At 67.3% G+C, this 56,595-nt stretch carries 56 protein-coding genes (1 of these 56 only partly in view); 28 read left to right on the forward strand and 28 right to left on the reverse strand.

The annotated features are described in order from the left end of the window. The first annotated feature begins 133 nt into the window (after window positions 1-133). Window positions 134-1,351, forward strand: coding sequence for an alkaline phosphatase family protein (locus AB0O89_RS05535; RefSeq protein ID WP_363494961.1), 1,218 nt, complete (start codon window positions 134-136; stop codon window positions 1,349-1,351). A 115-nt stretch (window positions 1,352-1,466) separates the two neighbouring features. Here AB0O89_RS05535 and AB0O89_RS05540 read toward each other — a convergent pair whose 3' ends face one another. Further along, on the reverse strand, window positions 1,467-2,144 hold the full coding sequence (locus tag AB0O89_RS05540) for a phosphatase PAP2 family protein (RefSeq protein WP_363494963.1): 678 nt from the start codon (window positions 2,142-2,144) through the stop codon (window positions 1,467-1,469). Further along, a complete protein-coding gene (locus AB0O89_RS05545; RefSeq protein ID WP_363494965.1) occupies window positions 2,128-2,817 on the reverse strand; it encodes a DedA family protein in 690 nt (229 codons plus the stop codon). Before AB0O89_RS05545 ends, AB0O89_RS05540 begins: the two co-directional genes overlap by 17 nt. Window positions 2,818-3,172: 355 nt before the next feature. On the opposite strand from AB0O89_RS05545, the gene AB0O89_RS05550 reads away from it, so the two are divergent. Together AB0O89_RS05550 and AB0O89_RS05555 are read left to right on the forward strand one after the other, a co-directional pair. Further along, window positions 3,173-3,394 carry a hypothetical protein gene (locus AB0O89_RS05550; RefSeq protein ID WP_300592390.1) on the forward strand — a complete coding sequence of 74 codons (222 nt, stop codon included), beginning with the start codon at window positions 3,173-3,175 and terminating at the stop codon, window positions 3,392-3,394. 32 nt (window positions 3,395-3,426) lie between these two features. Next, window positions 3,427-4,443 carry a sugar-transfer associated ATP-grasp domain-containing protein gene (locus AB0O89_RS05555; RefSeq protein WP_300592386.1) on the forward strand — a complete coding sequence of 339 codons (1,017 nt, stop codon included), beginning with the start codon at window positions 3,427-3,429 and terminating at the stop codon, window positions 4,441-4,443. Window positions 4,444-4,449: 6 nt separating this feature from the next. Here AB0O89_RS05555 and AB0O89_RS05560 read toward each other — a convergent pair whose 3' ends face one another. The 3 genes from AB0O89_RS05560 to AB0O89_RS05570 form a co-directional block, all read right to left on the reverse strand. Next, on the reverse strand, window positions 4,450-5,148 hold the full coding sequence (locus AB0O89_RS05560) for a coenzyme F420-0:L-glutamate ligase (RefSeq protein WP_363494968.1): 699 nt from the start codon (window positions 5,146-5,148) through the stop codon (window positions 4,450-4,452). Continuing rightward, the gene (locus AB0O89_RS05565; RefSeq protein ID WP_363494970.1) at window positions 5,145-6,521 is read right to left on the reverse strand and encodes an RNA polymerase sigma factor; all 1,377 of its coding nucleotides are present in this window, start codon (window positions 6,519-6,521) and stop codon (window positions 5,145-5,147) included. Before AB0O89_RS05565 ends, AB0O89_RS05560 begins: the two co-directional genes overlap by 4 nt. Window positions 6,522-6,749: 228 nt before the next feature. Beyond that, the gene (locus tag AB0O89_RS05570; RefSeq protein ID WP_300592377.1) at window positions 6,750-7,667 is read right to left on the reverse strand and encodes a PAC2 family protein; all 918 of its coding nucleotides are present in this window, start codon (window positions 7,665-7,667) and stop codon (window positions 6,750-6,752) included. A gap of 83 nt (window positions 7,668-7,750) precedes the next feature. Between AB0O89_RS05570 and AB0O89_RS05575 the strand changes: the two genes are divergently transcribed. From AB0O89_RS05575 to sucB, 3 genes are all read left to right on the forward strand, one after another. Continuing rightward, window positions 7,751-9,235 carry a leucyl aminopeptidase gene (locus tag AB0O89_RS05575; RefSeq protein WP_300592374.1) on the forward strand — a complete coding sequence of 495 codons (1,485 nt, stop codon included), beginning with the start codon at window positions 7,751-7,753 and terminating at the stop codon, window positions 9,233-9,235. After that, window positions 9,232-10,605 (forward strand): dihydrolipoyl dehydrogenase, encoded by a 1,374-nt coding sequence (lpdA, locus tag AB0O89_RS05580; protein ID WP_363494973.1) that lies wholly within the window; start codon window positions 9,232-9,234, stop codon window positions 10,603-10,605. Before AB0O89_RS05575 ends, lpdA begins: the two co-directional genes overlap by 4 nt. A gap of 62 nt (window positions 10,606-10,667) precedes the next feature. Further along, the gene (gene sucB, locus AB0O89_RS05585) at window positions 10,668-12,374 is read left to right on the forward strand and encodes a 2-oxoglutarate dehydrogenase, E2 component, dihydrolipoamide succinyltransferase (RefSeq protein ID WP_363494975.1); all 1,707 of its coding nucleotides are present in this window, start codon (window positions 10,668-10,670) and stop codon (window positions 12,372-12,374) included. 36 nt (window positions 12,375-12,410) lie between these two features. Here the strand turns inward: sucB and AB0O89_RS05590 are convergent, their stop codons facing one another. Beyond that, a complete protein-coding gene (locus tag AB0O89_RS05590) occupies window positions 12,411-13,748 on the reverse strand; it encodes a hypothetical protein (protein ID WP_363494977.1) in 1,338 nt (445 codons plus the stop codon). 155 nt (window positions 13,749-13,903) lie between these two features. Between AB0O89_RS05590 and AB0O89_RS05595 the strand changes: the two genes are divergently transcribed. Then, entirely contained in the window at window positions 13,904-14,614 is a 711-nt protein-coding gene (locus AB0O89_RS05595; protein WP_300592363.1) for a DUF4191 domain-containing protein, read from the forward strand. Window positions 14,615-14,629: 15 nt separating this feature from the next. On the opposite strand, the gene AB0O89_RS05600 is transcribed toward AB0O89_RS05595, so the two are convergent. Beyond that, on the reverse strand, window positions 14,630-15,025 hold the full coding sequence (locus AB0O89_RS05600) for an RDD family protein (protein ID WP_300592360.1): 396 nt from the start codon (window positions 15,023-15,025) through the stop codon (window positions 14,630-14,632). A 141-nt stretch (window positions 15,026-15,166) separates the two neighbouring features. Between AB0O89_RS05600 and glnA the strand changes: the two genes are divergently transcribed. Then, window positions 15,167-16,591, forward strand: a complete 1,425-nt coding sequence (glnA, locus tag AB0O89_RS05605) for a type I glutamate--ammonia ligase (protein ID WP_300592357.1) — start codon at window positions 15,167-15,169, stop codon at window positions 16,589-16,591. A 199-nt stretch (window positions 16,592-16,790) separates the two neighbouring features. Here the strand turns inward: glnA and AB0O89_RS05610 are convergent, their stop codons facing one another. From AB0O89_RS05610 to AB0O89_RS05690, 17 genes are all read right to left on the reverse strand, one after another. Next, window positions 16,791-19,568 carry a hypothetical protein gene (locus tag AB0O89_RS05610; protein WP_363494980.1) on the reverse strand — a complete coding sequence of 926 codons (2,778 nt, stop codon included), beginning with the start codon at window positions 19,566-19,568 and terminating at the stop codon, window positions 16,791-16,793. Between the two features lie 128 nt (window positions 19,569-19,696). Continuing rightward, window positions 19,697-20,080, reverse strand: a complete 384-nt coding sequence (locus AB0O89_RS05615) for a sulfate permease (RefSeq protein ID WP_363494982.1) — start codon at window positions 20,078-20,080, stop codon at window positions 19,697-19,699. 150 nt (window positions 20,081-20,230) lie between these two features. Next, entirely contained in the window at window positions 20,231-23,755 is a 3,525-nt protein-coding gene (mobF, locus tag AB0O89_RS05620) for a MobF family relaxase (RefSeq protein ID WP_363495339.1), read from the reverse strand. Between the two features lie 126 nt (window positions 23,756-23,881). Beyond that, a complete protein-coding gene (locus AB0O89_RS05625; protein WP_363494984.1) occupies window positions 23,882-24,298 on the reverse strand; it encodes a hypothetical protein in 417 nt (138 codons plus the stop codon). Window positions 24,299-24,304: 6 nt separating this feature from the next. After that, a complete protein-coding gene (locus tag AB0O89_RS05630; RefSeq protein ID WP_363494986.1) occupies window positions 24,305-24,499 on the reverse strand; it encodes a hypothetical protein in 195 nt (64 codons plus the stop codon). A 121-nt stretch (window positions 24,500-24,620) separates the two neighbouring features. Beyond that, window positions 24,621-24,836 carry a hypothetical protein gene (locus AB0O89_RS05635; protein WP_363494988.1) on the reverse strand — a complete coding sequence of 72 codons (216 nt, stop codon included), beginning with the start codon at window positions 24,834-24,836 and terminating at the stop codon, window positions 24,621-24,623. Window positions 24,837-24,886: 50 nt separating this feature from the next. After that, window positions 24,887-25,159, reverse strand: a complete 273-nt coding sequence (locus AB0O89_RS05640) for a hypothetical protein (protein ID WP_363494990.1) — start codon at window positions 25,157-25,159, stop codon at window positions 24,887-24,889. Continuing rightward, window positions 25,156-25,950, reverse strand: coding sequence for a toxin glutamine deamidase domain-containing protein (locus tag AB0O89_RS05645; protein WP_363494992.1), 795 nt, complete (start codon window positions 25,948-25,950; stop codon window positions 25,156-25,158). Before AB0O89_RS05645 ends, AB0O89_RS05640 begins: the two co-directional genes overlap by 4 nt. A gap of 25 nt (window positions 25,951-25,975) precedes the next feature. After that, complete coding sequence (locus tag AB0O89_RS05650; protein WP_363494994.1) at window positions 25,976-26,218, reverse strand: hypothetical protein; 243 nt, start codon at window positions 26,216-26,218, stop codon at window positions 25,976-25,978. A 36-nt stretch (window positions 26,219-26,254) separates the two neighbouring features. Further along, on the reverse strand, window positions 26,255-26,881 hold the full coding sequence (locus AB0O89_RS05655) for a hypothetical protein (protein WP_363494996.1): 627 nt from the start codon (window positions 26,879-26,881) through the stop codon (window positions 26,255-26,257). A gap of 1 nt (window position 26,882) precedes the next feature. After that, window positions 26,883-29,633, reverse strand: a complete 2,751-nt coding sequence (locus AB0O89_RS05660) for an FtsK/SpoIIIE domain-containing protein (protein ID WP_363494998.1) — start codon at window positions 29,631-29,633, stop codon at window positions 26,883-26,885. Continuing rightward, window positions 29,617-30,105, reverse strand: coding sequence for a nucleotide exchange factor GrpE (gene grpE / locus AB0O89_RS05665; protein WP_363495000.1), 489 nt, complete (start codon window positions 30,103-30,105; stop codon window positions 29,617-29,619). Before grpE ends, AB0O89_RS05660 begins: the two co-directional genes overlap by 17 nt. A gap of 11 nt (window positions 30,106-30,116) precedes the next feature. Then, window positions 30,117-31,241, reverse strand: a complete 1,125-nt coding sequence (locus AB0O89_RS05670; protein WP_363495002.1) for a DnaJ domain-containing protein — start codon at window positions 31,239-31,241, stop codon at window positions 30,117-30,119. Between the two features lie 33 nt (window positions 31,242-31,274). Continuing rightward, complete coding sequence (locus AB0O89_RS05675; RefSeq protein WP_363495004.1) at window positions 31,275-32,810, reverse strand: Hsp70 family protein; 1,536 nt, start codon at window positions 32,808-32,810, stop codon at window positions 31,275-31,277. 3 nt (window positions 32,811-32,813) lie between these two features. Further along, window positions 32,814-33,188, reverse strand: coding sequence for a hypothetical protein (locus AB0O89_RS05680; protein WP_363495006.1), 375 nt, complete (start codon window positions 33,186-33,188; stop codon window positions 32,814-32,816). Window positions 33,189-33,298: 110 nt separating this feature from the next. Further along, window positions 33,299-33,967 (reverse strand): hypothetical protein, encoded by a 669-nt coding sequence (locus AB0O89_RS05685; protein WP_363495008.1) that lies wholly within the window; start codon window positions 33,965-33,967, stop codon window positions 33,299-33,301. Window positions 33,968-34,047: 80 nt separating this feature from the next. Continuing rightward, window positions 34,048-34,323, reverse strand: coding sequence for a site-specific integrase (locus tag AB0O89_RS05690; RefSeq protein WP_363495010.1), 276 nt, complete (start codon window positions 34,321-34,323; stop codon window positions 34,048-34,050). Window positions 34,324-34,619: 296 nt separating this feature from the next. Between AB0O89_RS05690 and AB0O89_RS05695 the strand changes: the two genes are divergently transcribed. The 16 genes from AB0O89_RS05695 (at window position 34,620) to AB0O89_RS05770 (ending at window position 49,182) form a co-directional block, all read left to right on the forward strand. Beyond that, window positions 34,620-35,483 (forward strand): helix-turn-helix transcriptional regulator, encoded by an 864-nt coding sequence (locus AB0O89_RS05695; RefSeq protein ID WP_363495012.1) that lies wholly within the window; start codon window positions 34,620-34,622, stop codon window positions 35,481-35,483. A gap of 156 nt (window positions 35,484-35,639) precedes the next feature. After that, window positions 35,640-36,575, forward strand: coding sequence for a bifunctional DNA primase/polymerase (locus tag AB0O89_RS05700; protein ID WP_363495014.1), 936 nt, complete (start codon window positions 35,640-35,642; stop codon window positions 36,573-36,575). Further along, window positions 36,572-37,210, forward strand: a complete 639-nt coding sequence (locus AB0O89_RS05705) for a DUF2637 domain-containing protein (RefSeq protein ID WP_363495016.1) — start codon at window positions 36,572-36,574, stop codon at window positions 37,208-37,210. Before AB0O89_RS05700 ends, AB0O89_RS05705 begins: the two co-directional genes overlap by 4 nt. Then, window positions 37,207-37,647 carry a hypothetical protein gene (locus tag AB0O89_RS05710; RefSeq protein ID WP_363495018.1) on the forward strand — a complete coding sequence of 147 codons (441 nt, stop codon included), beginning with the start codon at window positions 37,207-37,209 and terminating at the stop codon, window positions 37,645-37,647. The genes AB0O89_RS05705 and AB0O89_RS05710 overlap by 4 nt, the downstream gene beginning before the upstream one ends. Before the next feature lie 16 nt (window positions 37,648-37,663). Further along, window positions 37,664-38,485: a hypothetical protein gene (locus AB0O89_RS05715; RefSeq protein WP_363495020.1), complete on the forward strand. Its 822-nt coding sequence runs from the start codon at window positions 37,664-37,666 to the stop codon at window positions 38,483-38,485. Between the two features lie 4 nt (window positions 38,486-38,489). Beyond that, entirely contained in the window at window positions 38,490-39,479 is a 990-nt protein-coding gene (locus tag AB0O89_RS05720; protein WP_363495022.1) for a ParB N-terminal domain-containing protein, read from the forward strand. After that, window positions 39,479-40,153: a hypothetical protein gene (locus tag AB0O89_RS05725; protein ID WP_363495024.1), complete on the forward strand. Its 675-nt coding sequence runs from the start codon at window positions 39,479-39,481 to the stop codon at window positions 40,151-40,153. Before AB0O89_RS05720 ends, AB0O89_RS05725 begins: the two co-directional genes overlap by 1 nt. A gap of 12 nt (window positions 40,154-40,165) precedes the next feature. After that, window positions 40,166-41,335 (forward strand): M23 family metallopeptidase, encoded by a 1,170-nt coding sequence (locus tag AB0O89_RS05730; protein ID WP_363495026.1) that lies wholly within the window; start codon window positions 40,166-40,168, stop codon window positions 41,333-41,335. A gap of 1 nt (window position 41,336) precedes the next feature. Next, the gene (locus AB0O89_RS05735) at window positions 41,337-41,603 is read left to right on the forward strand and encodes a DUF6112 family protein (protein ID WP_363495028.1); all 267 of its coding nucleotides are present in this window, start codon (window positions 41,337-41,339) and stop codon (window positions 41,601-41,603) included. Window positions 41,604-41,676: 73 nt separating this feature from the next. Further along, window positions 41,677-41,946: a DUF6112 family protein gene (locus AB0O89_RS05740; RefSeq protein WP_363495030.1), complete on the forward strand. Its 270-nt coding sequence runs from the start codon at window positions 41,677-41,679 to the stop codon at window positions 41,944-41,946. A gap of 30 nt (window positions 41,947-41,976) precedes the next feature. After that, window positions 41,977-43,356: a conjugal transfer protein TrbL gene (locus AB0O89_RS05745; RefSeq protein ID WP_363495032.1), complete on the forward strand. Its 1,380-nt coding sequence runs from the start codon at window positions 41,977-41,979 to the stop codon at window positions 43,354-43,356. Between the two features lie 3 nt (window positions 43,357-43,359). After that, the gene (locus AB0O89_RS05750; protein WP_363495034.1) at window positions 43,360-44,826 is read left to right on the forward strand and encodes an SCO6880 family protein; all 1,467 of its coding nucleotides are present in this window, start codon (window positions 43,360-43,362) and stop codon (window positions 44,824-44,826) included. Between the two features lie 34 nt (window positions 44,827-44,860). Next, on the forward strand, window positions 44,861-45,298 hold the full coding sequence (locus AB0O89_RS05755; RefSeq protein WP_363495036.1) for a hypothetical protein: 438 nt from the start codon (window positions 44,861-44,863) through the stop codon (window positions 45,296-45,298). After that, entirely contained in the window at window positions 45,295-46,779 is a 1,485-nt protein-coding gene (locus tag AB0O89_RS05760) for an ATP-binding protein (RefSeq protein ID WP_363495038.1), read from the forward strand. The genes AB0O89_RS05755 and AB0O89_RS05760 overlap by 4 nt, the downstream gene beginning before the upstream one ends. A gap of 1 nt (window position 46,780) precedes the next feature. Further along, the gene (locus AB0O89_RS05765) at window positions 46,781-47,371 is read left to right on the forward strand and encodes a hypothetical protein (protein ID WP_363495040.1); all 591 of its coding nucleotides are present in this window, start codon (window positions 46,781-46,783) and stop codon (window positions 47,369-47,371) included. After that, complete coding sequence (locus AB0O89_RS05770) at window positions 47,368-49,182, forward strand: type IV secretory system conjugative DNA transfer family protein (protein WP_363495042.1); 1,815 nt, start codon at window positions 47,368-47,370, stop codon at window positions 49,180-49,182. The genes AB0O89_RS05765 and AB0O89_RS05770 overlap by 4 nt, the downstream gene beginning before the upstream one ends. A 5-nt stretch (window positions 49,183-49,187) precedes the next feature. Here the strand turns inward: AB0O89_RS05770 and AB0O89_RS05775 are convergent, their stop codons facing one another. The 4 genes from AB0O89_RS05775 to AB0O89_RS05790 all read right to left on the reverse strand — a co-directional run bounded on the left by AB0O89_RS05775 (window position 49,188) and on the right by AB0O89_RS05790 (window position 51,632). Then, the gene (locus AB0O89_RS05775) at window positions 49,188-50,222 is read right to left on the reverse strand and encodes a DnaJ domain-containing protein (protein WP_363495044.1); all 1,035 of its coding nucleotides are present in this window, start codon (window positions 50,220-50,222) and stop codon (window positions 49,188-49,190) included. A gap of 16 nt (window positions 50,223-50,238) precedes the next feature. After that, window positions 50,239-50,634: a DUF4190 domain-containing protein gene (locus AB0O89_RS05780; RefSeq protein WP_363495046.1), complete on the reverse strand. Its 396-nt coding sequence runs from the start codon at window positions 50,632-50,634 to the stop codon at window positions 50,239-50,241. Window positions 50,635-50,683: 49 nt separating this feature from the next. Beyond that, window positions 50,684-50,944: a hypothetical protein gene (locus AB0O89_RS05785; protein WP_363495048.1), complete on the reverse strand. Its 261-nt coding sequence runs from the start codon at window positions 50,942-50,944 to the stop codon at window positions 50,684-50,686. A 280-nt stretch (window positions 50,945-51,224) separates the two neighbouring features. Then, window positions 51,225-51,632: a DUF2752 domain-containing protein gene (locus AB0O89_RS05790; protein ID WP_363495050.1), complete on the reverse strand. Its 408-nt coding sequence runs from the start codon at window positions 51,630-51,632 to the stop codon at window positions 51,225-51,227. 98 nt (window positions 51,633-51,730) lie between these two features. Here AB0O89_RS05790 and AB0O89_RS05795 point away from each other — a divergent pair, with 98 nt between their 5' ends. From AB0O89_RS05795 to AB0O89_RS05810, 4 genes are all read left to right on the forward strand, one after another. Then, entirely contained in the window at window positions 51,731-52,171 is a 441-nt protein-coding gene (locus tag AB0O89_RS05795) for a single-stranded DNA-binding protein (RefSeq protein WP_363495052.1), read from the forward strand. 9 nt (window positions 52,172-52,180) lie between these two features. Continuing rightward, the gene (locus AB0O89_RS05800; RefSeq protein WP_363495054.1) at window positions 52,181-52,795 is read left to right on the forward strand and encodes a hypothetical protein; all 615 of its coding nucleotides are present in this window, start codon (window positions 52,181-52,183) and stop codon (window positions 52,793-52,795) included. 138 nt (window positions 52,796-52,933) lie between these two features. Further along, the gene (locus AB0O89_RS05805) at window positions 52,934-53,458 is read left to right on the forward strand and encodes a hypothetical protein (protein WP_363495056.1); all 525 of its coding nucleotides are present in this window, start codon (window positions 52,934-52,936) and stop codon (window positions 53,456-53,458) included. A 71-nt stretch (window positions 53,459-53,529) separates the two neighbouring features. Further along, window positions 53,530-56,595: the 5' portion of an SNF2-related protein gene (locus AB0O89_RS05810; RefSeq protein ID WP_363495058.1), read on the forward strand. 1,869 nt of this gene lie beyond the right edge of the window; 3,066 of the gene's 4,935 nt are visible here — the first part of the coding sequence; it begins with the start codon at window positions 53,530-53,532; the stop codon falls past the right edge of the window.

Consider the following 56,595-nt stretch of genomic DNA (forward strand, 5'->3'; position numbering starts at 1 on the left):
CGGGATCGTCGGGGGACGACTCATGCTTCAGACCTCTCAGCTGGGGCGTTGCATCAGCAACTAACTACCCCTGCCAAACATTCTGACGCGCGACACCCCGTACAACGCCCCGCCCAAGGGGGCTACCCCGACGATGGCGGGGTTCGTGCAGGACTACATCACCAACTTCCAGCGACTCTCCGGAGGTGTGCCGCCCACCCCGGACGAGTACGCGGTCGCGATGGGCGGATTCTCACCCGACATGCTGCCGGTGTTCTCCACGCTCGCCAAGAACTTCGCGGTGTTCGATCACTGGTACGCGGCGGTGCCCTCGCAAACGTTCTGCAACCGGTCCTTCTTCCACGCCGGCACGTCCAACGGGTTCGTCACCAACCGGGGCGGCGGCGACTACGGTAAATGGTTCGACGGCGCCGTATCAGCACCCACGATCTTCAACCGGCTCCAAGACGAGGGACTGTCCTGGCGGGTCTACTACGACGCCGCGCAACTGGTCTCCCTCACCGGGGTCCTCCACGCCAACGCCACCCAGAAGTACTGGAAGACCAACTTCCGCACGATGGAGCAGTTCTACCTCGACGTCGCAAACGGGACACTTCCGTCTTACGCGTTCATCGAACCGCGCATGATCTTCAACCACAACGACATGCACCCCCCGTACGGGGATCTCCGCGTCGGCGACAACGGCGAAGGCGCCACCGTCACCAACGCTGCCGTCTCCGACGTTCGGGCCGGCGAGCAACTGCTCCACGAGCTGTATACCGCGCTCCGTAGCGCCGCGAGCCCCACCGGGTCCAACACGACCAACACCTCGATGCTGATCACTTTCGATGAGCACGGAGGCACCTACGACCACGTTCCGCCGCCATCCGCCGTGCCGCCAGGTACCGGAGAAACAAGTGAGATGGGCTTCGCGTTCGACCGGCTGGGCTGCCGTGTCCCTGCGGTCCTGATCTCCGCCTGGACGGCGCCGAACACCATCCTCAACGACCCCAAGCATCACTCGTCACTCGTGTCGACCCTCTCCCGTCAGCACGGACTGTCGCCTCTGACAGCTCGCGATGTCGACGCGCCCAACATGTTCGATGCCATCAATCTGACAACCCCACGGTCTGCTGCCCAATGGCCACAAACAACACCCGCCGATGTGCCCATCGACAACGACGGGGAACTCGACCCCAAAGCGGAGGCCAACAAAACCAAGAAGCTGAGCAACCCAGCCCAGGGTCTCCTCGGCCTGCTGATCGCCAAATTCGGTGACCCCAGCGCTCCCGTCCCGGACAGCTACGAGGATGCCTACGACGCGCTGACCGAACTAGGCGGGGGCCTGTTCGGCACAACCGACCCAGCCTGACCGTCTCCCCCCACGGAGCTGGGGCAGATCCGTACGCGACCAGGGCGAATCGGCGCCCCATGGACCGCCGACTCCGAGACCGCTGCCGGCATGGTGAGATCTCCCCGCCCCGGATCTACCGCGACAGAACCACCGAAGGCCTGAGCCGCACAGTTGCTACGGCGCCCCACACCAGCAGCGCGACCGCTGCGCCCAGGAGCGCGCCACCGATGGTGTCGGTGAGCCAGTGGGCCTCGAGGAAGGTGCGGCTCCAGGCCATCACCACCACCCACCCCGCCGCGAGAAGCCAGATCAACTGCCGGCGCAGCAGGAGCGCGACGATGATAACCAGGGTCGCTGCCAGAGTCGTGTGCCCGGAAGGGTAGGACGTGAGGCCGATCACTGTGAGCGAGTCAGCTGGACGTGGGCGGGCCAAGCTGACTTTCAGCACCGTCGTCACAGCCTGAGAGGCCAGCAGTGTCAGGACCACCGTCAAGGCACTCCACGGCCGTTTGCTGACAAGGAATCCGACTACCACGGCCAGGCCGGTCACGATCATCGGGAAGACGCCACCGATGCTCTCCAGCGAGTGGGCGAGGATCAGGCCCAGATCGGTCCGCCACGCCCGCATGAGATCGTGCCACCACGTGTCCACCGGCAGCGGGCCGTTCCCAGAGACAGAGATCCACACCCCGAGAAGGACCGCCGCGCCCAGTCCAGCGAGCCCCAGCCAGAGCGCGAGCCGCCGCGGCGGCCCGGTCCCCTCCCCCTCGGGCATGGGGGCGGCGAGATGCCGGTCAGCAGTCAGGTTCACCGGTTGCCCCCTGCTGCTCCTCGCTCGTGCGTCGTGCTCGACGTGCGCTGCGCACGATCAGCCACAGCACGGCGCCGCCGAGCCCCGCGTAGACGACGTAGTTGAGGTAGGTGGAGTAGCGGTCGATCAGCTCGTACTGTGTGCCGAGCGCGGCGCCCAACCCGATAAGAAGTGCGTTCCACACCGCGCTGCCCGCGAGTGTAAAAACCGAGAAGGTGAGCAGCGGCATCCGGGCGGCGCCGGCCGGGAGAGAGATCATGCTCCGTACCCCCGGGATCAGGCGCCCGAAAAAGACCGCGGCCCTGCCATGCCGGGAGAACCAGCCGGCGGCGCGTTCGAAGTCTTCGCGGTCCACCAGCGGGAGCTTTGACAGCCAGATGATGGACCGTTCCATGCCGACCCATGCTCCGAGCCCGTAAAGGATCAGGCCGCCCACATAGGCGCCAAGGGTGCTGGTCACCACCAGAAGCAGGACATTCATCGACCCCTGCTGGGTGAGATAACCGGCCATCGGCAGGACGATCTCGCTGGGGATCGGCGGGAACACCGTCTCAATGAGCGTAAAGAGCCCCACCCCCCATTCCCCGACCCGGTCGATCAGGGCGGCGGCGAACCCGACAATGCCGCCGAGACTGGCGGAGTCGGGGGCAGCGGACAGAGGAACAAGGTACATGCAGCATCCTCCGTTGACGATCTCGTCGACGGGATCGAGGGGCCGCGACGAGTATCCCTTTCACCGTATACCGTATGAAGCTCCGCTGGCTATCCGGGGTCACCAAAGCGCCACTGTCTGAGAGAACGCTCAGACACCCGGGCGCCGTGGCAGGGCCCGGGGTCGGCGGGGGCATTGGGTACCCCCGGCTAGATGCAGACCAGCCGACCCCAGTCGGCGACACCGACCAATCACAGAACGCCGCCGCGGAGAGCCGCCGTACGCGCTCAGCGAAATGTGACCCAATAGCGGCATACCCGAAACATCCCCGTGGTTGTATGTCATGACATCGCCAGGAGTGACGCACCGAGGAGGCATGACCATGGCTACCCTTTCACCCGCAGAGATCGACGTCATCGAGAGCCGTCTTACCGCCGCCGACCGCTGCGACTCGTGCGGCGCACAGGCGTACATTGCCGCCGAAGTCAACGGCAGCGAGCTGCTCTTCTGCGCCCACCACGGACGCCGCTACGAAGAGAAGCTGCGCGAGATCGCCACGAGCTGGCACGACGAGACACACCGACTGAGCGCTGAGTGACTTCAGCACAACTCTCGCCCCGTACCATCTGAATGGCATCGCTCGATCCGCGGACGCGGATGCACTATCGCGCCGCGCGGGCACTCCGGATCGACGTCGGTTCGCTGTGGCAGCGAGCGCGCGAGACATCGCGAGAGCACGGTCGCTGGACTCCTGCCGTGCTCGCCGACATGCTCTGGTCGGCTGGCGTGCGTCAGGTGGGATTCCAGGATTACGTTGATTACGACTTCGCGATTCTGAGCCGTGCCGAGCGCGCCACATACATGACGCATCCCGTCTCGAACGAGCTGTCACAGCGCTACGACGACCCGCGGTACCGAGCCCAGTTTCACAACAAGATCGCGTTCAACAGCACGTTTGCACCCTTCCTCCACCGCGAATGGATGACGGTCACGGCCGATAACGCGCACGAGTTGCGCGATTTCGTCGAGCGCCACGGCACCGTCATCGTCAAGGAGCCGGTCGGGCAGGCAGGATCCGGCGTCCACCGTTATCGAGCGGATGCCGTCACCGATTGGTCGGCGTTCCACACCGGTCTGCTGGAGCGCGGGGAACTCCTCGCCGAAGAGGTGATCACCCAGCATCCTGATCTTGCCGCCTTCTGCCCGGGCACGGTCAATACGACCCGGGTCACGACCTTCTTCGACGGCGAACGCACACACATCCTCGCCATGGCGCAGAAGTTCGGCCGGGGAGAAGTCAGCGACCAGATGAGCTTCGGCGGCTTCTATTCGATGCTCGACGACGACGGCCGGGCTGTGGGCCCCGGCTACGACTCGCACGGCAACGTGCACGAGTTTCATCCCGATACCGGGCGCCGCATTTCCGAGTTCACCCTGCCGATGCTCGACGACGTCAGGGTCTTCATCGATGAGGTGGCACGTGTCGTTCCGACAGTGCGCTATGTGGGGTGGGACGTCGTGGTGACTCCCCAAGGCCCGGTCCTCGTCGAGGGGAACTGGGCGGCAGGGGTCTACGAGAACAAGCCCAGCGTGACCGGCATCCGCACCGGCCACAAGCCCAAGTACCGTGCAGCTATCGGTTTCTGAGGAGCGCTAGACCGCGCGCACGATGCCGAGCGGCGTTGACTGGTGACCCTGGCCGAGCGGATTGTCGCGAAGCACGGCGAGAAGCGTCTTCTCGTCAGTCTTCGAGAGCGTCGACCCGAGAATGTTCCCACCGAGGTCGTTGATGTCCACCACCGCAACCTCGACGCCGGGGGCCAGCAACGTCTTGAGGTGCTGAGCTACCTCCCGGGGACGTTCGGGCCCCAGCACGACGGCGCTGTTGTACGGCGGGATGGTCCCACTGGTCGGGCCGTCGATCGCACGGGCGCGGTCGCCGGCGATCCGGTAGAAGTCGCCCGAGCGGCCGAAGGCCTTCGTCACGGCCGAGACCGCCGCAGCGAAAAGGATGCGCGGCGTGCCGCACTCGCGCAGCGCCATCTCCATGGTCTCGGGCATTCCGAGGCCGATCCCATACGGAGTACGCGTCACGTACCGCGACAGAAACAGGGCCAGCTTGCGCGGCTGAATCTCCGACACCGCGTACGAGCGCCCCTGGGTGATCGCGACGATCTTCTCGGTGACGAACAGCGTGTCGCCGGTGACGGCGTGCTCGAGGGCGTATTCGCGGATGATGTCATCCAGGTCATCACCGGGCATCACAACGCGCGTGCGGATCGGGATCCGCCGGTAGCTCGCGCCGTCGATCTCGACGTCGAGCGACTTCCCCTCGTTGGCGACGCCGGTCATTCCAGATAGTCCCGCAGCGATTGCGACCGCGACGGGTGGCGAAGCTTGGCCATCGTCTTCGACTCGATCTGGCGGATCCGTTCACGGGTCACACCGAACGTGTCGCCGATCTGGTCGAGCGTCTTGGGCTGACCGTCACCGAGGCCGAAGCGCATGCGGATGACGCCCGCTTCGCGCTCGCTGAGCGAGTCGAGGAGGGACTCCAACTGACGCTGCAGCATGGTGAAGCCCACCGCGTCGGCCGGGACGACCGCCTCGGTGTCCTCGATGAGGTCACCGAACTCGCTGTCACCGTCCTCACCGAGCGGGGTGTGCAGCGAGATCGGCTCGCGGCCGTACTTCTGCACCTCGATGACCTTCTCCGGGGTCATGTCGAGTTCCTTCGACAGCTCCTCGGGGGTGGGTTCGCGACCCAGGTCCTGCAGCATCTGACGCTGCACGCGTGCGAGCTTGTTGATGACCTCGACCATGTGCACCGGGATGCGGATGGTACGCGCCTGGTCCGCCATGGCTCGGGTGATCGCCTGACGGATCCACCAGGTGGCGTAGGTGGAGAACTTGAAGCCCTTGGTGTAGTCGAACTTCTCGACGGCACGGATGAGGCCGAGGTTCCCTTCCTGGATGAGGTCGAGGAACTGCATGCCACGGCCGGTGTAGCGCTTGGCGAGGGAGACCACCAGACGCAGGTTCGCGCCGAGCAGGTGGCTCTTCGCTCGCTGGCCGTCGCGGGCGACCCACTGGAGGTCGAGGCCCAGCTGGCTGGACTTCTCTGCCGCCGACATCTTCGACAGCTTCTCCTCGGCGAACAGGCCGGCCTCGATCCGCATCGCGAGCTCGACCTCTTCGGCCGCGTTCAGCAGCGGGACCTTGCCGATCTGCTTCAGGTAATCCTTGACCGGGTCAGCTGTCGCACCGGTGATCTGCGTCGAGTAGATCGGGACGTCATCCTCGTCGCTCGAGCTGATGACGATGGCGCCACTGGGGAGCGGCTCGGTGAAGACGGGCTTGCTGGGTGTTTCGTCGTCGTCAACGTCATCGTCGTCAGACGCGTCCTTCGCGGCCGGCGAGTCGGGTGCGTCATCCGATGATTCCGAGTCAGACGACTCGTCGTCGGCTCCCTCGTCGACGCCGTCCACATCAGCCTCGTCGAGTTCTTCGTCCTCGTCGATGTCGTCGGCGTCGTCATCCGCGCTCTTCGTGGATGTCTTCTTCGCGCTGGCCTTCGCGCCCGTCGCGCCGCTACGCTTCTTGGCTGCGGGACGCTTGCTGGCAGCAGTCGTGGCGACCTCGTCGTCGCTCTCGATCTCAGTAGCCAGCGCGTCCGCGTCGGCCTTCTTGGCGCGCGTACGGGTGGGTGTCGTGCTTGCGGTCACGTTTCGCCTCTCAGCGCACGGCGATCTGATTGCCGCGCTGTTGGTTTCGGACGCTAGTAAGACCCTTGTCAAGTCCCGCGGCCTGTGACGGCCACGGGTGACAATGGGTCGAACCACCATTGTCTCATACTCCGTCCGCGATTCCTGGCCCACTCCCCCGGCCGTCGCTAACGGATATCAGCAACAACGAGTGTGACGCGTTGCGTATTCCCCCGGCACAGGTGACGCTCAAGCCTTGTCGTCGTCGCCCGCGGGCCGGGTGGCCAGATACCGCTCCAGTTCGGCGGCAATCTCGTCCGCGGTCGGCAGGTCACCGGTGTGGATGATCGGCGTGGCGTTCGTCGCCCCCGCCATGTACGCGTCATAACGCTCTTCGAGGGTCTCGATCATCCGCTGCAGTTCGTCGCTTCCGCCAACCTGCTCCTGCACTTTCTCGAGATACTCGCGGTTCTCTTCCCGAAGTTCGTCACCGGCGAAGACCAATCCCGTGGCGACCGTGACGCTGTCGAGCGCGGCGAGAGCCGCTGCAGGATATTGCGTATCTGCGAGGTAGTGCGGCACCAGCAGCACGAAGCCCGCAACATCCGCCGCGGTCTCGGCAAAGCGGTACTCGAGGAGGTGGCCGACGGTCGCGGGAACCTGTGTCTCTGGCTGCCATACCGAATGCGCCGCCGTGAGCTCGGTCCGGGTCCCGCTCACTGTCGTTCCCAGCGGACGTGTGTGAGGGACAGGCATCGGAATGGCGTGTACCCACGTCACGCTCGCCACGTCAAGTTCAGCGGCCAGCTCGAGGACCGCTGCTGTGAACGAGTCCCAGGCGAAATCCGGCTCGTACCCCGTGAGCGTGATGAACGGCTGCCCCAGGGCGTCGTGAACGAGCGAGAGCTCCAGCCGGGGAGGCCGATAGTCAGTGAGGTGGTCGTGCTCGAAAGAGATGACCGGGCGACGCGCGCGGTAGTCGAGAAGGATGTCGTTCTCGAAAACCGCAATGGGCGTCGGCTCCAGATCCTCCCTCAGGTAGGTGACGACCCGACTCACGGCGGATCCGGCGTCGGTGAAACCGGTGAGCGCGATCACGAGCGGCAGACCCGCGGGCACCGGTGGGGCGCTGGCGACGCGGTGATAAACGGGTACCGACAAGGTCATGCCTCCATGCTAGGCGCGTGGTCGCAGTGGCCGCCCCGACGCGTGCCGCTCAGAGCGAACATGCCCCGACCTAGGATGAATGCATGGCCAGTCCTGTCGTCGAATTCAGCGAAGCCCCGGTTACCGAACACGACGCAGACGCGGTGGTGATGGTGATCCCCCTTGTTTCCGCAACCGCTGACGACGAGTGGGAATCCCTTCCCGGACTGCGCGAGAGCCTGGAGTCGATCGGGTTCACAGGCGCGGCGGGATCGCATGCCCGGGTGGCGGTTCCGCAGCTGTTCGCGCAGCCCGTTGCCGTCGTCGGCAGCGGTGCGGGTCGGGACGCGGCATCCGTTCGTAACGCCGTCGGTGTCGGATGCCGCACTCTGACCGGGTTCGCCGCTGTCGCCGTGGCTCTGCCCTTCCACGAGACGGCAGACGCGGCGCTCGCAGCCGCCGAGGGCGCAGGTCTCGGCGGCTACAGCTTCGCGAGCTTCAAGAAGGAACCGCCGAAGCCCCGCGCCAGCCGTGTCGTCGTTCATGCTGCGGCAGCGGTTCCGCCCGCGGATGCAGCACGAGTCCGCGCCGTGGTCGAAGCAGTCGCGCTCGTGAAGGACCTCGTGACCACCCCCGCCGACGCCCTCGGCCCCGCCGACATGGCGGAGGCGACCAGCGACCTGCTGACAGACCTCCCGGCAACAGTCCAGGTGTGGGACGAAACCGATCTGGCAACCGGCGGGTTCGGTGGCATCCTCGGTGTCGGTCGCGGCTCGGTACGCCCCCCACGCCTCGTTCGCGCCGAGTATGCGCCGGACGGCGCGACGCGTCACGTGGCTCTGGTCGGCAAGGGCATCACGTTCGACTCCGGTGGGCTCTCGCTCAAGCCCGCCGCCGGAATGGTCGACATGAAGTACGACATGTGCGGCGCGGCAACGGTCCTTGCTGTGCTTCGCGCGGTCGCTGAGATCGGTGCTCCCGTGCGCGTGTCAGCGTGGCTGTGTCTGGCCGAGAACATGCCCTCGGGGACGGCGACACGCCCGGGCGATGTCCTTCGCATCGCCGATGGCACGACGGTCGAGGTACTGAACACGGATGCCGAGGGCCGGCTGGTCCTTGCCGACGGGCTTGTCGCGGCGAGCCGTGAGCACCCCGACGTCATCGTCGATGTGGCAACCCTCACTGGTGCGATCACCACAGCGTTGGGAACGCGGCACGCAGGCGTCATGGGCGACGACGAGGCCGTCGCCCGCTACCTTGCGGCAGCGGATCGTGTCAACGAGCTCGCCTGGCAGATGCCCCTTCCCGACCACATGGTCGATGAACTCGACTCTCCGATCGCGGATCTTCGCAATGCAAAGGTCGGTGACCCCGCGGGAGGATCCCTCTTCGCGGGTCTGTTCCTTCGTCATTTCGTCGGAACACGCGACGACGCCGACGGCAGCGGAGTTCGGATCCCGTGGGTTCATCTCGACATCGCCGGTGTGGGCATGAACAAGGGTGCCCCCTTCGGGTTTACAGACAAGGGTCCGACCGCAGCGACGACCCGGAGCCTCATCGAGTTCGTGATCAGCGAGGCCGGCCGATGAGCGAGGACGCCTTCGACATCGTTGTACTCGGAGGCGGCTCCGGAGGCTACGCGGCAGCGTTGCGCGCCCGGGAACTCGGACGAACGGTTGCTCTGGTCGAGCGAGACCAGGTGGGCGGGACGTGCCTTCACCGCGGTTGCGTCCCCACGAAAGCGCTGCTGCACTCCGGAGAAGTCGCCGATGTCGTGCGGAACGCTGCCCACCACGGCGTGAGCGCGAGCCTTGACGCCATCGATATGGCCGCGGTCCACGACTACCGTCGCAAGATCGTCAGCAAGAAGCACGCAGGTCTCACCGGACTTCTCGCCGCGCGCGGTGTCGTCACCGTGGCCGGCGACGGCTATCTCGAACCCGGTTTGCGGGTTCGGGTGGGAGGCCGCACCCTGTCGGCATCCGACATCATCCTTGCCACCGGCGGGCGCACCCGCGAGCTTGCCGATGTGCCTCTCGGCGGGCGGGTGTTAAGCAGCGACACCGCGCTCGAGCTCGACGAGGTACCGTCATCCGTCATCATCCTCGGCGGCGGCGTCATCGGGGTCGAGTTCGCCAGCATCTGGCGCTCGTTCGGCGCAGAGGTGACGATCATCGAGCCGCTCGCCCGCCTGCTTCCCTCAGAAGACGAAGCCAGCAGTGCGGCGCTGCTCCGGGCGTTCCGCAAGCGCGGGATCACGACGACCTTTGGGGTTTCGTGCACCGGTGTGGACGCGAGCGACGACCACGTCACGGTGACCCTGTCGGATGGCTCGACCCGCACCGCAGACTACGTTCTGGTCGCGGCGGGCCGGGTTCCGGCTACCGCTGACCTCGGCTTCGAGGAAGCTGGCGTTGAACTCGCTGCCGGGTTCGTCGTGACGGATGCCGAGCTGCGCACGACCGCACCGCACGTCTGGGCTGTGGGTGACATCGTTCGGGGGCCACAACTTGCCCATCGCGGCTTCGCTCATGGCATCGCTGTGGCGGAGCGGATCGCCGGGCTGTCCGTCGCCCCGCTCGACGACAACTCCGTGCCGCGCGTCGCGTATTCGAGTCCGGAGGTAGCTTCCGTTGGGCTCACGACAGCGGCGGCGGTCGAACGGTTCGGTGAGGATGCCGTTCAAGTCGCGGAGATTCCGCTGGCTGCCAATGCCAAGAGCGAGATCTTGGGAACCACCGGATTCGCGCGGGTCGTGCGGCGGCGCGAAGGCCCGGTCCTGGGTGTGCACCTCGTCGGCGATCGCGTCGGCGAGCTCATCACCGAAGGACAGTTGCTCGTGGGCTGGGACGCGCATCCCGAAGACGTGGCTCCCCTCATTCACGCCCATCCGACACAGAGTGAGTCGCTCGGCGAAGCGCTCTTGCTGCTCTCGGGCAAACCGCTACATGCGATCTGACGACCGCCCCCGCAGAATCACTAAGCTGGAAACGACATCGGCATCCTGAAGGAGACAAACTCATGAGCACTTCCGTGGTCCTCCCCGCACTCGGCGAGAGTGTTACGGAGGGAACGGTGACCCGCTGGCTCAAGAAAGTGGGAGACACAGTTCAGGCCGATGAAGGGCTTCTCGAGATCTCGACCGACAAGGTCGACACCGAGATCCCCTCCCCCGTTTCCGGCGTGATCGAGGAGATCCTCGTTGCCGAGGACGAGACCGTCGAGGTCGGCGCGATCCTGGCGAAGATCGGTGACGGCTCATCCGCACCGTCGTCGGATGCTCCCGCCGAGGAGGCTCCCGGCGAGCAGGCGCCGCAGGAGTCGGCTCCCGAGCCGGAGCCCGCTCCTGCCGAAGAGCCCGCACCTGCACCCGCTCCCGCAGCGCAGGCCGCTCCGTCCGGCGAGGGCAAGGACGTCGTCCTCCCCGAGCTCGGTGAAAGCGTGACCGAAGGCACGGTGACCCGCTGGCTGAAGGCCGTTGGCGACACCGTCGAGGTCGACGAGCCGCTACTGGAGATCTCCACCGACAAGGTCGACACCGAGATCCCCTCCCCTGTCGCGGGAACGCTGCAGGAGATTCTGGTGCAAGAAGACGAGACGGTTTCGGTCGGTGCGACCCTCGCCCGCATCGGCGACGGTGCCGCGCAGGAGTCCGCCCCGGCGCCCACACCCGCTCCTGAGCCGACGCCGGAGCCCGCTGCCGAGAAGCCCGCGGCTGAGCCCGAGAAGCCCGCAGCGCCGAGCCAGACGGCAGAAACTCCCGTGACTTCGTCCGAAGTGACCGAGGCAGCCGCCGACGAAGCGGCGCCCGAGTCCGACGGCGACGGCAAGACGTATGTGACCCCGCTCGTTCGTAAGCTCGCGCAGGAGAAGGGCGTCGACCTCTCGACGGTCAAGGGAAGCGGCGTCGGCGGACGGATCCGCAAGGAGGACGTCCTTGCAGCTGCCGAGCCGGCAGCGACGCCCGCAGCCGCAACTGATGCGCCCAAGCGTGCTGCCCGGGAGGTTTCTGAGCTCCGTGGGACCACGCAGCCGATGTCGCGGCTGCGCAAGGTTCTCTCAGAGCGCGCTGTCGCGTCAATGCAGTCGACGGCTCAGCTCACCACCGTGGTTGAGGTCGACATCACCAAGGTTGCGGCATTCCGCGATGCGGTGAAGGGCGACTTCCAGAAGAAGACGGGCGATAAGCTCTCGTTCCTGCCCTTCTTCGCGCTGGCAGCCGCCGAGGCTCTGCAGGCGTACCCCGTCATCAACGCCACCGTCGACGAGGGTTCGATTGTCTACCCGGCAACCGAGAACCTCTCGATCGCGGTCGACACCGAGCGGGGCCTGCTGACTCCCGTCCTGCGCGATGCAGCAACGAAGAACCTCGCCCAGATCGCTCACGAGATCGCCGATCTCGCGGCCCGGACGCGGGACAACAAGCTCAAGCCCGACGAGCTCGCCGGCGGCACGTTCACGCTGACCAACACCGGCTCCCGTGGCGCGCTGTTTGACACGCCGGTCGTTTTCCTGCCGCAGTCCGCGATCCTCGGCACCGGCACTGTCGTCAAGCGACCCGGCGTCGTGCAGGTTGACGGAAAGGATGCGATCTCCGTTCGCTCGTATGTCTACCTCGCCCTGTCGTACGACCACCGGATCATTGACGGTGCGGATGCGGCCCGCTTCCTCGGTGCCGTGAAGGCGCGCCTCGAAGAGGCAGACTTCGCCGGCGATCTCGGCATCTGACGGGATCGGCGTCGAGCCGGCAAGAACGTACCAGCGCTACGCAGATGGCTGCTGCGTGAGGTCGAGAACCTCACGCAGCAGCCATCTGTCGTCGTGACGTGCAATCACAACGAGCTGCGGCGGAAAGCCGTCGGCCTCGGCGCGAACGACCGCGACATCCCCGTACTCATCGACCAGATGAAGGGTCCGAAGAGCAGCAGGAGCGGCGGCGGCGCCGGTAGCGAATGCCACATCCCCACGCTCGGCAACCGTCCCCACGCAGGCGGCATCCCCGGCACACGTCGACATGGCGTCGAGAATGACGCCCGCCACGCGAGGCAGATCAGGCGCGTCCGCCTCGAGTCGGGAGCTGGACGAGGCAGTTTCGCCGGTATCCGGCGAGATGGCATCTCCGGTCGGTGCACTTTCTGCTGGCGCACTGCGCGCATCAGGCGCCAGGACCGTGACAGCAATAGCCAGGACCACGCCTACGGCAACTGCACCAATGACCAGCCGACCCCGCCCGACAGGGCGCCCCGCTCTCGGGCCACGTCGAAATGAACGCAGAGCGCCACGGGCAGAGGCAGCCACGTCCGCGAGAGTCTCATGCCATCCGCCATCGCCACCGCGCACGAGCCGATCGAAGGCACCAGGCTCATCAGGCGGCACGACCCGCGACTCGGCCCGCAGGTGGGCCTCAACCACAGCCGGGCTCGGAACCAGCCGCACAGTGGCCGGGGCTTCGGACGACGGACGAAGCGGCCCGGGCTCGACCCACTCGAACACGGCTCGCTCACAGGCATCGAAGCCACCTGCGCGGTGGTCATCGGCTCGCAAGACAGCCACGATGGCATCCCGGACGGAGCCACCCCGCGCATCATCGAGCGGAAGTCGGTTCAGGATGCGGCATGCGCTCTCCCGAGCGGGTTCCGCGCCGGGCCCGAGCGCGAAGACGGGCCTGGCGGAGCCGGACAGCCACCATGCTCCGCCGAGATCCTTCCCAGCTGCAGCACGCAGCTCGTACGCCCCGCGCAACAGGCTGATCATGATGGTGGCACACTCCGGTTCCGTGAGAGGCGACCGCCGGCTCTCACGAGTCTCGAGATACGTTTCGAGGGGCTCCCGGCACGCTTCGACCAGCGCACCGACTGCGGCTTCAGAGCGCGAGGCGCCCATGTGCACGACGTCGAGTGCCCGGAGCACGTGCGTGTCATCCTGTGGCGTCCAGAACAGCTCCCCGGCAGGCACCTGTTCAGGATCGATCAGCAGGTGGACACCTGCCGGGCTGCGCACGAGCGTTCCCGCGTAGGGTGACTCTCTTGTCGTGACACGACGCAGCGGGGTGAAAGCGATCAGGAACGGATCATCCGCCCACCCGGGCATTGCATCACTCATGTCCCCAGCCTGAGTAGCAACATCACCCGCGCAATAAGCCCGTCGCCGATGCGGGGACCCGCAAGCCCGATCGCAGCCTGGGGAGGAAGGCGCGGGGATGCGGTCGGACGAGGCAGCGACTCATGCAGCGCGTCCGTCCCGGGTACGCTGGAGGGATGGCAGCACGCGCGTCCTCACCCGAGAAAAGGCCCGGCTTCTTCTCGCAGCTTCGTACCCTGTATACGTTCACGCAGCAGACCTACCGCGGTCTCCCGTGGTTGCTCGTGGGCGTCGTGCTCGCCGGTGCCGCCCTCGGTGTTGGCATCGGGTTCCTCATTCCCCCGGTCGCTGTCTGGAGCATCATTCTCTGGGGTGTCACCGGTCTTCTCTTCGGTGTCCTGATGGGTCTGACCCTGACGACCCGGCTGTCGACACGCGCCATGTACAAGCGCATCGACGGCGTACCCGGCGCCACCGGCCACGTGATCTCCACATCGCTCGGCCGCTCGTGGCAGGCGAACGAGAACCCCGTCGGCGTTAATCCGAAGACCCAGGAAGCGGTTTACCGTGTCATCGGCCGCGGTGGCGTCGTCATCATCGGTGAGGGCTCACGCGGGCGTCTGACCCGGCTGGTCAACGACGAGCGCCAGAAAGTTCAGCGGGTGGCATCCGGTGTACCGCTGACAGTGATCTACGTCGGGCACGGCGACGAGGACGTGCCGATCTCACAGCTCGCGACACGGATCAAGAAGTTGCCGAAGAAGATCGACCGCGCAACGATGGCTGCCGTCATCAAGCGAGTCGACTCGGTTTCCCAGACGTTGACGTCGCTGCCGATTCCTAAGGGCATCGATCCCACCAAGGTTCGGGCACCGCGCCCCCGCTGAGTCCTGGCAGCGCGGTCAGCGGCTGCGAAGCAGGACTGTGCCCGCCGCCTTGTCGTGTAACCCGCGCTGATCGGCATCCCAGATGACAGCCGGGATCACCACGATCAGCAACAGGGTGCGCAGCACCGGTCGCCACAGACCCACCCAGCCCCCCTCCACGCGCTGGAGCGTCAACCCGAAGATCCGATGTCCGGGGCTGCCCTGCAGCGTCGGCAAGAAGGCGATCTGAATGAGCGCAAAGATGCCGAGAATGGCGAGTGCGTCCCACCCGAAGAACCCCGAGATGAGATACGCCGCACCGTAGTCGACGCACAACGCACCGACTCGACGGCCGAGGCGACCGATCGATCCGGGCCCAGACTCCGGAAGTCCGAGGCGTTTACCGGGGTAGTCCTGGGCAACTGAGGTCACCGGAAGAGCCTATCTGGGCGAGCCGATTCGACAGGCTCGTAACATGCCCGAAACAATAGGGACACGGCAGGGCAATCCCTGCCGACTACCGTTTTGGGAAACCCGACACGGGTATCACCACGCCCTACCTCTGGAGTCTTCATGTTCAAAGATTCATCTGAGGTGCTGAAGTTCATCAAGGACGAGGACGTCAAGTTCCTCGACATCCGTTTCACGGATCTTCCCGGTGTGCAGCAGCACTTCAACATTCCGGCATCCACCGTCGACGAGGACTTCTTCACCGTCGGCCAGCTGTTCGACGGATCCTCGATCCGCGGTTTCGCGAACATCCACGAGTCGGACATGCAGCTCATCCCGGATGTCACGACGGCGTACCTTGACCCGTTCCGCGAGGCCAAGACGCTGATCATGATCTTCGACATCTACAACCCCCGTACGGGCGAGATTTACCACAAGGACCCGCGTCAGGTTGCCAAGAAGGCAGAGAAGTTCCTCGCCTCGACCGGCATCGCAGACACCGCATTCTTCGCACCCGAGGCTGAGTTCTACATCTTCGATGACGTGCGCTACGAAGTGAAGCAGAACACGAGCTTCTACTCCGTCGACTCGTCTGAGGGCGCGTGGAACACCGGCCGCGAGGAGGACGGCGGCAACCTCGCCAACAAGACTCCCTACAAGGGCGGCTACTTCCCCGTCTCGCCGGTCGACAAGACCGCCGACCTGCGTGATGACATCACGCTGAAGCTGATCGAGTCCGGCTTCGTGCTCGAGCGCTCGCACCATGAAGTCGGTACCGGTGGCCAGCAGGAGATCAACTACCGCTTCGACACGATGGTGCACGCGGCAGACGACATCCTGAAGTTCAAGTACATCGTCAAGAACACGACGCACGAGTGGGGCAAGGTCGCGACCTTCATGCCCAAGCCGCTGTTCGGCGACAACGGCTCGGGTATGCACACCCACCAGTCGCTGTGGCTCGATGGCAAGCCCCTCTTCTACGACGAGGCCGGCTACGGTGGACTGTCGGACATCGCCCGGTGGTACATCGGTGGTCTGCTCGCACACGCCCCCGCGGTGCTCGCCTTCACCAACCCGACGCTCAACTCGTACAAGCGTCTGGTCAAGGGCTACGAGGCTCCCGTCAACCTGGTCTACTCGGCCGGTAACCGCTCGGCTGCGATCCGCATCCCGATCACCGGAACCAACCCGAAGGCCAAGCGCATCGAGTTCCGGGCGCCCGACGCATCGGGCAACCCGTACCTCGCGTTCGCCGCGCAGATGATGGCCGGCCTCGACGGCATCATCAACCGCATCGAGCCGCACGAGCCGGTCGACAAGGACCTGTACGAGCTGCCCCCCGAGGAGGCCAAGCTCATCCCGCAGGTGCCGAACTCGCTGCTCGACTCGCTGGACGCCCTGCGCGCGGACCACGAGTTCCTGCTGCGTGGCAATGTGTTCACGCCCGAGCTCATTGAGACCTGGATCGACTACAAGTTCGAGAACGAGATCCAGCCGATGAACGCCCGTCCTCACCCCTTCGAGTACGAGCTGTACTTCGGGGTCTGATTCCGGGAGGCCCTCAGAGCCACACTTCCGGTCTCTGAGCCCAGCAATTTGCTGAGCCCCAGGCGGCAATCGCCGTCTGGGGCTCAGTCTATCTCTGGACGTTTACGGACGGCTACGGGGAGTAAACGGACAGGTTTTCGGACAGTGTGGATGCCCGCTTCTGCGCACGCGAACAACGCGCTGACTCGACGGTTCGCTGCTACAGCAGCCCACCGACGGGAGCCCGTGTGAGATCAGGCGCGACGGCGTAGCTGACCGCTGGCACCGCAGCCCATCGTTCCGGTGGCAACGCGCCGAACATCAGCTCCAGCGCGAGCCCGACTTCAGCATTGAGAAGCCCCTGCAAGGTGAGCGGCAGCGAAATCGACGCGAGCGCACTGCGCGATTGAACGTTTCGCGCCGAGGCATCCGTCAGTGCGTTAGCGCGAAGCTCTTCAAGGATCCCGTCGAGCACACCCTGCACTTCAGCCGAGATGCCCAACTCTCCTGAGTGGGGCGCGATGAGGTCGGCGATGAGCAACGGCTCACTGGGGACAACAGTCTGCTTTGCAGCATGGGTGTCGGGGATAGCTCCGCCAAACTCCGCTTGCCGGATCAGGTTCTGCGCCACATGTCGTGCGGCGGGAGTTCCCGCAAGCGCGGTTTTCAGTGCGTTGCGGATGTACATGAGGTCGTTCTTGCGTGCTGATCCTGCCGCGGAGAGCCCAACTGCGAGCGCACGGTCGTCGATTGGGACAGTCCCGGTAAGACAGCGCAGCGCGACGTCGATGAGCCTGCGCTGCCACCGCGGGGTAGTCGCAGCAAGGCCATCATCGAGCAGGAAAGCAGCGACTTCCGGGCCGACAGAACAGAGCCACCCCGGCCAGCCCTCTCGCTGGTCGACTCGCTCGACGACCTCGGCTACGAGGTCACGGCGATGGTCTGGTCCCTCTGCGAACAATCGGCCGGCGATGAACACGAATGTGTTCCGCCAATGCGGGCTCGACGCGATGGCCATCATGCGCGCACGCACCTGCTCGTCAGTGCCACTGCTCAACGCGCGTGCGGCCATGACCTCCTGGAGGCTACGGATCTCGAATGACACACCGTCGTCCTCCGCAGGGACCAAGAGAACAAGGCGCTCGGTCGCGGCCTGCACGATGCGATCGGCAATGCGTTCGATGCCCTCGCCCGGCTGGTAGCCGACCTCGACGAGCCGCTGCATAGCGAGCCCGCGCAGCTCTGGCTTGCTCATGATGGCCCGCGAATCGGTCGCGGTTTCGGCGTGCACCTGGAGCGCGAGTCCGACGGTCTCGTGCAACTCGGTGATTGCTCGTCGCTGCTCTGCAAGCAGAGGGGCGAGCGTAGTTGTCTTTGCGGACTCGCGCTCGTAGATCGTCTCGAAGTAGCGCCAGAACAGTTGGTATCGGTCAGCGGGGAGCACGCCGAACCGCTCCAAGATGAGCGTCATGATGAGCACCTGGAGCGGCGTCTTCATCAATCGCAGCATCGTTGCGTCCGTGGCGTGGCGTTCAAATCGCGAAATGACATGGTCTCGCCGATCCAGATCATCGGCAAGTCGCCTTGTCGTGACATGACGGCCGTATGAGAGTGCGGTATCGGCATCGAGATACCGCAAGCTCAACTGCCGGAACCTCTCAGGCATGATCTGCTCGTCATCGCTGGTGGGACGTGTCGTGATGATGATGAGAAGGTCCGCGTCTCCTTGATCGGCGTCCTCCACGAAAGCTCGAATCTCATCGAGCACGCGAGGACGGACTTCAGGCGCTGTCACTTCATCCAGACCATCGAGGATGACGAGAGTGGGCCAGTTCACTATCCATCGCCGCAGCGTATTCGGCTTGATGTCGATCTCAGCGCGGGCAGTGACTCGCTCGCTGAGCCAACGCATCAGACTCTTGTCTCCACTGGGCCCGATGGCGTCCGCATACTCGGCAAGGTTCACGCGAATAGGCCAACGATGGTTGCGAGGTGACTCGACCTGAACACGTCGGAGCGCATCAGCCGTGCCGTCACGCACGTCAGTCGCAGTCGGAGTCAGCGATTCGTCGGATAGGAAGGCCACTCGATACATCTGGGTGAGGAACAGCGTTATGGTGCTCTTCCCGCTCCCTGGCTGACCGGTTATGACGAGGTGGCTGGCACGAGGCGCGAACGACGGCTTCAGGACCGACTCGGCGTGCAGGATCACCTCCTTGAGCAGAGATGCGTCCGTGCCCTCTGTGCCTTCGGCTTTCAGATCGATGAAGACCTGCTCGACTGACTGCCGACTGGTGCCGCCCGCCTCTCTGAAGTTGACCCAACGTTCAGTTCCGATCGTGTTCAGCGCATGAGCTTTGAGGACAGGCTCAAACTCATCAGCCGTCAACAGACCATTCAGCGAGTTGAGCCGGGCAAGCATGTCGCCGACCGTCAGCAGTCCCTTGAAGGCGGTTCGAACTCCGTCGAATGCGGTGAGCAGTCCATTGAGCTGGTCACGATGCCAGACCTTCGCGGCCCACATCCCACGCGCGCGAAGTGAGTCGGGTTTCCCGTCGCTGCCGACCCTCGAGTCCGCGATGCGTTGCGAGATGAAGGAGTTGATCTGGTCGATGCCGCCGGTCCCGGAAACGCTGCTCAGGCGGGCGTTCGTGACGAAGACGACATACTGCGGCAGCTGCCCCCGGCGACTGCTGTCGCTCATCCATGCGTCAAACTCGTCCGAGATCTCCTTGCGCAACCACGCGGCGTTCTGCGCGGGAGTTCCTAGCGTCTCCTTCTGCTTCGCCTGGATCACGACATATCCGTCCCACGACTCGGCACCGAACCCGGTCGTCGCGGACCAGTTGACTTGGCCTCTGTAGGTCGCTTCTCGACCACCGTCGGGGCCTGAGCCGAATGCCTCTACGCCGTTGCCCAGCACCTTCAGCGCGAGCGCCACGGTGAGCTGCTCGAAGGCGCGGGGACTCAGCTCCTCAAGCGGATAGTCCTGCGCCATAGGTGAGCCCCCTGCATAGTTGCCGTCTTCCGATCTTCGCACCTTGCAAGGACATCGATCTTTGGCGCGCGGGCTTGCCGAACTCCCTGTCACCTCAGACGAGCGGAGGGCGTCCTGTCGTGTGCTCGTCAGGCGCGCGACGAGGTGAGTAGCGGGGCGTCCTCGCTGATCGTGTATCCCGCCGACTCACGCTCGGCGCGGCGGTAGTCACGCCGCTCGGCGAGGCGAGCCCGGATCAGGACGACGAGCGTGATCGGCCCGTTGACGAAGAACTTCAGCGCGTTCCAGATGAAGAGCAGCACGAGCAGGTTCAGCCAGCCCGGCCCGCCGTCGGCGATCCAGACGGTCAAGAGCCACGCACCGAGCAGGTACGGGGCGGCGATCAGCATGGCGGGCACGCCCCACTTCAGTCCGCGGCGCGTCCGCAGCGCGTCGAGCAGGATGTTCGTCGGCATGTACGTCCGCAGGAACAGCCGAACCCGGATGCTGAGATTCCAGAGCAGTCGGAACATGATGTCCGCCTCCTGAGAGGGTGCGTAACTCCGCCGAGGAGGTAGATCATGTGGTGAGCGTCCCGAAGGGACCGTCGCAAGCGACCTAGAAATCGTGGCTACTACCTCGACACCTAGGGTACGCCTGGCCTCGGACACACGGAAGGGCAGCTATAGGCGCGGCGCGGATACCCCGACTGCGCTGACCGTGGACTCCGGTTCTGCTGCTCGTGCCGCGAGCTGTTGTGCGCGCAGGATCGCGGCGCGTGCTCGCGCGGCGTCTGTGCGCTGCCGCACGTCGTCGCCGATGACTCCGACCGCGCTGGTCTCGGTGATGCCGTAGGTGTCGCGGTAGGCCGCGACGGTGCGCGCCTCGCGTCGCCAAATCGCGGCAAGCTGCGGATCGGCGGGCTCTGGGCCGAGTTCCGCGGCCCATGCCTCGGACGCCCCAACAGCTTCGGCGACGAGTGCATCAGCGCGCTGCTCGATGAGTACGGCGCGTTCGCGGAGCGCGGCGCGCATGTCGTCGTCCATCGTGCCGAGAGCCGGGGTGATGAGCCCGGCGATAGGCATGGCGGCCTGGCGCACGCGCCCGGCACCGTCCGCTCGGCCGAGGGCTCGGATCACCCGCTCGTGGAGCACCGCGGCCACGTCGCCCGCGTCGTCGAGCGGGCACGAAGCGACGAGCGCGCGAAGCAGGCGCTCCGTGTCGTACCCGTCCGCCTCGGCGCGGCGCAGCTCGGCACCGAGCACACCGAACGCGGTCGATCCAATGGCGGCGTCGGCTTCGGCCTCGGTGAGTCGGGTCGCGCGCACGACGGCTTCCCAACGTGGTTGCTGTGCAGCGGCGGCGATGGTCTCGTACTCGGCGGCGAGCTGGCCGACCGAGCCCCAGGCGTCCTGCTCGGCGGCGATCGTCTGGCGCGCGGAGAGTTCCGCCCCGACGTGCTGGAGCACCCCGGCGAGCACCTTGCGGGCCGCGACCGCCTTGGTGTCCTGGGTGGGCGGGTGGATGTGGTCGTCGTCGGGGCGGTTGATCGAGACGTAGGCGGTGTTGCCCTGCTTGCCGCGGGTCATGGCGACGTAGAGGTTCTCGCGCGTCGCGCCGGGCTCGATGAGCGTGTGTCCGGTGTCGACGGTGACGCCTTGCGCCCGGTACGCGGTGACGGCGTAGCCGAGTTCGACGTGCTCGGCGACGTACTCGGCGGGAAGCCGCACGGTCGCGCCCCAGCGCCGTCCGGCGGGCCGCACCCGCAGCGATCCGTCGGCGCCGATGGCGGTGATCGTCCATCGACTGCCGTTGCGTACCCAGCCGCGGCCGATGCGCAGCTCGCGGTCGTTGCGGCGGGTGATGATCGCGTCCCCGACGGATGTCTCGGTATCGTCATGCAGCCGCACCTCGGCGCGCGCGTCGACCTGCCCGACGAGGATGAGGTCGGCGCGGGCGCGCTGGTTCAGCGTGGTGACCATCGCGCTCGACTCGGCGATGAGGATGCTCGCCAGTCCTGCGGCGCGGTCCCGCTGCCACGAAGCGTAGGCGGCATCAGCCATGCGCTCGGCCTCCCCTGCATGGATGCGCCCGTGGGCGTGGTAAGTGTCGATGGCTTCGATGCGCCCGTGGCGAAGGTCGAGCGTGGCTTCCTTCTCCCATGCAGCTCGGATGCGGCGCACGTCGGTCAGCTCGGGCACGTCGTCGCGGTCGGCGACGAGCAGCCCGAACGCTCCCCCAGCGTCGACGGACTGGAGTTGCGCGGTGTCGCCCACGAGCAGCACCTTCGCTCCGGCGTCGGCCGCGACGCGCACGAGCCGGTCGAGCGCGAGCGTCCCGGCAAGGGATGCCTCGTCCACGATCACGAGCTGCCCAGCGGTGAAGCCGGTGCCATGGTCGCGGTAGGTCTGCCACCACTTCGCGGTGTTCTCCGTCGGGATGCCGAGGTCACCCGCCAGCACCTCAGCCGCGACCGCGGACGGTGCCAGGCCGACGACCGAGCCGTGCCCGTGCTCGGCCTCCCACGCGCCCCGCAACGCGCGCAGCGCGGTGGTCTTGCCCGCCCCCGCGGGGCCGACGAGCAGGTCGAGCATCCGGCCTGACGACGCAATCGCTGCGAGTGCGGCGCGCTGATCGCCGCCGAGCGCGCGCCCACGGCGGGGTTGCAGCGCGTGCGCAATGGTTGCGTCGGCCAGGCGCGGTGCAACCTGCTCGCGGGAGCGTGCAAGCAGCCGATCCTCAGCAGCGAGCACCGCGGCACCGCTATAGCGGGCGGCGTTGCGAGGCCGGAACACGCTCGTCCCGTCCGCGCGCTGGAACGCAGCGGGACTGGAGGCAAGCTCGGGCGGGGTGAGCCGGATGGACGCCTGCTCTGCGGCATCGACGATCATGCCAGTGATCGCCTCGCGGTCCTCCGTGCCGGTGAAGTGCCAGCCCATCGTCTGCCGTGCGGCCTCGGCGTACAGGTTCCAGAGGCTCCACGTCGTGCGCTTCTCGGCAACCGCGGCGACCACCGACAGGCCGAGCCTGGCGATCCGCTCCAGCGGCACATCCTCCGCGCACAGGAGCTTCGCGGGCTCGACCGCGACGGCTTCTCGCGCCCAGTCGGTTGCGTCCCGGCCCAGCAGTCGGCTCGCTCGGGTGCGCCACTCCTGGGCGAGTTCGGCCAGCGGGCGGACTTCCTTGTCGGGCCGGGTCGCCAGCGTCGCCTGCTGCCGCAGCCGGATGATCGTCTCCCGTGACGGCGCGTGCCCGTGCGCTCGCTCGTACTCGGCGATCAGCCGGTCCTTCTCGATCTCGATATGCCGCGACCGGGACGAGAACTCCGCGACCAGCTCCTCGGGCACCGTGGCGACCGCCCACACCGGGTTGCGATCCGCGCCCCGGTCGCGCCGCTCCCACCCCACGCCGAGCGCACGAGTCAGGTGGTCGGCGAACACCGCGGCGTGCAGCTCGCTCAGCGCCACCGTCGCCGCGTGCAGAGGCCGGCCATCCAGCGACCGCCACTTGCCGTCGAACAGGGTGCGCACTTTGTTGCTCACCACGACGTGCGTGTGCAACTGCGGATCGCCCGCCCGTGAGTCGAAATGATCGAACGCGGTGGCGATGAGCCCGGTCACCTCGGCCTGCGCAACCGCTCTCCCGCGCGACGTTGCGCCGGAGCGCGTCGCTGCAAGCTCGCGCTCGATGAACGCAACCACCTCCGCAACCGCGGCATGGTGCGCCTCCGCGATCCGCGCCTGGGTCGCCGCGTCCGCCACTGCCCAGAGCACCGATGCGGACTTCGGCAGCGAGAAGGTGAAGTCGTACCCGGCGACCGCCCGCCGCGAGGCTCGCGCGGATTCCTCCGCCTCGATCACCGCGACCGCCTCGGCACGCTCGTCCGCGCCCAGCGCCGGATCGAGGCGCGAGATGCGCGCCTCGATCCGATCCTCCACGCTCGGGAACACCGGGTACGCCTTCCCCAGCGGGTCGCCGGTCACGGGGTCGCGTCCCATCCCCAGCAGGAGCTGGAGCTGCGCCTCCGAGACCGGCGCGCCCTCGTGAATCTCACCCTGCCCGAGCGCGGGGAGTCCGCCGCCCATCCAGCAGCCCGGCGGTGTGCCCTGCTCGGCGTAGTACCGCGTGAGCGGCGTCGACAGCGCCCGTTCACCGTCAGCCGACGCCACCGAGCGCAGCAGGTACTTGTAGCCGTCCCCCGCACCCATGACCCGCATCGAAACCGACACCCGACACCGCCTCTCTCGTCAGAGAGGTGAGCCGCTGAGCCCGCCGTCAGGCGGGCTCGACCTCGATGTGCCAGACGTGTACTGGTCTCGGGAGGGCTTCGGCGGTCAGACGAGGCGGGCGCGGATGACCAGGAGGTCGCGCTCGTGGTCGCGGACGATCTTGTTGGCCCGCGTCGTGAACTCGAACTTCTGGATGACGACGACGCGGATGCCGTGCTGAGGCAGGGTCTCCGCCTTCCGCTGGTCGTAAAGTCGTCGCTGCTCGCCGCGGGGCACCCCGGAGACGGTCGCGCGGCGGTCGAAGAGCGGCACGGGCTCGGTGTGCTGCTTCTCCTGGAACTCGACCACGAGCTTCAGGGTCGGCCAGTACCCGTCGACGGGGAGCCTGCGAGCCCGCCCAGTCTTCGGCGACACGTCTCCGACGAGCCACGGGAACGTCGCCTGCCGCTCCCCGCGAGTCCCGATCACCTCATCGCAGAGGCCGAGAACGTAGTGCTCATCGCTGTCAGCGCGCGTGCCCACGTCGACCTACAGGTACTCGATCACGACGAGCGCGCGGTAGCTCGTGGCGAACTCGCTGTAGGACGTGATCGACAGCGAGATGATCTTGTGCTCGGGCTTCTGCGACAGCTCGGCAAGGATCGCGTCACGGATCGACGCTCGGAGGCTGTCGAAGATGTTGATCTCGACGATCTCTTGCGTGCTGGTCAGTCCCTCAGCCACGTTCGTCCTCTCGATGTGCCCACTGGGGCGTGCCCGCCACCATACGGGGCATCGACGACACCCGTGGATTCTGATGCTCTACGCCCGGAGCGCGTCGATCATCCGAAGCGGAGCAGGGCGGCTACCAACGCTTCTTGAGGTAGCTCGGGTCGACATCGACGTCGACCTCGGTGTCGCCGAACATCCCACTGATGGTGAAGTGGACGCGGCAACTTGAGCCGCTCCAGTTGGAGCTTAGGACGACCCCCTTCGTGCCCTCGGGCACGTCCTGGGAGAAGAATCCACCGCTGATCTTGACGACGGACTCAACCTTGTCGCCTTGCGAGAATGACGCCATTTCGTGCTCCCTGCTTGTATTCCAGTTCTGGACTCTAGATATTGCGCTCTCTAGACCTCGGCCGCGCCCGAAAAGGCGGTGGGGTCGGTGCGACGCCCCTGCTCGTAGGCTGCAACGTGCGCATCGAAGGGCACCGAGGATGATGCGAACAAGATGCCTCCGTCTGCGCCGACGATCAGAGAACCGCCCCCTCGACCTGCTTCCCAGAAGTAGGTCGCGTCGGCCTCTGGGAGCTGGCGCTGATTCGCGTGCGCGTCGGCAGGCGTGATGTTCAGGAGGTTGGCAGCGACGGATTCACGTCCTGCCACGTCAAGTGAAGTCATAGTGGTGCTCCCATGTCCCAATTGCTAACTGGATTGCTTGGCGATCCGTACTCAGGTGGCCAGTCAAGAATCTCTCCACTTTGCCCGTCGATGGCGACAACTCGCTCACCGTCGTAGTAGGCGTTGAACCAATGCCCTGCACCGAAGGTGCGGTCGATGCCGACCACAGCGTGTGAACCTGGGCCAGCGGCGATCAGAACGTCACGCATCTCGCTGGGCGTCATCGGGATCTGCGGCCTGCCGGTGAGAGCCTCCATCTGCTCAACGCTGAGGGTGCTCGTGCCCGCGACTGCGCTCGGGTCGATCCCCTCAAGTCGAGCGAAGACGGCTGCGGCACACATACCGCAGTTGCTGGAGCGCGGGTCGAAGGGATCGCCCGTGTACCCCGGATTGATGTCGCCAAGCCAGCTCGCAATGGCCCCCAGCGCCGCTGAAGGCGCTGGCCCGCCCCCGTTCCACGGTTCAGGACTAGCAGGACCGAACTCTGGGCTGCTACTGAGGGATTCGGGGCCGCCCGTCCTTCCACCACCTGCGTAGCGTGCGACGAAGCCCTTGCCCGCGAGCGCGGCTTGGTGAAGGTGTTGCGCCGCCTGCGAGATGGAACGCTGCGCCGACTGGAGTGCCGCCGCAGTCTGCTTGCTGTCGGAACGCCCGGACCCTTGAGTCGCGCTCGCCGCGCTCGACGCCGCTTGACCAAGCTGCCGAGCGTGCTGCGCCAGTTGGGCAGCATGTTGCTCGGCTTCCTTGGTCACGCCATCGAGAGCGACCAGGAGATCCTGTAGCTCGCTCATGAGTACCTAGCCCCGCCTAGGCGACTCAGAGCGAGGACGCGAACTTGCTCGCGGCCTGGGAAGCCTGCTGCAACGCGCCAATCGCTGCGTCGAGCTGCTTCTCCGCTGCCTGCAGGGTCTGGATCATGTCCTTGTCGACCCCCTGTGCGCTGCCGCCGATGGTCGCCTGAACCTGATTCACCGCCTGCGAGAACTTGGACTTGAATCCGGTGAGACCTGCGGCGGTCGACTTCGCATCGCTGGCGATGCTGGTGAGCTGCTGCTTCACACCACTGAGCTGAGACATTTCTGCCCCTTTCGGTTTCTAGTTTCCGCTGACGAGTAGGACGACAACCACGATGGTCGCCACGACAACTACAGCCGCAACGACTGAGGAGAGGATCAACGTGCGCTTCCGCCGTTGTGCCGCGAGGGTAGCTTGAGCCTTGGCCTCGGCTTCTCGTGCTGCTGCTTCCGCCTGTTCCTGGCGGATGCGGTCCTGGCGGAGCTTGAGTGCGAGCGCCGCCTGCTGACCGGCCTGCGCCCGGTTCGCGGCGTCGGCCTTCTCCTGCTCCGCCGAGCGCGCTGCGGCTTTGATCCCAGCGTCGATGGCCGCGGCGGCGCGGGTATGAGCGTCAACCGCCTGACGTACCGCGTCTTCCTCACCGCTCGTTGCCGCCTCGGGCCGAACCTGGGGAGGCAATAGGACGTTGTACGCCTTCAGCGAGTCGACCGCAGATGAGTAGCGCGAGTTCGCGGTGCGGCGCAGACCCGCCAAGCGTGTCTGCGCCTGCTGGAACACACCGTCCGCGGCCTGCTTCGCGCTCGCGGCGCTCTTGTCCGCCGACGCCAGCCCTGCACTGAGCTTGGCAGGAATCTGGAGCAACGCGGCGAGCGAGCCCTCGTACTCGTCATAGGTCGGCTGAACAGCCTGCGTTGTTGGCCTCGCCACGTCACACCTCCCAATCGGTCTTGGCGATTGTCGACGCATCCCTTGCGGTGACAGGAGCGAAGGGGATGATCGTCGTTGGCTCGGGCAACTGCGTTCGGTCTGCTAGGAGGCCGCGGTTGTCGCGCACCGACCAGTTGACGAACGGGCCGAGGAACTCCTGCACGCTGCTCTGATCCAGACGCAGCATGAGCAGGGCGTCGATGAAGCCTTCGCCGCCGAAGCCAATATGTGAGCTGAAGGTCGCGGCGTTCGCCCACCAACCGAGGATGTGAACGTGCTTCGCTGATCCCATTCGGAGAATCTGCTGGAGGTCTTCCGAGGGCTTGTGGGCGAACATATCGGGCACGTCGAGCACCGTGGCACGGTCGAGGCCGAAGCCCAGGATGTACCGCGGCTCGGACTCCACCTCTCTCGAATCGAGATCGGCGACGACCTCCTGGAGGTACCCGGCCACCTCGGCCCGCGTGACTCGCCGAACCGGATAGCCGATTGACTCCATCATCGAGAGCCATTGCGCATGGTTGCTTCGTGCGAGGGTCTGATCGTCGAGCATGTCGAGGCTCACGAACTCTGCATCCCCCGCGGGGTGCTGTAGCGCCAGCGAGATCGCAGCCGACTGCAAGGTTCCAATCGCATTGTTGACCGGATCGTCGCCCGCCTCGATGCCGCCGGGCTCCCCTGCGCCGAGGACGGCGAGATGACGCCCTGGCTCTGCCGCAAGAGGGATGCCGAGCGGCTCGTCGGTCACCTCGATTGGGTATCCGAGCAGCGCGACCGCCGACCCGCCCGACTTCGAGGCGCGCGAGCGGATTCGTCGGAGCGAGTCAACGGCATCCCCGATACGGATCTGGCGGCTGCCGTCGAAGACCAACGGGCGCACAACCCTGTCCCGTGTCTCCAGCCACCAATCACGGCGGAGATTCGCCAGTTGATCGTCCTTCGCCACGGCAACGGTGATCTGCCGGTTCGAGTCGACGAGACCATAGTCGAGGTTGAGGATCGCCTCGCCTCTCGCCCGCAGCCGCGCCGCCGCGTCGTTCCCCTGCCCGAGGGTGGCGAACGACTCCTGAACAGCGTTCTTCAGCGCGAGTCTGATCGGGAACTGCGCGAAGATCCCGCCCTCTCGTGTCATCAGAGCGGAGATGCCCGAGATGGTCTGCGAAGCCAGGATGAGGTGAACGCCGTAGGAGCGCCCGCGCCGAGCGATACCTTCGAGCAGTTGCGCTGCTTCCTCGGCAGTCTTGTCGTTGGGGTCGAACATCATGTGGAACTCGTCGACCATCACCACGATCCGCGGCATCCGGGCATCAGGCACGGCAGCCCGATACCGCGCGATGTTGTCACCATAGGGGCGGAACAGCTTTGCCCGGCGGGAGAATTCCGCTTCTATGTGCTTCAGCACCGCCAGCCCGAACTCGCGGTCGCTCTCCAGCCCGAGGACGCGAGCGTGCGGCAGGAAGTCGGGTGATCCCGGCGTCGGTGCCATTGGGTATAGAGTCACGCCCTCCTTGTAGTCGAGGAGGTAGAACTCCAGTTCGTCCGGCGAGTACCGCTGGGCGAGGCTATGGACGATCACCTTCAGCAGGTTCGACTTTCCCTGGCCGACGGCGCCGGTGACAAGGATGTTATGGCGCTGATCCTTTTCGTCGCCGAGGGTGACCTCGGCGACGCTCGGACCGGCGACGCCCAGGGAGAAGCGCAGGCGCTCGGCACTGCTGTCGGTCCACTTCGACTCGAGCGGCTGAACGCGCTCGAACGGCACCGAGGGCGCGGAGACCGATGCAGCTCTCGCGGCAAGTCCGTCGACCTCACGAGCGAGCGCGGCGCGATCCTTGCTCGGGATCTTGAGCGCGAACTCGGGATGCCTCGTCCAGCGAAGCATCTTGTTCTGTTCACGGATGGTCGTTCCGAGCGAGTCCAACAGCCCGTCCCGCCACCAATCAGGCTTTCCCTCGCGGCCGGGCGCAAGCGCGAACACGAAGGCCACTCCCGCGGCGATTCCCGCCTGCGCGAGCGCAAGGATCTGGCGGTGGAGGGGTTCGTCGACACCAGCCGGATAGTCCGCGAGAACGACCAGCCTGAATCGCTCGACCGGGTGGCCGGCCTTGGCACGGAAGTCGATCAGCGAGGACGAGACCCCGCGCAGCGTCTCGTTGACTCGTTGCACGTCGGCGACCAGACCTCGTACCTCGCGTTCGAGGTCTGTTGCCGAGTTGAGCACGCGCAGCGAATCGTCCGAGATGTTGCGGAGCGTGCTGAACGGTGCCATCACCGATGAGAGGTTCGGGTCGTAGGCGATCACGTCGAGCTGCCCCGGTGCAGTACCGCTCAGTGCGCCCCACACGATGCTCTCGATGAGGTCGCCACGGCGCTCGACCGAGGCGTCGATCACCACGTTCCCGCGCCCGAGCAGGGGAAGCAGAAGCGGGGCACCGACCTCCGAGTTGACGCCGGATGCCGACCCATCGACAGAGAGCTGCCCGAGGGCGACGTACTCGGCCACATCGAGCGGCCCGCCATCACCGCGAAGCAGGACTTCAGCGATGTCGCGGGCGCGCAGGCTGTGCTCCGACACAGCTTGCGCGGCCTGGTTGCGGACGACGGCCTGTTGCTTGGTCAGCTCCGTCTGGGCGCGCTGGTAGGCGGCGCTGCGGACGGCCTCGGCAGACGAGTGGGCCGAGTCGAGCACCCCCAGCAGCCTCGCATGCGAGGCTCGAAGCTCCTGTGCGGCGGCGTCAAGCTTCGTCGTCATCAGCCTGGACAGCGACCGTCACCTGGGCGGGCCGGAGGAGTCGATCACCCAGCAGGTATCCCTTGCGAGCCACCGCCACGATGCTGTTCGCGGGGAACTGCTCGCTGGCGCGCACCGTGTCCACGATCTGATGCACCCGAGCATCGAAGTCGCCCGAGTCGTCGACCTCGACGAGATCCCGCCGGAAGAACACCTCCAGGAGCTCTTCGGCCACGGAGTCGATCAGGTCCGGCGAAGGCGGTTCGGTCTGCAATCTGTCCACGGCCAGCAGAGCTTCCTTGAACAATGACTCGAACTGCCGGTAGCGAAGCGCGTCGGAGACAGCGCGCGACTGCTCCTGCACGCTCTCGATGAGGGCGTTCTTGCCCTTGTCCTCGATCAGTCGCCGCTGGAACAGGTCGCGGAGTTGCCCGACCTCATCTCGCAGTCCACTGATCGCTTCGACAACTGCGGTGGCGTCCTGGTCTGTCATGGCGGCGCGTTCTACTGGAGCCCGGTCTGGCGGACGTAGGCGGGCGACTGCTTCCAGTTCCACTTCCATCCGGGAACCCGGTGCGAACGGACGAATAGGACGACCCACAGCACCGCCAGCGCGAGGCAAAGGATGCCCAGGACGACGAAGCCCTGGCCGATGCCGAAGAACACGAACATGGCGATGATCGTGACGATCTCGCCGAAGACGAGGCCACCCATGCCGCCGAACGACCAGAACTTCACCAGTTCAGCCCGCTCGACGTTCAGCCGGATCTCGTCCAGGTCGTTGACGAATCCGACGTCGGTGATCTTCAGCGAATCGATGATCGCCAGCTTCTCCTTGCTGTAGTTGAGCTGGTTCTCGGTCAGGATGCTCTGCGAGCCATCGTGATAGGTCGACCAGGTGCGGGTAATCATGTCCGACAGAGCGAGCCCGTAGAAGTACCGGATCGTCTCGTCGTCGGGCAGCTTCTCGTAAGCGGCCTTGAGGAGGTCGTGCGCCTTCTCGATGTTGCCGAGAGCCCCCTCGGAGAGGCCGACGAAGGCGGAGTAGTAGACGTTGCTCGGCTCAAGCTGGCTGGCCCGCGTGTACTCGGGCAGGGCCTTGTTCCACAGCTCGTTGTTCTTGTAGAGGTCACCGAGTTCCGCGTGGTACGAGGCGTCGTTCGGGTTCAGTCGGATCGCCTCGCTCAGCTCGAACTCCGCGTCGGCGTTGTTGCCGAGCAGCTCAGAACTGAGGCCGCGGATGTACCACGCCTCGGGGTTCTCGGTCTGTTGGGTCGTGGCCTCGCGCGCCGCGTAGTTGGCCTGCGAGCTGTTGCCCTGCACGAGGTAGTCACGGGCGATCTGCAACCAGTCACGTCCCTGCGTAGGGCCGGCCTGCGTGGGCTCAGGAGCTGCGACCTGCGCGGCGAGTTGCTGGTCGTAGTCGCGGCGCTTCGCCGGGTCGAGCAGGATCGACTCCGCCTCGGCGATGTTCTTGATCGTCTGCTCTGCGAGCTGGCGTGTTTCGAGCTTCGGGTGTCCGGTTCGTGGCGTCCACTCCCGCCGCTTCTCGGAAATCGCCTTCTGCACGTCTTCGGCGCTGGCGTTCTGAGCAACGCCAAGGATGTTGTAGTAGTTGTCAAGAGCCATGCGCTGGCTTCTCCTTGCTGGAATCGTCGGGCGTTACTGGACGGAGAGGGATGCGACCTTGGTTGTTGCGGCCTTGAGCTGCTCGTCCGTGAGATTGGCGAGGCGGTCGACCTCGAAGGTTCCGAGCGACTGGTTCGTCGTCAGGTCGGTGACCTCAACGAAGACCGTCTGGTCGATGTCGTAGGCATAGGCGATGCCGAGTGGCGCGCCCTTGGGGTACGGCGGCAGCGGGATCTCCTTGGAGCCGATCTCGACGACGTACTCCGGGTTGGTGTCATCGCCCTGCGTCACCTGCACGAGTACGGTCTTCTGGTTGTCCTGCACGGTCGATCCGGACGTGCTGAACTTCGCCGGGATCTTCGTGTTGCGCGGGATGATGACCTCGTTCACATCGCGGTTGGTCTCGCTGTCGAGGAAGATCACACCGAGCCCCTGCGAGGTCACATCCGAGATGACCGGAGCCTTGCCGTCGAAGATGGCGAGGTCCGCCCCCGCGGTGGTGGACTCCTCCATTGCCGCCTGGATAGCGGCTCCCATCGCCACGGCCTCATCCGGCCGAACGGAGCGATCCGCAGGCTTCCCCGCCAGACGCTCCACGAGTTCGCGCACCATCGGCATCCGAGTCGAGCCGCCGACGAGCAGGAGGTGGTCGATGCTCGCCCAGGTCACGCCAGCCTCGCTCAGCACGAACTCGGTCAAGTCCTTGGTGCGATTCAGGAGGTCCTTGGTGATGCGCTCGAACTCGGCCCGCTCGACGGGCACGCGATACTGACCGCCGCCTGCCGAGACGTGCACGGTCGTCGTAGCGACGGTGGTCAGGCTGCGCTTCGCCATCTCGGCCTTCTCGCGGAGCGAGGCGACCTGTCCCGAGTCATCGAGCAGGTCGCTCGGCCCGCCCTGCTCCTCGATCTTCTCGGCGATGTACTCGATCAGCTTGTTGTCGAAGTCGAATCCGCCGAGCATCCGGTCGCCGTCAGTGCCGAGCACGTCGAAACCATCGTCGGTGATCCGCATCAGCGTCACGTCGAACGTGCCACCGCCCAGGTCGTAGACGAGCACGAGGCCCTGCGCCGAGGTATCGACGCCGAACGAGAGCGCGGCAGCCGTGGGCTCGTTCAGCACCCGCAGCACGTTCAGTCCGGCGATGGCTCCCGCGTGTTTCGTTGCCGTGCGGCGCGCGTCGTCGAAGTACGCGGGAACCGTGATGACGGCATCCCGAACCGGCTCGCCGAGCGCGAGTTCGGCGTCCTCCTTCAGGCGCTTCAGGATGATCGCAGAGATCTCCTCGGCGGAGTAGCTGCTCCCACTCGTCGAGGTGAACCGCCAGTCAGGGTCACCCATCTGCCGCTTGACGAACTGCACCACGTCATCAGGAGCACTCGCCGCTGAGTGCTTCGCCATCGTTCCTACCAGCGGTTCGTCGGAGCTGCCGACTGCCTGGAACAGCACGACCGAGGGGGTGATGTCCTCCCCATCCCGGTTCGGCAGAACCTCGACCTCGCCCGAGTCGCGCAGAACGGCGACGGCAGAGTAGGTGGTCCCGAGGTCGATCCCGATTGCCCGAGCCATCGGTCAGGCCGTCGCCTGGTCGATCTTGCGGATGATCTTCTTGGCCATGCCCCAGCCGCCGCTGGCGACCATGCCCATGCGCGACTGCCAGTGGGACATCCACGCCTGGACGACCGTCTTGCCGTCAGCGGTCGTCTCGAAGTCGATGGAGATCGTCGCGCCGCTGCCGTTGGGGGTGCGACGACGGAAGTTGAGGTCGCCGGGGCCGTCGGTCTCCGCCCAGAACAGCTTTCCGAAGCTGTCGTCGACGAGCGCACGAAGGCGGGCCGGGCTCAGCGTGGTGACGGTCTCGTGCTGACGCTTGGCGGCGATCGTCTGCCAGATGCCGAGAGCAAAGAGGGCGACGATGATGAGAAGGAGGATGCCAATGATCTCCATGCGAACGACTCCTGGGTAGGCGGAACTAGGTCAGTGGGTTGACGCGATGGGTCCGCGTCGAGTCCCGAAGTTAGCGATTCCCGAGAGTCAGGAAGTTCATGTTGCGCTGACTAGATCGCTGTGGTATCCGCGTACCCCAAGCCATGACGCAGCAGTTCCCGAACCCGCGGCCACTCCGGAAGTTCGGGAGGGCGTCGCATGGAAGTCGCATACTTGGCGAAATCGGGAGCTGGGACGCCGCTCGAACGCAGCGCAATCGCACGAAGCAGGTTGACGTTCGCCCGAGCTAGCTCCGGGCCGGTCGATGTCCGCTGGTTCCGCCAGACCGACGCGGGGAGAGTCGCTGCCGTGTCCACGAGTTCGGCGAGTTCGCCGTCGAGGTGAAGCCCCAAGGACTCACGCAGCGCGAGGGGGCTCTCCAAGTGAAACCGGATCGGGATGTTGGCCGTGCTCAGCAGGTCGGAGAGCTTCGGGAGGTTCCCGGACAGCCAGTTGTGCGGGACGAGATAGCGGAAGCCGGCCTCAGCGAGGCGGAGGCGCACGACAGGAGCAACGTTCACGCCATGCACCGCAATGATGGGGATCGCCGTCGTCACGTCCTGGCCGAGTTCGGCGACGCGGGAGATCGCCCCGTACCGATCCGATCCGCGGCTCGATCTGATCCACACCAGAACGTAGTCCCACACCGTCACGATGGTGGGGTCGAGCCCCTCGATGGGCTCCGACCAACAGGCCGCACCCGCTTCGGTCAGCACGCCGCGCAGACCGGCTCGAATCACGGCGTCATCGGAGATGACTAGGACGCTAGCCCGCTCCCTGCTGGCATCGAGGATGCGGCGCTCGAACTGCGCGAGCTCTCCTAGATCAAAGGCGAATTTTGCGGGGGGGGGGGGGCAATAGTGGCGATGCGACGCAAGGCGGTGAGCCTGCGGCGGATCGTGGACTGCGTTCGCCCGGCGCGCGCGAGTCCAAGGACGTAGGCGAAGACGTGGCGACCGCTCAGCGGATCGTGCTGCAAGTCGAGTCCATGCGCTTCGCACCACTGAGTGAGGTCGGCGAGGTCGCCCAGGTAGGCGCGCCGGGAGGCGTCGGAGAGCCCGACGAGGCGCGCAGCCACGTCCTGTTCGATGGACATCTCGCCCCCCTACCTTCCCCCGGACGGGTGACATCCTGGATGTGCACCCGAAGCCTCCTGATAACGAATCATGCTATCGGGTGGCAGCGTTATGCCAGGAAACGTGGGGATCGAGCGGCCCCACACGGCAACTTCCGGAAACCCGCACGGCCTGGTACCCCTCGAACGGGTCACAATCGGGTATGGAGCGCGTGCCGAACACGAGTCGCGGCTCCAGCGGCAGATTCCGCTATGGGCCGATGGCCGTCGAGACGAGACAGTTCCGACGGCCAGTGCCACCTGTTGCCTTCGACTGCGTGAAGCTCCTGCTCATCCGTGAGGGTTCGACGGTGCTCACGACGGACGAAGGGACGACGCGAGCGAGCGAAGGTGACCTCGTGTTTCTGCGGACTGCGGTGCTCTGCAGCGGAACGCCCGAGGGCTCGGTCACCGTCTCGACGGTCTACCTCGACACGGACTACCTGTTCGAGTTGTGGTTCTGGCAGCTCGCGCCGGAGGGTCACGACAAGGAGGCCCTACGCGCTCACGCACTCGGCCCCGGTTTTCTGCCACCGCTCACCTATGTGAGACCTGCGGCCATGACCTCAGCACACCTCGCGGACGTGTTCGACACGCTCGCGCGCACCCTTGCCCGTGGGGCGACCGACTTCTACCGGGCGCAGGCGCTCGTCTCCGAGCTGCTGCATGTCATCGCGCCGCTGATTGGTGCCGCGCCGCCTCCCGCCCCGAGACCCTCTGCTTTCGCCGTCCCGACCCTGCCGCGTGAGCGAGAGTTCGTTCCATTGCGCAGCGAAGCCCTCGTCGTCCGACGTCTGCTGCACGACGACCCGGCGAGACACTGGTCGATTGAGGCTCTCGCTGATGAGGTGCACCTGTCAGCCCGACAGCTCACGCGAGTTTTCTCTGCCGCGTTCGGAAAGCCGCCGCTGGTCTACCTCACGATGCTCCGCGCGCAGGAGATGGCACGACTTCTCGCCAATACCGACCTCACCGTCCCCGCCTCCGCCGAGCGTGTGGGGTGGCGGAGCCGCAGCCGCGCCGCGGATGCTTTTCGGCAGGTGATCGGGGTCTCTCCCGACGAGTACCGTAGCGCCGCGCGCGACCGGGATCTGGACATCCCTGACCCGGATTGGGACGCAATCGAGCGCACCGCAAGCTGAGTCGCGCCCTTCGCGTGTTAGGCACGAGGTACAACGTCAGGCGCGCCTGCTCCTGACGGCGTTGCCCATCGGACCGCGACCGTCTCCCGGAAACCCTGGCGCACCTGATCGACAAGAGCCCCCGGCTCTCGACCAGGCGACAGGAGGTGTGCCGAGATGACGATGCCGGAATCGCCTCGCCACGAGCGCGAGCCCCTCGATGCCGCGGCGCTGCTCGCCTCCGTCGCAGGGGTCCTGCCCGGCGTCGCGGCACTCCGCTACGCCGAGGCAGGCGTGCCCGTCTTCCCCTGCGTCACCGAGGGCAAGCGACCGCTGACCAAGCGCGGATTCCACGAGGCCAGCACCGATCCTCGACAGATCACCCGCTGGTGGGCGTGCTGGCCGCGCGCCAACATCGGCGTGCCGACCGGCCGCGTCTCCGGGCTGGAGGTCGTGGATGTCGACGTGCACGGCGCGATCCGCGGCTTCGCGGCCTTCGAGCTGTCGCGCCGCGAAGGGCTGACGGATCGCTGGGCCGCATTCGTCCGCACGCCCTCCGGCGGAGTCCACGCCTACTACCCGGCCGATACCGAGCGCGCCCAGCCGTCCTGGCAGGCGGCGCGCGCGGGCATCGACTTCCGCGGCGCACGCGGCTACGTCATCGTGCCGCCCTCGATCATCCCCACCGACGCCGGGCCGTGCGCGTATGCCCTCATCGGCTCGGGGCGCGGTGACGCCGTGCCCGTCGACGCCCGCGCCCTGCGGCATTTCCTCGACCCGCGGCCCGCACGCCCGCTGGCCGCGGTCCCCGTCGAACGGGCCGATGGAATCGACGTCGAGCGCATCGCACGCTGGGTCGAGATGCGCGACGAGGGCGAGCGCAACCGTGGCCTGTTCTGGGCGTCGTGCCGACTCATCGAGGCGGGCATCCCGCCTGACCGGGTGCGCGCCACACTCGGGCCGGCCGCGGAGCGCGCAGGCTTGCCCGCACCGGAGATCGAGACGACGATCCGTTCGGCGCACCGCATTGCAACGGGAGCGCCCGCAGCGCCCACCGCCAGCCTGGTCACCGGCCCGGCATCTCGGCCTTCATCTGGACAGGTGCTCTCGTGATCCCCGGCGCCGTGCAGCGGCCTCACGGGCGACTCGCCGTGTGGACGGCCGTGGCCGGGACCGTGTTCATCGCTGCGGCAGCCTTCTGGCTGTCCTTCACCGCACTCGCCGACCTCGCGCGTCGCTCCGGCGTCGACGAGAGCCAGGCGTGGGCCTGGCCGCTCATCGTGGACGGCATCATCGTCGTCGCCACGGTCTCCGTCGTCGCGCTCGCCGGGCAGCGCGCCGCCTGGTATCCGTGGCTGCTGCTGATGGCCGGTGCCGCCGTCTCCGTCGCCGCGAATGCGATCCATGCGGTCGTCGCCGCCGACGCGGATACGCCCGCGGGTCTCGCCGGATCGGTCGCTGCCGTCCCGCCGCTCGTGCTGCTGGCGATCACGCACCTGACAGTCGTGCTCACTCGGCGGTTCCGTGCCGAGCCGTCGACGCACCCCGTCGAGGCGGTGACCGAGGTGGTCGGGTACGCCCCATCGGAACCGCCTGCGCACCTTCCTCCTAGAGAACTGGCTCTGCGGATGAAGGAGGACGGCATGACGAACACCGCCATCGCCCGCGCGACCGGCGTGCACCCCTCCACGGTCGGTCGCTGGCTGGCGACCCCCGCGCTCGCCGCCGCGGCAGGAGGATCACTGTGAACGAGGAGACCCCCGAGGCCGAGCGTGCACGCGAAGCCGCGGAGACGAGACGGGCCGCCGAGCAGCGCCCCGACGAGTCGGCCGAAGTGTCGGAGCTGGCACGCCACGGCGACCCATCCCGCGCAGCGCCCGCGTCATCCGCGACCACGCCACTCGAAGAACGGCTGCGCGCCGAACACGACCGCAGCCAAGTGGTGTGGGTGCGACCGACCGAACTGCTGCCCTCCGCGTCGGGTCGCATCATCGGGCGCGGCATCGACCTCCGTGCCGAGCTGGCGCGGCGCGCGGAAGAGCGTCGGCACACCTCGACGCAGGCGACGCCCGTGACCCGGCCGGGGGTTCGGGCACGCGCCCAGGGCCTCGCGCCGCTCTCGGCCTTCGGGCAGTCCCCCACGCACGAGCACTCCGTCAGCCGCGACCCGCTCCGCCGCCTGTGAGCACATCATGTCCGCCTTGGCCGCTCCCCCGTCGTTCCGCACCCCGGAGGGACTGCGCGCGCTCCTGGAGCGCCTGCACGGCGAGGGCGACAGCGCGTGGCGGCGCAACGTGGATGTCGCGGCGCTCATGGAATACACGGCGGGGCGGTACGCGAGCCTCGCGCGCAAGCATGGCCTCGACCCGTGGGAAGCCGCGAGCGCCGCGTTCGACGCGATGCGCACCCCCGCGGTGCGCACGGCCGAAGATCCGTGGGCGGTCATCACACGCGCCGTCCAGGTCACGCTGATCGCCGAGGAACGCGGCAACGGCCTGCTCTGCTCGACGCACCAGGCCCGCAGGCCGCAATACAGCTCCCTCCACGACCCGGAGCGGTTCAGCGACCGCGAGAATCAGCTCACCGACTACCACGAGGCGCTGCGGGTCGCGCCCCCAGATGCGTCCGAAGACGAGCCGGAGAGCGAATCCGTCGGGGTCGTGCGTGCGGTCGAGGATGCGATCAAGCTGCTGACGTTGCTCGACTGGCCGGAGCAGACCGCCCGCGCTGCCATCGAGCACATCTGCACGCGGCTCGGCGAAGCCCCCTCGCGCGCGAGCGCCGCCGAGTCGTTGCGCCGTGACCGGCACGCTCGCGCCGTGCTCGATCTGTCGTCGACGAGCTGGAACGCGCTGCTCCGCGCGATCCTCGGCAACCCCGATCCCGACCAAGCGCACACCGCGGTCGGCCGCGGCGTGCTGTTCCGCCTCCTGGTCGGCGAGCCGCTGCGCGCGTTGCTCACCGACGACGACCTCGTGCTGCTGCTCGGTCTGAACGCTCCGACGATGGCGGGAGCGGGGTGAACGCATGGCGGCGAACACCGGACACATCGAGCTGGAACGCACCATCGACTCCATCGTCGTCGGCAGCCGTCATCGCACGGAGCTGGGCGACATCGACGCGCTCGCAGCGTCCATCGAGCGCGACGGCCTGCTCCAGCCCCCGACCGTGACGCCGGAGGGCGTGCTGGTCTGCGGCGCTCGTCGCCTCGCCGCGCTGCGCCAGCTCGGGTACAAGAAGGTCAACGTCTTCGTCCGCTCGGGCATCAGCGACCGGCTCCAGCGGCTCATGGCGGAGCAGGCCGACAACGTACTGCACAAGCCGTTCACGCAGACCGAGGCCGCGGCGCTGTACCGCGAGCTGAAGGCGCTCATGGCCGAGGACGCCTCCCGTCGCAAGGCGGCGACGCAGTTCGGCGCAGGTGGGAAAGTCGCGGGAATGAGCGGTGGTGCCGTGACGGCACCACCGCTCATCGGCGCTCCCGGCAAGTCCCGTGCACAGGCCGCGCTCATGGTCACCGGGCGCAAGTCGTACACGAGCCTGGAGCAGATCAACGACCTCCAGCGGATCGCCAACGACCCCCGGCAGCCGGAGGACGTGCGCGACTTCGCGCGATCCGAACTCGACGCCATCGACCGCGGCGCGTCTATCACTACGGCGCACGCGCGCACGATCGCCATGCTGGCGATCCCGCAGGAGGAGCCCGAGCCGCCCGACGAGCTTGAGCTGCTGGCGCAGGAGGCCCTGGAGCGGGCGAAGCAGGGACGCAAGCGCGGCCCGGCACCGGCATCCGTATCGAGCGTCGCGCCGGTTCGGTATCCAGTGCGTGCGTTCACGCTCACCTGGAACGACCTCGATCAGTGGTGGTCGCACTACGACCCGGCTGAGGTCGGCACGTCGCTGTCCGACGACCAGTGGGAGCACTTCGAGGCGATCCTCGACTCCACCGTTCGCTTCTTCGACGCGGCCCGTGCCGCACGAGCTGCCCGCCAACGTCTCGCCAAGGAGAGTGCCTGATGCCCGAGACCCGCTTCCCCCGCCGCCTGATGATCGTCCTCATCGTCGCGGCAATCGTCCTCGCTGCGCTCGTCGGAGTCGGGCTCTACGGGCTGCTGCTAGCGCCCCGTTCCGACCCCTCGCCCGGCGAGAGCAACGCGGGAAGCCTTCCGAGCTCGTCCACGAGCGCCCCGTCGCCGGGATCGAGCACTCCGCCCGTCATCCGGGAGTCCGACGACCCAGAGGCGTTCGCGCGCGCCCTCGCCGCCGCGCTGTTCACCTGGGACACCGCAACTGAGTTCGGGCCGACCGACTACGCGCAGGTCGTCGTCGATGTGGGCGACCCGTCCGGCAATGAGACCGCCGGGCTCGCCTCCGACGTGCGCACCTACCTGCCCAAGGCAGACGCCTGGGCGCAGCTCCGCACCATGCAGACCCGCCAGTGGCTCGACATCAACGAGGTCTTCGTGCCCGACGAGTGGGCAACCGCGCTGGAGCAGGCGTCCGAGGGGCAGATCCTTCCCGGCACGGTCGCCTACACGATCACGGGCGTCCGGCAGCGCGAGGGCATCCACGGCACGGAGCCGGTGACCAGCTCGCACGATGTCGCGTTCACCGTGTTCATCACCTGTGAGCCGACTTTCGACACCTGCCGGGCGCTGCGTCTCTCCGAGCTGGACAACCCGCTGCGGTGATCGAGCACCGACATGAAGAAGGTCGTCTTGGCAGCCGCCGCGCTCGTCGCCATGCTCCCGATGAGCCTGCTCGGCGTCGGCCTGCTCATGTCGCCCGCCGCCTTCGCCGCGTGCCTGTCCTCGACCTCCCTCATCGTCGGCCCGATCCCCGACTCGCTCACGGCGACCACCCGCGCGGGCGCGACGGTGACGCTCGACCGCCAGCAGCTCACCCGAGCGGCGACCATCATCACCGTCGGCGCGCAGACCGAGGGCGTGGGACGTGCGGGCGTCCTCGTCGCACTGATGGCGGCACTCACCGAGTCGCGGCTGCGGATGCTCGCCAACCCGAGCGCCGTCCCCGAATCAGCCGACTACCCGAACGACGGCACCGGCAGCGACCATGACTCGCTCGGCCTCTTCCAGATGCGCCCGAGCGCGGGCTGGGGCACCGTCGCCGACCTGATGAACGCCGAATACCAGACCCGCGCGTTCTACGGCGGGCCGAAGGGACCGAACTACCCATCGCCGCGCGGGCTGCTCGGCATCCCCGGCTGGCAGAGCTTCGACCCTGGCGAGGCAGCGCAAGCGGTCGAGGTCTCGGCCTACCCCGACCGCTATCAGAACTACCAGCCAGTCGCCGAAGCGATCCTCACGGCGCTCACCCGGCGCGCCGAAACGACGGCCGGAGGCACACCGCTCGACGACGTGCCCGAGACGACCGCACTCGTGTTCCCGCTCCCGAACGGGACGTGGGTGAATACGAGCGACTACGGATGGCGCGAAGACCCATTCACCGGAGAGCGTGCGTTCCACTCCGGCACCGATTGGGCCGCAGCGGACGGCACGCCGATCCTCGCGCTCGCCGACGGCGTGGTCAGCTACGCGGCGTTCTCCTCCGGGTACGGCGGGCTCATCATCATCGAGCACACCATTGGCGGCGAGCGCATCGCCTCCGCCTACGCCCATATGTGGGAGAGCGGCATCCTCGTCAGCGTCGGGGATCGCGTGGCCGCCGGGCAGCACATCGGCAACGTCGGGTCGTCGGGCAAGTCGACGGGCGCGCACCTGCACTTCGAGATCCGGCCGGGCGGCTCGAACAGCTCGGCCGTCGACGCGGAGCCGTGGCTTGCCGCGCGCGGCGTGCAGAACCTCGACGCCGCGAGCACCGCGGCGCTCTGCTCAGTGGAAGGAGCTGCGTGACATGGACGTATTTCCCGACTTCGGAGCTGTGGGCGGTCAGGCCGAGTTGCGCGCCATCGTCGGCGCGCTGCTGACCATCGTGCTCATCTTCGCTGTGCTCATGCTCGTGATCTGCGCTGCGGTGTGGGCCATCTCGTCGGCGAACGGCAACATCTCGTCAGCCGTCCGCGCGCGCACCGGATTCCTCGTCTCCATCGGCGCTGCGGCTCTCGCCGGCCTCGGCGTCACCTGGGTCAACTTCCTGCTCAGCGTCGGCACGAGCATCTGACGGGATCCGCCGGGACGACGTGCGCACCTGACTGGCGAGAGTCCTTTTCCCGCCAGTCCCAAGGAGCGCACAAGTGATTGACATCGACCCCAATACCGACGGATTGCCCGGCATCGAGCAGCTCCGCGTCATCGTCGGCGCGGCCATGACGGTGGGGCTCATCCTCGCCGTCCTCGCACTCATCATCTCGGCGGTGATCTGGGGCTACGGGGCGAACAGCTCGAATCCGCACCTCGCCAGCCGCGGCAAGATCGGCGTGCTCGTCTCCTGTGGCGCGGCGATCATCTGCGGCGCGTCGGTGACGCTCGTGAACTTCTTCTGGAACGTCGGCCAGTCGGTATAGCTGCCCGAACGCGACAGAGGGAGGGAACTGATGAGCGTCTGCGACGTGCCCGTCATCGCATCGGTGTGCGACTTCGTGGGCGAGGGAACCGCCTCGCTCATCGCCGCGCCATTCGACTGGCTCGCACAGGCGATGGGCCAGGCCGCAGCCTGGCTGTTCGAGGCGGTGTGGGCGGTGTTCGACACGACGACGCTCGTCGACGTGACCGGAGTCCAATACGTCGCGGTCTACAACGTGCTGTTCGGGGTGGCGATCTTCGTCATGCTCGTGTTCTTCTGCCTCCAGCTCATCACCGGGCTCGTCCATCGAGATCCGATGGCGCTGTCGCGGGCCGGGCTCGGGCTCGCCAAGTCGGTGCTCGGCTCGTTCATCGCCATCACGCTCACCGCGACGCTGCTGGAGGTCACCGATCAGCTCGCCATCGGCATCGTGCAGGCGACGGGAAACACAATGGAGGGCATCGGCGACCGCATGGCGCTGCTCGCCGCCGGGCTGACCACGATCAACATCGCTTCACCCGGCGTCGGCGCGATCATCACGATCTTCCTCGCCGGGCTCGGCATCGCGGGCGCGGGCATCGTGTGGTTCACGCTGCTCATCCGCAAGGCGCTGCTGCTGGTCGCCATCGTCTTCGCTCCCATCGCGCTCGCCGGGTTCACCTGGGATGCCGCGAAGGGGTGGTTCGGGCGGTGGGCCGCGTTCGTCGTGGCGCTCATCTTCTCGAAGCTCGTCATCGTCGTCGTGTTCCTGGTCGCCATCGGGCAGATCAGCGCGCCCATCGACCTCGACCTCGCCTCGATCAGCGACCCGATCTCGGGTGTCGTGCTGATGTTCATCGCCGCGTTCGCGCCGTACCTCACTTACAAGTTCATCTCGTTCGTGGGCTTCGATATGTACCACGCGATGTCGAGCGAGCAGGAGGCGAAGTCCGCGCTGAACCGCCCCATCCCCCTGCCGGTGAAGGCGCAGCCGAGCGCGGCGAAGCCCGTGCTCGACGGACAGAGCGGATCGGGTGCCGGAACGCCTCCCACGCCGAGCACAGCTCCGGCAGCAGGAGGCGCTGGCGGCGGTGCGGCGGCCACTGGCGCGGGAGGCGGAGCTGCGGCATCCGGCGGCGGTGCGGCTTCGGGCGGGGCAGCAGCGGGTGCAGGTGCCGCTGCCGCGGGGCCTGCGGCTGCTGTGGTCATCGGTGCTCAGGTCGCCAAGGCTGCCGCGACATCCGGCCCCAAGGCCGGCGCCACTGTCGGTGACGCGGCGATGGGACAGGCTGACGCGGCCGAGCCCGTAGCCGCAGCAAGTCCGACGCAGCGCACTCCTGTCTCGGTACCGCCCGCGCCGCGCGGCAACGCCACCGCGCCACCCGCACCGCAGCCCCGACCGAGTGCTCCCGCTACGCCGCGGAAGGGATAGGACATGGCGACCCAGCATCCACAGACTCCCGGCCAGCAGCTCTCCCCGGTGCAGTTCTCCCGGCTCGCGCACCGCGGCGTGCTGCTCGGGCTGTCCATCTCGCAGTTGATCGTGCTCGGCATCGGCGTCGTCACCGTGGTAGCCACGATCTACGCGGGCGGCGGCATGGGCCTGGTGTGGACCTCGCCGATCTGGCTGACCTGCCTCCTGCTCGCCATCGTCCCCGTCGACGGGCGCAAGCTCGTGGACTGGCTGCCCATCGTCTCGCGCTGGATGTGGCGAAGCACCGTCGGGCAGTTGATCTTCCGCCACCGGGTCATCAAGCCCCGCCCGGTCGGAACGCTCGCGCTGCCGGGAGATGCGACTGCTTTGCGCGAGTGGGTCGATCCCGAGACCGGAGCCGCGATGGTGCATGACCCCCACGCGCAGACCTTGACCGCGGTGCTCGGGGTGACGCATCCGGCGTTCGTGCTGCTCGATCCGGGCGAGCAGGAGCGGCGGGTCAACGGCTGGGGCCGCGTGCTCGCCACGGCCTGCCGTTCGGGCAGGATTGCTCGGCTCCAGGTCTCCGAGCGCACACTGCCGGACTCCGGCACCGGGCTCGCCGAGTGGTGGGCCAGGCACGGTACCGACGACGGCTCCTGGCCCTCGACCACCTACCGGGAGCTGATCGAGCGGGCCGGGCCGACCGGCGAACGCCACGCGACGACCATCTCGATTGCGCTCGATATGAACACCTCGGGACGACAGATCCGCTCCGCGGGTGGCGGCATCCGAGGAGCTGCTGCGGTGCTGCGCCAGGAGATGACCACCCTCGTCACCGCGCTGCGCGCCGCGGATCTCACAACGACCGGCTGGCTCGCGCCGGGCGAGGTCGCGGTCATCCTGCGTTCAGCCTACGACCCGGCTGCCGCGCCCGCGTTGGAGCGGCACGCCGACATCGGGCGCTCCCTCGCCACCGCGGGGCCGGTCGCGGTCACCGAGAGCTGGGACCGCGTGCGCACCGACTCGGCACACCACACCGTGCTCTGGCTCTCCGAGTGGCCGCGCTCGCAGGTCTACCCCGGCTTCCTCGCGCCGCTGCTGCTGACCTCCGGCGTGCAGCGCACGTTCTCGCTTATCTGCACGCCGGTTCGCGCCGATGTCGCAGCCCGCGACCTGCGGAAGAAGAAGGTCGGCCTGCTCTCCGACGCGACCCAGCGGGCGAGGATCGGGCAGGTCGAGGACGCCTCGCGCACCGCCGAATACCAGGACGTGCTCCAGCAGGAGTCCGACTTGACAGCGGGGCACGGCGTGCTCCGCTACACCGGCCTCATCTCGGTCTCCGCCCCCACAGTCGACGAGCTGGATGCCGCCGTAGCCGCAATCGAGCAAGCGGCGGTGCAGGCGTCCTGCGAGACGCGCCGACTCGTCGGACAGCAGGCCACCGCGTTCGCTGTCGCCGCGCTGCCGCTCTGCCGGGACGTGTAGCGACCCACCCGCCAGGCCCGACCAAGGAGAGACGATGCCGACCTACTACGACCCCGTCGCCGATGCAGGTGATGCGCGGGAGTCCGTGCGGGCGCTCGCGCACGCGAGCCGCGCGTTCCACGACCCAGCGGACACCTATCAGGTGGTCGGCGAGCTGCTCGGGACGCTCCGCTCGCTGGAGCAAGTGCTGGAGCAGGTCGCCGCGGCGCACGTTCGGGAGCAGGACAGGGCGTTCCTCGACAACGGCGACCGCAGCGGCGGGCTCATCGAGGCCGATACCGCCGCTCGCGCGCTCCGTCAGGCCGCTGCCGCCATCGGGCAGGCGGAACGCGCCGTGGATGAGGCGTCGCAGCACTCGGGCCGGATCGCGTGGCATCCGGCACCCGTCGCCGACGAGCCGGGGGTCGATCCGTTCTCCCGCGATCCATTCGATGCTCCCCCGATCAGTTCACGGCGAGGGCTGTCGCTATGAGTCCGGACGACCGCGAGCGCCTGCACACCGCGGTTCTGCTCGACCCGGCAGGTGAACGCCGCGCGGCGCGGAAGGCGCGGCGTCGAGCTGCGAGCAAGATAGAAGCCGCCGACCGCAAGGCGCAGCAAGACCGGGCACGCGCCGAGTGGGAGGCGGAACGTGAGGCGCGGCGGGCGACGACGTACCTCCCGCCGTCCGGCGAGACCCGGCCCGCCGCGCTCCGCACTCCAGGACGGTTCCGGCTGCCGCGCCACCAAGACACGAGTGCGACGCTGGCCGGGGCGTATCCATTCCTGGCCGAGGGCGGGCTCGGCTCTGCCGGGGTGTTCGTCGGCCAGGATCTCTACAGCGGTGCGTCGTTCGTCTACGACCCGTGGGTGCTCTACGCGCAGGGCATCATCACCGCGCCGAACATCGTGCTCGCGGGCATCGTCGGCTCGGGAAAGTCCTCGCTCGCCAAGAGCCTCTACACGCGCTCCATTCCGTTCGGTCGGCGGGTCTACGTCCCCGGCGATCCCAAGGGCGAGCACACCGCCGTCGCGCAGGCGGTCGGCGGGCGCGCGATCATGCTGGGTCACGGGATGTCCACGCGGCTGAATCCGCTCGATGAGGGGCATCGGCCGTCGGGCCTCAGCGACGCCGAGTGGCAGAGCCAGGTGACCTCGCGGCGGCGCGACCTGATCGGTGCGCTCGCCGAAACCGTCCTCGACCGCGGGCTCACCCCGCTGGAACACACGGCCGTCGACATCGCGCTCGCTGACGCCGTGCGCTCGGCCGAGGTGCCGATCCTCCCAATGGTGGTCGAGCGCATCCTGGCTCCGCACGCCGAAGACGACGATGGAAGGATTGCCGAGGACGGGCGGCTCGTCGGCCATGCGCTGCGGCGACTGGTGGCGGGTGACCTTGCCGGGCTGTTCGACGGCCCGAGCACGGTGCGCTTCGACCCGTCGCTGCCGATGGTGTCGCTCGACCTGTCTCGGGTCGCGGACAACTCCACGCTCATCTCCGTCCTCATGACGTGCTCATCCGCGTGGATGGAATCGGCGCTGCTCGATCCGGCAGGCGGACAGCGATGGGTCGTCTACGACGAGGCGTGGCGGCTCATGTCCCACCCGGCGCTGCTGCGCCGCATGGATGCGCAATGGCGGCTCGCGCGGCACTACGGCATCGCCAACCTGCTCATCTTCCACAAGCTCACCGACCTCGACAACGTGGGCGACCAGGGCTCGGCGATGCGCGCGCTCGCCTCGTCGCTACTCGCCAACGCCGAGACCAGGGTGATCTACCGGCAAGAGAGCGACCAGCTCGGCGCGACGGCGCAGGCGCTCGGGCTCACTGGCACCGAGCAGGGGCTGCTGCCCGGTCTCGGCACCGGGCAAGGGCTCTGGCGGATCAAGAACCGCTCGTTCGTCGTCCAGCACCAGCTCCACCCCGCCGAACTTGCGATGTACGAGACAGGGCAGAAGGCGAGAGGAGCGTGAGATGAGCAGCACCCTAATGCGGCGACGCCGAGCGCGTCGGGAGAACACCGAGCAGGCGGCCACGACCAACGCGCCGCCCGTGCTGCCGGTCGTGACGATGACAGTGCAGCCGGACGCGACGCTGCGCGTCGTCGTCGATGGGGAACCCTTCGGTCCACCGACGTTCGCACCGCCGTGGCAGCGCCACTCCTTCGCGCAGATCATCAGCCAGGTGATCGAGCAGCGCCACTCCCCCGTCCGCGTCGTGGTGCACGAACTCGATGGCACCGACTACACGGACATCGTGACCGCGCCGCTCCACCCCGCGTTCCACGACCCGGCTATGCCGGAGCAACCGCCGGCCTCGACCGAGGGCGTCACCCCGGCGTCGGATGTGACCGGCCCTTCGCACCTGCTCGAACTCCAGAACGACGAAGGGTTCGTGCCCGGCGAGGAGGTCGCGGTCGCGGTCATCGTCCGGCATACCGGGGCGGGCGCCGAGGGCACAGCGCGCGCCCTGATCGAGCCGGGCCTGCTCGACTTGAGCCCGACGCACGAGGTCATCCTGCTCGGCCGTGTCTCGGGCACCTGCATCGTCGGGCATCCCGCATGACCAGTTCGTCGCCGCGGGCCGGGACATTCGGTGACGAGCTGACCAACCTCGCCCTCGGCGCGCTTCTCGGTGCGATGCTGCTCGCGGGGGCACTCCGTATCGCCGGAAGCATCGCAGCGTTCGTCACGGGCGCGCCCCAGCCCACCGCAGGTCTCGAAGCGGGAGTCGGTGTCGTGTTCAGCGCCGACGACCCCGGCGAGGCACTCGGCTCCGCGTCGCTCAGTCCCATCGCGTACTGGATCACGGTGGCCCTGCTGCTCGCCGCCGTCGGCACCGCTGCATGGTTCATCTGGCGGTGGGTGCGGGAGCTGGGCAAGCGCGCCAAGTCCGATCCGAACCGGATCGAGGGCATCGCCGACGCGCGCGACGTGCAGCGCGCCGCGTCGGAGCGCAACCTCCTGCGCCGCGCCAAGACGCTCCGCCCCTCGCTGGCGGAGCCCAAGCCCGAGCAGGTCGGCTACCTGCTCGGCACGTCGCACGGCAAGCGCGTGTGGACATCCGTGGAGGACTCGATCCTGCTCATCGGCCCGCCGAGATCCGGCAAGGGCGCGAACATCGTCATCAACATGATCCTCGAAGCCCCCGGCGCGGTCATCACGACCTCAACGAGGCCGGACAACCTCACGGCGACACTCCGCGCACGCCAGACGAAGGGCGGGCCGGTATCCGTCTTCGATCCACAGCATCTCGCCGAAGGCGTACCCGCAGGGCTTCGTTGGTCGCCGATCCGCGGCTGCGAAGTGCCCCTCACGGCGATGATTCGCGGCACGGGGCTCGCCGCCGGTACCGGCCTCTCCGGCCCGTCGGTCGAGAACGGCGGGTTCTGGGAGGGCAAGACCCGCACCGCGCTGCAGGCACTCCTGCACGCCGCAGCCCTCGACCACCGTCAACCTGCCGAGCTGTTCCGCTGGACGCTCGATCCCGCGGCCGCAGCCGATGCCGTCTCCATCCTCGCGTCGCATCCCCAAGCCGCGACCGGGTGGGCGGAGTCGCTCGACGGGATGCTGCAATCCGACCCGCGCACGCGCGACTCCATCTGGCAGGGCGTCTCGCTCTCGCTCGCCTCGCTCGCCGACCCGCGGGTGCTCGAAGCCGTCAGCCCGAGCGAGGACGAACAGTTCGACCCCGAGGCGTTCCTGCGCGAGTCCGGCACGCTCTACCTGCTGGCGACCGGAGCCGGAGCTGGCGCGTCCTCGTCGCTCGTCGCGGCGTTCATCGAAGACCTTGTGGAGACGGCTCGGCGGATCGCCGCTCGCTCACCAGGCGCACGACTCGATCCGCCGGTGCTGCTCGCCCTCGACGAGATCGGGAACCTCGCACCGCTGCCCTCGCTCCCGGTCCTCATGGCCGAGGGTGGCGGCACGGGCCTGACCGTGATGCCCGTATTCCAGTCGCTCGCCCAGGCGCGAGGTCGCTGGGGGGACGACGCCGCGACCGCGATGTGGGACGCCAGCATCACCAAGATCGTGCTCGGCGGCGGCACCGACACCCGTCACCTCCAGGACATCTCCACACTCATCGGCGAACGTGACGAGACGACCGATGCCGTGACCATCGGCGAGCGGGGCCTGCGCTCCAACCAACGCTCGATCCGCCGCGTCCCGATCATGAAGGTCGAGGACATCCGCACGCTGCCCCAGGGCACGTCGCTCGTCCTGCTCCGCTCTGCGCCGCCGATCATCACAACGATGCGCTACTGGCTCGACCGACCCGACGCCGAGACCCTGCTCGCACAGCGCACCGATGTCGAGTCGGTCATGCGTCCGACCCGAGCAGAAACCACCTCACCCGAACCGGCATCTCCCGAGTAGGACGCCTACAACCGGGTCAAGGCGTTGCCCGCGTCGAGCGCCACCGGAGCCAAGTACGACAGCGACCCGTCCTGCCCATACTCCGGTCGGGGGTTGGCTTGGATCGCCTGCACCGCGGCACGCTCCGAGGGGAGCACACCGTCGCCGAGCAGATCGAGCCTCCGGTGCAGCGCGACCTGGATGGCCCACTCCGCTTGCTGGCGATACCAAGTGAGGTCTTGGAAGTCCAGCCCGAGGCCGAGAGAGTAGGTAGCTTCGCCGCCAACCATCGTGAAGATGAGGGCCGCTCCGCCGTACTGCCGGTCGGGCCACACCTCGACCTCGACGATGTACTCCCACGGGATACTTGCGGCCAGGGCTTTGCCCGCGACTGCGCGAGCTGCGGCAGCGTTCTTCGCACCCTGCGATGCGCCCCGAATCGCAGCGGTCATGAGGAACCCGGCGAAGCTGTCAGTATCGACGTCGACACTCGATTCCTTCGGCTGCACGAAGTTCGGGCACACGAAAATCAATCGCTGATCTGTGAAGTAGAGCGTCGTGTTTCCCCAGCTAGGGCTCACGTCTTGCACGGGTGCGGAGGGCCAAGGCTGATAGAAGCAGCCTCCTTCTCCGGTGAGGTGCTGAAGGTAGTTCTCGCCCTCGGCCAGGGTAGGGCTCTTGTCAGCATTCAGCACGGGAACGAACGGCCCCGGAGACGGCTGGGATACCTCGACCACTCGTAGGAGGTTGATCTTCGCCGAAGTCGTCGGCCCGCTCGCAGGGATCACCAACCGTGGGGCGCTGCCGCCGTCGGTGCCGCCCGATGATGGCTGCGGCACCGACAAGGACTGGTCGTACTGAGCGCGCGCCACAGGCTCCAGCAGGATGCGTTCAGCCTCTGCAATCGCGGCGATCCGCTGCTCAGCGACCTGGCGCTGACTCAGATTCGGATGATTCGAGCGGGTCTGCCACTTCCGGCGCGCAACCGTGATGGCCTCGCGGATCTCGGCCTCGGAAGCCGTCGGCGCAACTTCCAACACCTCATAGAGCGAAATGTCCAAGCTACTCACCGCTGGCCTACCTGATCGAACTCACGAGGGCGATGATGAGGTAGATCACGGTAATCCCAAGACCGATCCACCCGAGCACGATTCCCGCCTTGGCCGTGCCGTATGGGTTCAGCCCCGCCGCCCGAGAAGCCTTCTGCGAGCTGACCCCCATGACGATCGCCAAGATCGCCAAGATCAAGCCGCAACCGGGAACGAGACCGATCACGCCATAGACGACGGCCAAGGTCGCGCGCTTCTTCCCCGGCGGCGGCCCGCCATTCGGATTCCCGGCGACCGGCGGCGGCGGAGTCCGTCCGGTGCTCGCGTTGGAGCCATACGGCTGGGACGGTGCCGACGGCGGCGGAGGCAGGCGGGACGGCTGCGAGCCGGACGGATTGGACGGAGGCGGCGGTGGGAGCGTCACGAAGACTCCTTCTCGTATGGCGCTTGTCGAGATGCGCGGGATCGTCGACCTACAGGGAGGCCGCAAACTTGCTGGCGGATTGCGACGCCTGCTGGAGCGCGGCGACCGCAGCATCGAGCTGCTTCTCAGCGGCCTGAAGCGCCTGGATCAGGTCTCGGTCAGTCCCCGAGGCGGTTCCGCCGATGGTCGCCTGCACTTGGTTGACGGCCTGCGAGAACTTCGACTTAAACCCGGTGAGCCCAGCGGCGGTCGACTTGGCATCAGCAGAGATGCTTGTGAGCTGCTGCTTTACTGTTCCGAGCTGGGACATCTCGATCTCCTCGATAGGGCGTGTGCCGAAAATCAAGCTATGAGCCAGAGCAGATCAGCACTGACCTATTGCGTTACCCCCCCCCCCGTGATATTGGGCGAAGCGCAAGAGTCTGCGCAGCCGCCCCCGTTCGAGGGATAGCCGAAGCCCCCTGCATAGGAACGGCGGCTCCCAAGGGGTAACCCTCCTCGAACGGACGCACGCAGGGCAGCCAGCCCTGCCCCTGGAAAGCGCCCTCTCCGTCCAGTCGATAGCGAGTTCCGCTATCGGTTGAGGCCGATCACCAGACGTTCCGCAGAATCCCGGTGTAGATGGCTGCCACCCCGACGAGCGATACAGCCACCCAAAGAGGCCAACGAACCTGACGATGCATGAGTCGTTCGACTGCCGTCTGGCCGATCAGGAGCAGTCCGGCCACATACGACACGATCAGTAGCGGATTCATGGCAAACGAACGGGACAGGTCGCCCCGCAGCAACGAGTAGAGCGCGCGCGTGCCGCCGCAAGTCGGGCACTCCCACCCGGTCATCTGATGCCAGAAGCACTCGGGGAAGACCTGAGTCTCGTAGGGGTTGGCGAACTGAAAGAGAAGTCCGGCGGCGGCGTGCGCGCCCACGACCGCGACGCCGCCTGCTATCCACGGCGCGGCGGACGACGCCCTGCGCGTCAGCAACGCTTCGCCACTCACGCCAATCCTCTCCGCGTCGGCAATCGCTCCACCGGGATGCGATGCGTACCTGTCGGGTAGCAATCCTCACTCGACAGTACGGTAAGGAGCATTCCCCGATGCGAACCAAAGAGTCCCTGTGGGGCTTCTTCGCCAGCGACCCGCAGTTGTCCTTCAACGAGGACGGCGAGGCGCGGCTGTTCGCCTGGATCGGTCAGGAGCAGTTCGAGCGCAACCCGGACGGCTCGTTCACCCAGGGCGAAACGAAGTTCTACCCGTTCAAGATGTTCCGGCGCAGCGCCGAGCACGCCTACGAGAAGTTCGCGCGCGGCGACAACTTCGTCGCCAGCGGCCACGTCCAGAAGTTCAGCTACCAGAAGGACGGCGAGACGGTCAGCGGCGAGGAGTTCATCGCCACGCACATCGGCCCCGACGCAGCCCGCACGAGCTACGCCGTCGACCGCGGCCGGTCGCGCTCGCAGCAGGTGGAGAGCGCCCCCATCGAAGCGCCCGACCCGACCCTCCCGCAGCAGCCGTCGTCCCGCCCGATGACGCTGTGAGGGCGAGTCATGACCATCGAGCGAACGCTGTTCCCACCGGACGATCCCGACTTCGACGTGCCCCCGCTCGAAGAGCCGGAGCCCGACCCGGTGACGACCTCGCCGAGGCCGGCCAAGGAGCCCGATCCCGAGCCGAAGGACGCTCCCGAGCCGCCGCGCCCCGTGAACTGGAACATCCTGACCGCGGCCGAAGCGCAGGTGGAATGGCTGGAACTGAACGCCTGGGTGAACTGGCTGCGCCACGAGTACGGGCTCAGTGTGAACATCGTGCCGCCGTTCTGGCACCGGCACCCGGAGCTGGTCTGGCCGCTGTCGGCGCTCCGCCAGCACTACCTGAATGCCTACGACAAGAAGCAGCACGGGTCGGCGCCGTTCGGCTGGTGGCGGGACTTCTGGGACTTCCAGCAGCGACTGCGCGACGCGGTGACCGCGTGCGGGACGAAGCTCAACACGGATCGCCCGACGCGGCAGGCCGTCTGGCCGGGCGAGAAGGAACGTCCCGTCATCGAGGAGACCGTCATCCCCAACCGGGATGAGGACTTCACGCAGTTCGTCAAGGACGATGTGGCGCGCAGGCAGGCCATCGAGGACGAGTTCTACGCCCATCTCGCGGCGGAGCAGTAGGGCGCGGGCGGTGACGGCGAATGGCGCGGCAGCGATCCCGGAAGCCCTGGCCGGGGCAACTGGAGTTCGACCTCTGGGGGCTCGACGAGCCCGCGGCGGACGAGTCGATCACCGCTGCGCGGGAGGCTGGCGCAGCCGATGAACAAGTACGGGCAGATGGCGCTGTCGCATTGGCAGGCGACGGCCCCGAGCAGGGTGGCGGAGCTGACCGATCCGGCGACGTTCTTCGAGGCGCTGGGTCTGGAGATGCAGGCGCAGGTGACAAACCTCGCGTCAATGCTGGCGGGCAGCGACCGTCAGGGGGAGACTTTCTTGCAGAAGGTCGCCCGGCTGACGGCGGCCCGGCGACAGGCGGAGGAGGTCGTGATGTCGCAACTGGCGTGGATCACCGACCCGAGCCTGCCGCTGGATCAGGCGCGGGAGGAATGGGAGCAGACCCGTCCCTCCGACGAGAACCTGATCCTCTGGGCGGAGCGGATGCAGGACTGCCCGGATTCGATGCCCTCCTCCGTGGAGCTGGAGGAATTGGCGAAGAGGTGGGCGCTCAGCGTCGAGTTCCTGCTGGAGCTCGTGGCGACGGAGCCCCCGCGGGAGTACATGCGGGCGAACCAGGCGACGCTCTCCGAGGCGGCGACGATCCGCTTCTTCCGCGAGCTGCGGTAGCGCCTCGGTTCGTTCCCGCCTCGCAGGACGACCTTGGCCCCTCGGGCGCGAAGGCACGCTATCGGGCGAACGTGGAGGCGATCCACCTCATCCACGATCTGAACTCGACGGGTCGCCCCGCGTCTCCAGAGGGTCAGCGCGTGCTCGCCCGCTGGTCGAGCTGGGGCGCGATCCCCGAGGTCTTCGATGATCTGAAGCCCGAATGGGATGCCGAGCGCGCTGAGCTGCGCGAGCTGCTGAGCGACGACGAGTGGGATGCCGCCGCGCGCACGACGATCAACGCGCACTACACCGACCCGATGATCGCCCGGCAGGTGTGGCGGCTGCTGGACGGGCTGGGGTTCCGCGGCGGCGCGGTGCTGGAGCCCGGTTCCGGCGCGGGTACGTTCATCGGCCTCGCGCCGGCGTCGGCGCAGATGACCGGGGTGGAACTCGATCCACTGACGGCGGCGATCTGCGCCGAGCTGTACCCGCACGCGACCGTCCGCGCCGAGTCCTTCGCCGACACCCGACTGCCTGAAGGACACTTCGACGCAGCCATCGGCAACGTGCCGTTCAGCAGCGTCACTCTGCACGACCCGCTGCACAACGCCACCCGGCAGTCGATGCACAACCACTTCATCATCAAGTCGCTGCGCCTGACCCGGCCCGGCGGCCTCGTCGCGGTGCTGACCTCGCACTTCACGATGGATGCGCAGAACCCCGGCGCTCGACGCGAGATGAACGAGCTGGCCGACCTCGTGGGCGCGATCCGCCTGCCCACCGGGGCGCACCGTCGCGCCGCCGGAACGGAGGTCGTCACCGACCTGCTCGTCTTCCGGCGACGAGTGCCCGGCGAGCAGATGCGCGACGACGCCTGGGAGACGGTCTCGCAGGTGCCCATCGACGGCGTGCCGATGCGGATCAACCGCTACTTCGATGAGCACCCCGAGCAGATGCTCGGCGAGGTCGGCGTCGGCCACGGGATGTACGACGCGGCCACGCTCACCATCACGACCGATCTGGCTGACTTGGAGGCGGAACTCGCGGTCGCCGTCGACCAGATCGTGTTCTCCGCGCGCCGGGCCGGGCTGACGATGACCGAGCGCACCGCCGAGCAGCAGGCGCGCCGGGCAGCGTTCACCCCGTCGGCGCCGGAGCTATGGGACGGCAGCATCGTGGCGAGCGAGACCGGCGGCTTCCGCACCGTTGTCTCCGGCTCGCTGGAGCCGCTTGCGGTGCCGAAGTCCGCCGAGCGCGAGCTACGCGCACTGCTGCGTCTGCGCGACGGGGCATCCCGCCTGCTGACCGCGGAAGCGGCGAGCGTGGACGACACGCCTGACATCGTGCTCACCCGCACGACGCTGCGCCGCGACTACCTGAAGTACGTCGGCACCTACGGGGCGCTGAACCGCTACACGCTGCGCCCCACCGGGCGCACGAACGAGGACGGCGAGGAGACCTTCGCGCGCATCGTGCCGACACCGATCCGGCTGCTGCGCTCCGACCCGTTCGGTCCCCTGGTGCTCGCGCTGGAGCAGTTCGACGACGAGGATCAGTCCGCGTCGCCCGCGGCGATCATGAGCCACCGCGTGGTCGTGCCGCGCGCCGAGGTGCAGGGCGTCGATAGCCCCGCCGACGCTATCGCCGTCAGCCTCGATCGAACCGGCGGGATCGATCTGCCCCTCATCGCCGACCTGCTCGGGATGAACGACCACGACGCGCGCGAGGCGCTGGGAACGCTCGTGTTCACCGATCCGGCGACCGATCTGCTCGTCCACGCGCCCGAGTACCTGTCCGGCGACGTGCGGGTCAAGCTCGAAGCCGCCCGCCAGCGCGCCGAGCAAGACCCGGCATTCCAGCTCAACGTCGATGCGCTCGCCGAGGTGCTGCCCGCGCCGCTCGGCATCCAGGACATCCACGCCAAGCTCGGGGCCGTCTGGATCAGCGCCGACGTGCATGAGCAGTTCCTCCGCAGCATCCTGCGCGCGCAGGACGTGCGCGTGGAGAACCCACTGCCGGGCATGTGGGAGATTCGCGGCGGTCGGCAGGGCCTCCCCTCCACCTCCGAGTGGGGCACCCCGCGGCGTCCCGCCCCGGACATCGCGCAGGCCGTGATGGAGCAACGCACGATGCTCGTCTACGACGAGGAGAAGGACATCGACGGGAAGGTGCGCCGCATCCTCAATCCCGTCGAGACCACCGCCGCGCAGGAGAAAGCCGACGCGCTACAGGAGCGGTTCGGCGAGTGGGTGTGGGAAGACCCCGACCGCGCGCAGGCGCTCGTGGACGAGTACAACCGGCGCTTCAACTCCATCGTGCTCCGCGACTACACGAACGCCGGGGCCTACCTCTCGCTGCCGGGTCTCGCGGCCACCTTCGAGCCGCGCACGCACCAGCGCGCCGCCGTCGCCCGCATGGTGTCCGAGCCTGCGGCGGGCCTGTTCCACGAGGTTGGCGCAGGCAAGACGGCGGAGATGATTATGGGCGCGATGGAGATGCGCCGCATGGGGCTCATCAGCAAGCCCGTCGTCGTCGTGCCGAACCACATGCTGGAACAGTTCGGCCGCGAGTGGCTCCAGGTCTACCCGCGTGCCCGTGTACTCGCCGCGTCGAGCCTCGACCTCACCGCCGACAAGCGGCGGCTGTTCGTCGCACGGGCGGCTGCGAACGAGTGGGACGCGATCATCCTCACGCAGGGCGCGTTCGCCAAGATCCCGCTGCGCGCCGAGACGCAGCAGCAGTACATCCGCGGGCAGGTGGACGACGTGCGGCAAGTGCTGGACGAGGCGACCGGCGAGCAGCGGATGAGCGTCAAACGCATCCAGCGCAAGCTCCTGGCGATGGAGAACAAGCTCAAGGATCGCCTCGACTCCGACCGCGACCGCGGCGTCTGCTTCGAGGACACCGGCATTGACTACGTCATCGTCGACGAGATGCATATGTACAAGAACCTCGCCACGGAGTCGAACATCCGGGACGCTGCCATCGAGGGATCGGATCGCGCGAGCGACCTGCACATGAAGCTCGAATACCTCCGCTCCGCCGGACGCGAGCGGGTCGTCACCGCGGCGACGGCGACGCCCATCTCGAACTCGATCACCGAGACCTATGTGATGCAGCGATACCTGCGGCCCGACGTGCTGGAGTCCGCGGGC

Origin of the sequence: Microbacterium sp. NPDC076895, assembly GCF_040687115.1 — a bacterium.
Taxonomy (GTDB): Bacteria; Actinomycetota; Actinomycetes; order Actinomycetales; family Microbacteriaceae; genus Microbacterium.

What these genes read in the sequence shown, in the direction of transcription:
- AB0O89_RS05760 (WP_363495038.1), top strand. Translation starts at nt 45,295, where the DNA reads ATGAGTCCGGACGACCGCGAGCGCCTGCACACCGCGGTTCTGCTCGAC.
- AB0O89_RS05690 (WP_363495010.1), bottom strand. Translation starts at nt 34,323, where the DNA reads ATGTCCATCGAACAGGACGTGGCTGCGCGCCTCGTCGGGCTCTCCGAC.
- AB0O89_RS05670 (WP_363495002.1), bottom strand. Translation starts at nt 31,241, where the DNA reads ATGGCTCTTGACAACTACTACAACATCCTTGGCGTTGCTCAGAACGCC.
- AB0O89_RS05660 (WP_363494998.1), bottom strand. Translation starts at nt 29,633, where the DNA reads ATGACGACGAAGCTTGACGCCGCCGCACAGGAGCTTCGAGCCTCGCAT.
- AB0O89_RS05550 (WP_300592390.1), top strand. Translation starts at nt 3,173, where the DNA reads ATGACCATGGCTACCCTTTCACCCGCAGAGATCGACGTCATCGAGAGC.
- grpE (WP_363495000.1), bottom strand. Translation starts at nt 30,105, where the DNA reads ATGACAGACCAGGACGCCACCGCAGTTGTCGAAGCGATCAGTGGACTG.
- mobF (WP_363495339.1), bottom strand. Translation starts at nt 23,755, where the DNA reads ATGGGTGCGGGGGACGGCTACAAGTACCTGCTGCGCTCGGTGGCGTCG.
- AB0O89_RS05735 (WP_363495028.1), top strand. Translation starts at nt 41,337, where the DNA reads ATGGACGTATTTCCCGACTTCGGAGCTGTGGGCGGTCAGGCCGAGTTG.
- AB0O89_RS05725 (WP_363495024.1), top strand. Translation starts at nt 39,479, where the DNA reads ATGCCCGAGACCCGCTTCCCCCGCCGCCTGATGATCGTCCTCATCGTC.
- AB0O89_RS05560 (WP_363494968.1), bottom strand. Translation starts at nt 5,148, where the DNA reads ATGACCGGCGTCGCCAACGAGGGGAAGTCGCTCGACGTCGAGATCGAC.
- AB0O89_RS05680 (WP_363495006.1), bottom strand. Translation starts at nt 33,188, where the DNA reads ATGGAGATCATTGGCATCCTCCTTCTCATCATCGTCGCCCTCTTTGCT.
- AB0O89_RS05805 (WP_363495056.1), top strand. Translation starts at nt 52,934, where the DNA reads ATGAACAAGTACGGGCAGATGGCGCTGTCGCATTGGCAGGCGACGGCC.
- AB0O89_RS05785 (WP_363495048.1), bottom strand. Translation starts at nt 50,944, where the DNA reads ATGTCCCAGCTCGGAACAGTAAAGCAGCAGCTCACAAGCATCTCTGCT.
- AB0O89_RS05635 (WP_363494988.1), bottom strand. Translation starts at nt 24,836, where the DNA reads ATGGCGTCATTCTCGCAAGGCGACAAGGTTGAGTCCGTCGTCAAGATC.
- AB0O89_RS05730 (WP_363495026.1), top strand. Translation starts at nt 40,166, where the DNA reads ATGAAGAAGGTCGTCTTGGCAGCCGCCGCGCTCGTCGCCATGCTCCCG.
- AB0O89_RS05555 (WP_300592386.1), top strand. Translation starts at nt 3,427, where the DNA reads ATGGCATCGCTCGATCCGCGGACGCGGATGCACTATCGCGCCGCGCGG.
- AB0O89_RS05595 (WP_300592363.1), top strand. Translation starts at nt 13,904, where the DNA reads ATGGCAGCACGCGCGTCCTCACCCGAGAAAAGGCCCGGCTTCTTCTCG.
- AB0O89_RS05755 (WP_363495036.1), top strand. Translation starts at nt 44,861, where the DNA reads ATGCCGACCTACTACGACCCCGTCGCCGATGCAGGTGATGCGCGGGAG.
- sucB (WP_363494975.1), top strand. Translation starts at nt 10,668, where the DNA reads ATGAGCACTTCCGTGGTCCTCCCCGCACTCGGCGAGAGTGTTACGGAG.
- AB0O89_RS05640 (WP_363494990.1), bottom strand. Translation starts at nt 25,159, where the DNA reads ATGACTTCACTTGACGTGGCAGGACGTGAATCCGTCGCTGCCAACCTC.
- AB0O89_RS05750 (WP_363495034.1), top strand. Translation starts at nt 43,360, where the DNA reads ATGGCGACCCAGCATCCACAGACTCCCGGCCAGCAGCTCTCCCCGGTG.
- AB0O89_RS05575 (WP_300592374.1), top strand. Translation starts at nt 7,751, where the DNA reads ATGGCCAGTCCTGTCGTCGAATTCAGCGAAGCCCCGGTTACCGAACAC.
- AB0O89_RS05545 (WP_363494965.1), bottom strand. Translation starts at nt 2,817, where the DNA reads ATGTACCTTGTTCCTCTGTCCGCTGCCCCCGACTCCGCCAGTCTCGGC.
- AB0O89_RS05610 (WP_363494980.1), bottom strand. Translation starts at nt 19,568, where the DNA reads ATGGCGCAGGACTATCCGCTTGAGGAGCTGAGTCCCCGCGCCTTCGAG.
- AB0O89_RS05570 (WP_300592377.1), bottom strand. Translation starts at nt 7,667, where the DNA reads ATGACCTTGTCGGTACCCGTTTATCACCGCGTCGCCAGCGCCCCACCG.
- AB0O89_RS05720 (WP_363495022.1), top strand. Translation starts at nt 38,490, where the DNA reads ATGGCGGCGAACACCGGACACATCGAGCTGGAACGCACCATCGACTCC.
- glnA (WP_300592357.1), top strand. Translation starts at nt 15,167, where the DNA reads ATGTTCAAAGATTCATCTGAGGTGCTGAAGTTCATCAAGGACGAGGAC.
- AB0O89_RS05700 (WP_363495014.1), top strand. Translation starts at nt 35,640, where the DNA reads ATGACGATGCCGGAATCGCCTCGCCACGAGCGCGAGCCCCTCGATGCC.
- AB0O89_RS05645 (WP_363494992.1), bottom strand. Translation starts at nt 25,950, where the DNA reads ATGAGCGAGCTACAGGATCTCCTGGTCGCTCTCGATGGCGTGACCAAG.
- AB0O89_RS05535 (WP_363494961.1), top strand. Translation starts at nt 134, where the DNA reads ATGGCGGGGTTCGTGCAGGACTACATCACCAACTTCCAGCGACTCTCC.
- AB0O89_RS05675 (WP_363495004.1), bottom strand. Translation starts at nt 32,810, where the DNA reads ATGGCTCGGGCAATCGGGATCGACCTCGGGACCACCTACTCTGCCGTC.
- AB0O89_RS05800 (WP_363495054.1), top strand. Translation starts at nt 52,181, where the DNA reads ATGACCATCGAGCGAACGCTGTTCCCACCGGACGATCCCGACTTCGAC.
- AB0O89_RS05795 (WP_363495052.1), top strand. Translation starts at nt 51,731, where the DNA reads ATGCGAACCAAAGAGTCCCTGTGGGGCTTCTTCGCCAGCGACCCGCAG.
- AB0O89_RS05745 (WP_363495032.1), top strand. Translation starts at nt 41,977, where the DNA reads ATGAGCGTCTGCGACGTGCCCGTCATCGCATCGGTGTGCGACTTCGTG.
- AB0O89_RS05590 (WP_363494977.1), bottom strand. Translation starts at nt 13,748, where the DNA reads ATGAGTGATGCAATGCCCGGGTGGGCGGATGATCCGTTCCTGATCGCT.
- AB0O89_RS05765 (WP_363495040.1), top strand. Translation starts at nt 46,781, where the DNA reads ATGAGCAGCACCCTAATGCGGCGACGCCGAGCGCGTCGGGAGAACACC.
- lpdA (WP_363494973.1), top strand. Translation starts at nt 9,232, where the DNA reads ATGAGCGAGGACGCCTTCGACATCGTTGTACTCGGAGGCGGCTCCGGA.
- AB0O89_RS05615 (WP_363494982.1), bottom strand. Translation starts at nt 20,080, where the DNA reads ATGTTCCGACTGCTCTGGAATCTCAGCATCCGGGTTCGGCTGTTCCTG.
- AB0O89_RS05770 (WP_363495042.1), top strand. Translation starts at nt 47,368, where the DNA reads ATGACCAGTTCGTCGCCGCGGGCCGGGACATTCGGTGACGAGCTGACC.